52 protein-coding genes (2 of these 52 only partly in view) are annotated in these 57,671 nt (G+C 56.0%); 39 read left to right on the top strand and 13 right to left on the bottom strand.

The annotated features are described in order from the left end of the window. The 13 genes from epsG to BM205_RS14765 form a co-directional block, all read left to right on the top strand. Positions 1–624: the 3' portion of a chain length determinant protein tyrosine kinase EpsG gene (epsG, locus tag BM205_RS14825; protein WP_092415646.1), read on the top strand. Its footprint begins 252 nt before the window's first position; the window shows 624 of its 876 coding nt (coding positions 253–876); its start codon lies off the left edge, out of view; its stop codon occupies positions 622–624. Between the two features lie 175 nt (positions 625–799). Beyond that, positions 800–1,999 carry a polysaccharide polymerase gene (locus BM205_RS14820; protein WP_254783901.1) on the top strand — a complete coding sequence of 400 codons (1,200 nt, stop codon included), beginning with the start codon at positions 800–802 and terminating at the stop codon, positions 1,997–1,999. A gap of 23 nt (positions 2,000–2,022) precedes the next feature. Beyond that, positions 2,023–3,150, top strand: coding sequence for a glycosyltransferase family 4 protein (locus BM205_RS14815; RefSeq protein ID WP_092415644.1), 1,128 nt, complete (start codon positions 2,023–2,025; stop codon positions 3,148–3,150). Positions 3,151–3,204: 54 nt separating this feature from the next. Further along, entirely contained in the window at positions 3,205–4,296 is a 1,092-nt protein-coding gene (locus BM205_RS14810; protein WP_254783900.1) for an acyltransferase family protein, read from the top strand. Next, on the top strand, positions 4,293–5,363 hold the full coding sequence (locus tag BM205_RS14805) for a glycoside hydrolase family 5 protein (protein ID WP_254783899.1): 1,071 nt from the start codon (positions 4,293–4,295) through the stop codon (positions 5,361–5,363). The genes BM205_RS14810 and BM205_RS14805 overlap by 4 nt, the downstream gene beginning before the upstream one ends. Positions 5,364–5,459: 96 nt before the next feature. Beyond that, positions 5,460–6,296, top strand: coding sequence for a glycosyltransferase family 2 protein (locus BM205_RS14800; protein WP_254783898.1), 837 nt, complete (start codon positions 5,460–5,462; stop codon positions 6,294–6,296). Positions 6,297–6,348: 52 nt separating this feature from the next. Then, on the top strand, positions 6,349–7,830 hold the full coding sequence (locus BM205_RS14795) for a lipopolysaccharide biosynthesis protein (protein ID WP_092415643.1): 1,482 nt from the start codon (positions 6,349–6,351) through the stop codon (positions 7,828–7,830). Positions 7,831–7,928: 98 nt separating this feature from the next. Further along, a complete protein-coding gene (locus BM205_RS14790; RefSeq protein ID WP_092415642.1) occupies positions 7,929–8,675 on the top strand; it encodes a WecB/TagA/CpsF family glycosyltransferase in 747 nt (248 codons plus the stop codon). A gap of 109 nt (positions 8,676–8,784) precedes the next feature. Continuing rightward, on the top strand, positions 8,785–9,942 hold the full coding sequence (locus tag BM205_RS14785; protein ID WP_092415641.1) for a sugar phosphate nucleotidyltransferase: 1,158 nt from the start codon (positions 8,785–8,787) through the stop codon (positions 9,940–9,942). Beyond that, positions 9,939–11,369 carry a mannose-1-phosphate guanylyltransferase/mannose-6-phosphate isomerase gene (locus BM205_RS14780; RefSeq protein WP_092415640.1) on the top strand — a complete coding sequence of 477 codons (1,431 nt, stop codon included), beginning with the start codon at positions 9,939–9,941 and terminating at the stop codon, positions 11,367–11,369. The genes BM205_RS14785 and BM205_RS14780 overlap by 4 nt, the downstream gene beginning before the upstream one ends. Positions 11,370–11,408: 39 nt before the next feature. Further along, positions 11,409–12,797 (top strand): phosphomannomutase/phosphoglucomutase, encoded by a 1,389-nt coding sequence (locus tag BM205_RS14775; RefSeq protein WP_092415639.1) that lies wholly within the window; start codon positions 11,409–11,411, stop codon positions 12,795–12,797. A gap of 41 nt (positions 12,798–12,838) precedes the next feature. Then, positions 12,839–13,783: a DUF535 family protein gene (locus BM205_RS14770; RefSeq protein WP_092415638.1), complete on the top strand. Its 945-nt coding sequence runs from the start codon at positions 12,839–12,841 to the stop codon at positions 13,781–13,783. A gap of 59 nt (positions 13,784–13,842) precedes the next feature. Continuing rightward, positions 13,843–14,895: an acyltransferase family protein gene (locus BM205_RS14765; protein WP_092415637.1), complete on the top strand. Its 1,053-nt coding sequence runs from the start codon at positions 13,843–13,845 to the stop codon at positions 14,893–14,895. 47 nt (positions 14,896–14,942) lie between these two features. Here BM205_RS14765 and BM205_RS14760 read toward each other — a convergent pair whose 3' ends face one another. Beyond that, positions 14,943–16,697 (bottom strand): chloride channel protein, encoded by a 1,755-nt coding sequence (locus tag BM205_RS14760; RefSeq protein WP_092415636.1) that lies wholly within the window; start codon positions 16,695–16,697, stop codon positions 14,943–14,945. Between the two features lie 10 nt (positions 16,698–16,707). Continuing rightward, entirely contained in the window at positions 16,708–17,124 is a 417-nt protein-coding gene (locus tag BM205_RS14755) for a MarR family winged helix-turn-helix transcriptional regulator (protein WP_092415635.1), read from the bottom strand. A 183-nt stretch (positions 17,125–17,307) separates the two neighbouring features. On the opposite strand from BM205_RS14755, the gene BM205_RS14750 reads away from it, so the two are divergent. The 5 genes from BM205_RS14750 to BM205_RS14730 all read left to right on the top strand — a co-directional run bounded on the left by BM205_RS14750 (position 17,308) and on the right by BM205_RS14730 (position 20,714). Next, on the top strand, positions 17,308–17,901 hold the full coding sequence (locus BM205_RS14750) for a YdeI/OmpD-associated family protein (protein ID WP_092415634.1): 594 nt from the start codon (positions 17,308–17,310) through the stop codon (positions 17,899–17,901). A gap of 174 nt (positions 17,902–18,075) precedes the next feature. Then, on the top strand, positions 18,076–18,624 hold the full coding sequence (locus BM205_RS14745) for a sigma-70 family RNA polymerase sigma factor (RefSeq protein WP_092415633.1): 549 nt from the start codon (positions 18,076–18,078) through the stop codon (positions 18,622–18,624). Further along, on the top strand, positions 18,621–19,376 hold the full coding sequence (locus BM205_RS14740; RefSeq protein ID WP_092415632.1) for an anti-sigma factor family protein: 756 nt from the start codon (positions 18,621–18,623) through the stop codon (positions 19,374–19,376). Before BM205_RS14745 ends, BM205_RS14740 begins: the two co-directional genes overlap by 4 nt. A 425-nt stretch (positions 19,377–19,801) precedes the next feature. Beyond that, complete coding sequence (locus BM205_RS14735; RefSeq protein WP_092415631.1) at positions 19,802–19,987, top strand: hypothetical protein; 186 nt, start codon at positions 19,802–19,804, stop codon at positions 19,985–19,987. 112 nt (positions 19,988–20,099) lie between these two features. Then, a complete protein-coding gene (locus BM205_RS14730; RefSeq protein WP_092415630.1) occupies positions 20,100–20,714 on the top strand; it encodes a glutathione S-transferase in 615 nt (204 codons plus the stop codon). Positions 20,715–20,793: 79 nt separating this feature from the next. Here BM205_RS14730 and BM205_RS24320 read toward each other — a convergent pair whose 3' ends face one another. The 5 genes from BM205_RS24320 to BM205_RS14715 form a co-directional block, all read right to left on the bottom strand. Beyond that, positions 20,794–20,946: a hypothetical protein gene (locus tag BM205_RS24320; RefSeq protein WP_175511272.1), complete on the bottom strand. Its 153-nt coding sequence runs from the start codon at positions 20,944–20,946 to the stop codon at positions 20,794–20,796. 47 nt (positions 20,947–20,993) lie between these two features. After that, a complete protein-coding gene (locus BM205_RS24050) occupies positions 20,994–21,362 on the bottom strand; it encodes a hypothetical protein (protein WP_139227276.1) in 369 nt (122 codons plus the stop codon). Between the two features lie 151 nt (positions 21,363–21,513). Then, the gene (locus BM205_RS14725; RefSeq protein WP_092415629.1) at positions 21,514–22,596 is read right to left on the bottom strand and encodes a lipocalin-like domain-containing protein; all 1,083 of its coding nucleotides are present in this window, start codon (positions 22,594–22,596) and stop codon (positions 21,514–21,516) included. Further along, positions 22,596–25,178, bottom strand: coding sequence for an FtsX-like permease family protein (locus BM205_RS14720; protein ID WP_092415628.1), 2,583 nt, complete (start codon positions 25,176–25,178; stop codon positions 22,596–22,598). Before BM205_RS14720 ends, BM205_RS14725 begins: the two co-directional genes overlap by 1 nt. Before the next feature lie 14 nt (positions 25,179–25,192). Continuing rightward, entirely contained in the window at positions 25,193–25,924 is a 732-nt protein-coding gene (locus tag BM205_RS14715) for an ABC transporter ATP-binding protein (RefSeq protein WP_092415627.1), read from the bottom strand. Positions 25,925–26,197: 273 nt separating this feature from the next. Here BM205_RS14715 and BM205_RS14710 point away from each other — a divergent pair, with 273 nt between their 5' ends. From BM205_RS14710 to BM205_RS14650, 13 genes are all read left to right on the top strand, one after another. Next, positions 26,198–26,560: a COG4315 family predicted lipoprotein gene (locus tag BM205_RS14710; RefSeq protein WP_092415626.1), complete on the top strand. Its 363-nt coding sequence runs from the start codon at positions 26,198–26,200 to the stop codon at positions 26,558–26,560. Positions 26,561–26,636: 76 nt separating this feature from the next. Next, complete coding sequence (locus BM205_RS14705) at positions 26,637–27,155, top strand: sigma-70 family RNA polymerase sigma factor (RefSeq protein ID WP_092415625.1); 519 nt, start codon at positions 26,637–26,639, stop codon at positions 27,153–27,155. A 77-nt stretch (positions 27,156–27,232) separates the two neighbouring features. Next, the gene (locus BM205_RS14700) at positions 27,233–28,015 is read left to right on the top strand and encodes an anti-sigma factor family protein (RefSeq protein ID WP_092415624.1); all 783 of its coding nucleotides are present in this window, start codon (positions 27,233–27,235) and stop codon (positions 28,013–28,015) included. Positions 28,016–28,242: 227 nt separating this feature from the next. Then, a complete protein-coding gene (locus BM205_RS14695; RefSeq protein WP_092415623.1) occupies positions 28,243–28,629 on the top strand; it encodes a hypothetical protein in 387 nt (128 codons plus the stop codon). A gap of 108 nt (positions 28,630–28,737) precedes the next feature. Continuing rightward, the gene (locus BM205_RS14690; protein ID WP_092415622.1) at positions 28,738–29,208 is read left to right on the top strand and encodes an aminoacyl-tRNA deacylase; all 471 of its coding nucleotides are present in this window, start codon (positions 28,738–28,740) and stop codon (positions 29,206–29,208) included. Positions 29,209–29,228: 20 nt separating this feature from the next. Further along, entirely contained in the window at positions 29,229–29,714 is a 486-nt protein-coding gene (locus BM205_RS14685) for an adenosine-specific kinase (RefSeq protein ID WP_092415621.1), read from the top strand. A gap of 139 nt (positions 29,715–29,853) precedes the next feature. After that, positions 29,854–31,086 (top strand): 3-methyl-2-oxobutanoate dehydrogenase (2-methylpropanoyl-transferring) subunit alpha, encoded by a 1,233-nt coding sequence (locus BM205_RS14680; protein WP_092415620.1) that lies wholly within the window; start codon positions 29,854–29,856, stop codon positions 31,084–31,086. 2 nt (positions 31,087–31,088) lie between these two features. Then, positions 31,089–32,135: an alpha-ketoacid dehydrogenase subunit beta gene (locus tag BM205_RS14675; RefSeq protein ID WP_175511271.1), complete on the top strand. Its 1,047-nt coding sequence runs from the start codon at positions 31,089–31,091 to the stop codon at positions 32,133–32,135. Continuing rightward, positions 32,132–33,433 carry a dihydrolipoamide acetyltransferase family protein gene (locus tag BM205_RS14670; protein ID WP_092415619.1) on the top strand — a complete coding sequence of 434 codons (1,302 nt, stop codon included), beginning with the start codon at positions 32,132–32,134 and terminating at the stop codon, positions 33,431–33,433. The genes BM205_RS14675 and BM205_RS14670 overlap by 4 nt, the downstream gene beginning before the upstream one ends. Before the next feature lie 150 nt (positions 33,434–33,583). Beyond that, on the top strand, positions 33,584–36,625 hold the full coding sequence (locus BM205_RS14665; RefSeq protein WP_092415618.1) for a transglycosylase domain-containing protein: 3,042 nt from the start codon (positions 33,584–33,586) through the stop codon (positions 36,623–36,625). 177 nt (positions 36,626–36,802) lie between these two features. After that, positions 36,803–38,161, top strand: coding sequence for a TAXI family TRAP transporter solute-binding subunit (locus BM205_RS14660; protein ID WP_092415617.1), 1,359 nt, complete (start codon positions 36,803–36,805; stop codon positions 38,159–38,161). A 192-nt stretch (positions 38,162–38,353) separates the two neighbouring features. Continuing rightward, positions 38,354–38,824, top strand: a complete 471-nt coding sequence (locus BM205_RS14655; protein WP_092415616.1) for a DUF2844 domain-containing protein — start codon at positions 38,354–38,356, stop codon at positions 38,822–38,824. 12 nt (positions 38,825–38,836) lie between these two features. Then, positions 38,837–40,072, top strand: a complete 1,236-nt coding sequence (locus tag BM205_RS14650) for a DUF3443 domain-containing protein (protein ID WP_175511270.1) — start codon at positions 38,837–38,839, stop codon at positions 40,070–40,072. Between the two features lie 82 nt (positions 40,073–40,154). Here the strand turns inward: BM205_RS14650 and BM205_RS14645 are convergent, their stop codons facing one another. Further along, complete coding sequence (locus tag BM205_RS14645) at positions 40,155–40,844, bottom strand: peptidoglycan DD-metalloendopeptidase family protein (RefSeq protein ID WP_175511269.1); 690 nt, start codon at positions 40,842–40,844, stop codon at positions 40,155–40,157. Positions 40,845–41,464: 620 nt separating this feature from the next. Between BM205_RS14645 and BM205_RS14640 the strand changes: the two genes are divergently transcribed. Next, a complete protein-coding gene (locus BM205_RS14640; protein WP_092415613.1) occupies positions 41,465–43,099 on the top strand; it encodes a collagen-like triple helix repeat-containing protein in 1,635 nt (544 codons plus the stop codon). Between the two features lie 517 nt (positions 43,100–43,616). Here the strand turns inward: BM205_RS14640 and BM205_RS14630 are convergent. From BM205_RS14630 to BM205_RS24315, 5 genes are all read right to left on the bottom strand, one after another. Next, positions 43,617–45,182, bottom strand: coding sequence for a sensor domain-containing diguanylate cyclase (locus tag BM205_RS14630; RefSeq protein WP_092415611.1), 1,566 nt, complete (start codon positions 45,180–45,182; stop codon positions 43,617–43,619). 34 nt (positions 45,183–45,216) lie between these two features. After that, complete coding sequence (locus BM205_RS14625; protein WP_092415610.1) at positions 45,217–46,251, bottom strand: GlxA family transcriptional regulator; 1,035 nt, start codon at positions 46,249–46,251, stop codon at positions 45,217–45,219. A 309-nt stretch (positions 46,252–46,560) separates the two neighbouring features. Then, entirely contained in the window at positions 46,561–46,854 is a 294-nt protein-coding gene (locus tag BM205_RS14620; protein WP_092415609.1) for a transposase, read from the bottom strand. A 23-nt stretch (positions 46,855–46,877) separates the two neighbouring features. Then, on the bottom strand, positions 46,878–47,771 hold the full coding sequence (locus tag BM205_RS14615; RefSeq protein ID WP_092415608.1) for a hypothetical protein: 894 nt from the start codon (positions 47,769–47,771) through the stop codon (positions 46,878–46,880). Positions 47,772–47,868: 97 nt separating this feature from the next. Next, positions 47,869–48,507 carry a hypothetical protein gene (locus tag BM205_RS24315; protein ID WP_092415607.1) on the bottom strand — a complete coding sequence of 213 codons (639 nt, stop codon included), beginning with the start codon at positions 48,505–48,507 and terminating at the stop codon, positions 47,869–47,871. Positions 48,508–49,249: 742 nt separating this feature from the next. On the opposite strand from BM205_RS24315, the gene BM205_RS14605 reads away from it, so the two are divergent. From BM205_RS14605 to BM205_RS14575, 7 genes are all read left to right on the top strand, one after another. Continuing rightward, positions 49,250–50,134 carry a DMT family transporter gene (locus BM205_RS14605; protein WP_092415606.1) on the top strand — a complete coding sequence of 295 codons (885 nt, stop codon included), beginning with the start codon at positions 49,250–49,252 and terminating at the stop codon, positions 50,132–50,134. Between the two features lie 166 nt (positions 50,135–50,300). After that, entirely contained in the window at positions 50,301–51,701 is a 1,401-nt protein-coding gene (leuC, locus tag BM205_RS14600) for a 3-isopropylmalate dehydratase large subunit (protein ID WP_092415662.1), read from the top strand. Positions 51,702–51,740: 39 nt separating this feature from the next. Continuing rightward, positions 51,741–51,863, top strand: coding sequence for an entericidin A/B family lipoprotein (locus BM205_RS14595; protein WP_092415605.1), 123 nt, complete (start codon positions 51,741–51,743; stop codon positions 51,861–51,863). Positions 51,864–51,912: 49 nt separating this feature from the next. Further along, entirely contained in the window at positions 51,913–52,560 is a 648-nt protein-coding gene (leuD, locus tag BM205_RS14590) for a 3-isopropylmalate dehydratase small subunit (RefSeq protein ID WP_092415661.1), read from the top strand. A 63-nt stretch (positions 52,561–52,623) separates the two neighbouring features. Beyond that, positions 52,624–53,694 (top strand): 3-isopropylmalate dehydrogenase, encoded by a 1,071-nt coding sequence (gene leuB, locus BM205_RS14585; protein ID WP_092415604.1) that lies wholly within the window; start codon positions 52,624–52,626, stop codon positions 53,692–53,694. A 71-nt stretch (positions 53,695–53,765) separates the two neighbouring features. Further along, complete coding sequence (gene asd / locus BM205_RS14580) at positions 53,766–54,899, top strand: aspartate-semialdehyde dehydrogenase (protein ID WP_092415603.1); 1,134 nt, start codon at positions 53,766–53,768, stop codon at positions 54,897–54,899. A gap of 287 nt (positions 54,900–55,186) precedes the next feature. Then, positions 55,187–57,671 carry the 5' portion of a motility hub landmark protein FimV gene (locus BM205_RS14575; protein WP_092415602.1) on the top strand. Its footprint extends 461 nt past the window's final position, so the window shows 2,485 of its 2,946 coding nt (coding positions 1–2,485); the start codon lies at positions 55,187–55,189; its stop codon lies off the right edge, out of view.

The following is a 57,671-nucleotide window of genomic DNA, read 5'->3' as shown; positions in this document are numbered from 1 at the left end:
TATCCGGCGACGTTAATGGCCGCCTACCAGCCGTTCAGTGCGGAAGTCGAAATGCTGCGCTCGGTGCGCAGCGAGTTGATGCTGCGCTGGTTCCGTCCGGGGCGCAAGACCTTGGCGATTGCCAGTGTCAATCCGGGCGACGGAACCAGCTTGCTGGCGGCAAATCTGGCCGTCGTGTTTTCGCAACTGGGCGAGCAGACGTTGCTGGTCGATGCGAATCTGCGCAACCCGAGCCAGCACAAGATATTCAATCTGGCTGCAGGACGCGGGCTGGCCGATGTCCTGGCCGGACGCGCCGGCCTGGATATGCTGGCGATGGCCGAATCGTTCATCGACTTGTCGTTACTGCCCGCGGGATCGTTAGTGCCTAACCCTCAGGAATTGATCAATCGTTCCAGCTTCGTTGTCATGAATGAAACGCTGTGCGACCGCTTCGACATCATTTTGTATGACACGCCGGCGTTTTCAACCGCGGCGGACACCCTGACCATAGCCGCACGCGCCGGCGGCGTGCTGCTGGTGGTGCGGAAGGATCACACCCGCGTCGCCGATCTCACCGCATTCAGCGAGCAACTCCGACGCAGCGGCACTGAAGTAGTCGGCTCGGTAATGGTGAGTTTCTGATGGGCGGGATAGCCAAGTCTTGCAGTCTGGCCCAGTGTGGTTTCCCACATTCGACTGCAAGCCGTGCCGCCCTGAGACATAAGTCGAGGATATAAGTCGTATGCCTTTTTTTACAAACATCAGGAATTCTATTTTTCCAAGACAAGCCGGTTCTCCTGTACCCGCCGAAGGAGCGGTGTTTTGGATTCTGATGGTTGCGCTGGTGTATCAGGCGGTCTTATGTGCGATTCATACGAACGTCCATCCAATTTCGGTTGCCGGGGTGGGTCTCACTGAAGGCGCCATCTACATCGCATGCCTTGCCGTGTTGATCAAGCGTATCCGGCTTGAGTTTGTCGCTGTCGCGTTCCTGGTGGCAGCCTACCTGTTCCTGATGGCGATTTTGCGCAATCAACTAGATCCGAAAGGCTTCAGGGACGTGATGATTCCTATCTTGTTCTACGGGCTCGGACGGGAAATCGGTAACGGTAAATATGCCGATCGCTTGCTTAAGATGATGGTTCTTCTGGTGCTGGCTTTCGGATTTTTTGAATTGTTTTTCCTCGACTGGTTTTCACGGGTTTTCAATATTTTTTCCTATTACGTCAGCCAGGGCAACCTGGCCGCCGGATCCAACTGGGCAAAAGATAGCGTCTTGGGACTGAATGGAATACGGCCGGAAGGGATCGGTCGCACGATTTTGCCATCGTTGATCGGCAACCACCGGGTATCGTCGATTTTTCTGGAACCCGTTTCACTGGGTAATTTCGCGGTCATCATCGCGGCCTGGGGATTGTCGAAACGGCGCGACGAGTTCAAGGAGATGATTTTTTTCCTGCTGGCCGCCGCCACCATGATTACATTAAGCGATTCGCGCTACGGCATGATCACGGTTGCGGCACTGGTCGTGATGCGTTGCTTGCCGCTGACGAAAGCCAATACCTGGTTGATCGTTATGCCATTCCTGAGCGTGACACTGCTACTTCTGCTCGCGACGGTTTTTGGCGGTCACTACAGCGACAGCGTTCTCGGCCGGCTTTTTGTGAGCGGGAAAACATTGTCGAACCTGGATCTGGGAATGATATTCGGCCTGGACGGATTCAATACCAGCTTTGGCGACATGGGCTACCCCTCGTTGCTCACGCGGCTGGGCCTGCTGTTATGCATCTTTTTGTGGGGTGCATTCTGGATGCTGAAAATGGAGGACGAGAGGGGCAATCGATTCCGGGCGTACATCACGCTGTATATGTCCCTGATCTTGTGTGTAAGCGGAACCTCTCTGTTCGCGTTGAAAACCGCCGGCGTTCTGTGGTTCCTGGTCGGCTGCGCCGCAGGCCGCGCGAAAGATACATTGCCGGCGCGCCCGCTAACGGCGTCACAGCCATCTAACGCCTGAAAAGCAATCAAAGGAAATCAAACATGCCTATTAAAGTCGTGCACATCGTGCGTCAGTATTCGCCATCCATAGGTGGCATGGAAGACGTGGTCCAGAATATCGCCCGGCAGCAGCGTGAGCATCACGATCAGATTCCCAAGATCGTCACACTAAACCGGCTGTTCAGGAATTCCGCGGAATTCCTCGCCCCTGAAGCACAGATCAACGGCATTGGCGTGGTGCGCCTGCCGTTTCACGGCACCAGCAGATACCCGCTTTGTCCGCAGGTGCTGCAGCATGTCGCCGATGCCGATGTGATCCATGTGCATGGCGTCGATTTCTTCTTCGACTATCTGGCTGTTACCAAACCATTGCATCGACGACCCCTGGTGGCTTCGACTCACGGTGGATTTTTTCATACGAAGTTTGCATCGAAACTGAAAAAAATCTACTTCAACACAGTCACTCGCGCGTCTTCGATGGCTTATGACAAGATAATTGCCACCAGCGATAACGACGGCGACATTTTTTCCAAAATCGTCAGTCCGCCAAAATTAGCCATCATTGAAAACGGTGTCAACGTCGAAAAATACAGCGGCCAGGCAGCGTCGGCGCCGACGAGGACAATGATCTATTTCGGTCGTTGGTCTGTCAATAAAGGTTTGCTGGAAACGCTGGCCTTGTTCAAGCAATTGGCCGCGCGCGAGCCTGGCTGGAAACTGATTATCGCCGGCCGTGAATACGACCACACCGCGGACGAACTCCGCTCCGCGGTGAATCAACAGCAACTGACAGGCTTGGTGCAGATAGTGCCGAACCCGTCAGATCACGAGCTGGCGAGCCTGATCGGGCAATCCAGTTATTTTATCTGCTTGTCGCGGCACGAAGGTTTTGGCATTGCGCCAATTGAAGCGATGAGCGCCGGGTTGACACCGGTGTTAAGCGATATCCCACCGTTTCGCCATCTGATCGAGCAATCAAAGATAGGGTATCTGCTCTCGGCAGGAAACGGGGAAGACAACATTGCCAACTTGTTGGAATTGCATGAAGAGACGCGTGCGGACTACGCACTCAGGAGGGTGCAGATGCAACAGTTCGCCGATCGTTACAACTGGCGACATATTGCCGACAAATATATCGACGTATACAAAGACCTGGCGCTAGCGGGTTAGACCTGACCGAAAAGAATGGATTCTCATATTGAAAACCACTGTTAAAGATAGCTGATGCCGACCATGGATAAAACAAGAATCGATGCAATCACAGGCCTGCGCGGACTAGCAGCGTTGCTGGTCGTGTACGGCCATGCGGTGAGTTGGTTCTCCCTTCCGTGGAAAATCAATTTTTCCGGTGAAATCGGCGTGATGGTTTTTTTTTCATTGAGCGGCTTTCTCATGGCTTATCTTTACCTTGGAAAGAAATTCTCAATCCTGAGCGTCGTCGAATACGCGACATCCAGGTTTTCCAGAATTGCGCCGGCTTATCTGGTTATTTTGTTGTTTTCATTTTTTATCTACACATACGTTGACCCGAATTTCGTATATGACATTTCGAGTAAAAACATCCTCCGGCACATTTTTTTCTCAGGCAACGTGTCGGTGTTCTGGAGTATTACGCCCGAGGTTGAATTCTATTTCCTGTTCGTTCTTGCATGGGCTGCGACTAATCGTTATGTGACACGTTTCGATATGACAGGCCTGGTATTCCTGACCTTCGGCGCCCTGATTCTTCTGTCGTATCGGGATGTGTTTCCAGGTACTTTTGTCGGCGCAAAACTTCACTATTTCCTGTTTGGCGTCATCGCCGGAATCGTTCGTTCGAGAATAGGGGCTGTGAGTCAGGACGGTAAGTCGATTCTCGGCCTGCATGCATTGTTGCTTGCATCGATGGTATTGATGGAGAGCGGCTGGATTGCCTTTCCTTTTTCTAGCAACAAAGAATTCTATAGCAGCATTTTGACAGCCATTTTCGGCTCCTTCCTGGTGTTCGGCTTTTCATTTCCATCCGCGCTAGGCAAGTTTTTCTTCGAAAACAAGGCAATCGTTTTATGCGGTGAATGCAGCTTTTCGATTTATCTGCTGCATATGCCGATTATTTATCTTTTCCATAAATTTCTCCCATCGCCGTTACAGATGGCTTTGCTCATCCCCTTTGTGGCGCTTGTTCTTGGACTTTCGTGGCTCAACTATCAGCTGATTGAAAAACCGGGAGCACGATTAATCAGATCCATTGGGAATGCATTCAAGCGAAAGTTCATTCCGCTATTCCCACTGGCGCCCCGTCCACAACCCCTCTCCGTTGAAAGTGAGACCAGATGATGAAATTTTTTCCAAACAGGGCGCGTGGCAGCGTTCACCAGATTCCTGGAATCTGGCGCCGGACGGTGGCCATTGCGGCGGCTATCGGATGTGCCTTGCTTTGCAATCTGGCAGCTGCAAATTGCCTGGATGGCAAACGCATGGCTGGCGTGAATCTGAGCGGCGCCGAATTTGCTGCGGATAAATTGCCAGGGACGGTCTTTAAGGATTACGTCTATCCCGATCTGGCTGACATGCGCCATTTCCAATCGCTTGGAATGAATACATTTCGCCTGCCGTTCCTGTGGGAACGGATACAGCCGCAATTATTCGGCGCACTTGATGCCGGAGAACTGCAAAGGATAAAGGACAGCGTCGCATCCGCGCAATCGCTGGGAGTTTGCATTGTTCTCGATGTTCACAATTTTGGCCAGTATCGTGGCAATCCTATCGGTTCGTCCGAAGTACCGCGTGCTGCCTTTATCGACTTGTGGACGCGCTTGCTGGCAGCGTTCAAGGATCCGGCCAACACTGCTTTCGACTTGATGAATGAGCCCGCAAAAATGTCAGTGGCAGCTTGGGCGTCAACGGCGCAGGAGACGCTTGGCACTTTGCGCAGGCGTGGCTCGAAGCATTTGATCATGATTCCTGGCGGTGGCTGGAGCGGTGCGCATTCCTGGGATGCAAAAGATAACGGTGTGTCGAATGCCGATGCATTCCGGTCGTTTCGCGACCCTGCAAACAATTACATGATCGAAGTGCATCAGTATGCGGACGCCGATTCCTCCGGGACCTCCAACAGCTGCGTCGATCCTGGCCGCCTGAGCGCGATTATGGCGAACATGACGGTATGGGCCAACTCGACGCGGCAACGCTTGTTTCTCGGTGAGTTTGGTGTGGCTGTCAATGACCCGTGTTTGAAGGCGTTGACGGCAATCATGGAGGGAATGAAGGGAAGCCCTGCCTGGGGCGGCTGGACTTACTGGTCCACCGGTAAGTGGCTGGGGACTTACCCGTTCAGTATCCAACCCGATGATAACGGCGACAAGCCGCAAACGGCAATTTTGAAAAATTACATTTTGCAGTGATTACATTCTGCAGTGAGATTCAAAGCAAGGCGCAGCGGAGTGCAGGTTGATATTTTGTCGATGCATCCGAGGTGTAAGAAGAGCAAAGGAATTTAAATGAAATTTTCACTGATATTGGCTACGGTAGGGCGCTCTGACGAAGTGTCCCGGCTTTTGGCATCGCTGGATGCGCAGGATTATCGAAACTTCGAATTGATCGTGGTCGATCAAAACAAAGACGACAGATTAGTGGCGATGTTGATGTCGTATCGCGAGAAATTTGCGATTCAGCATGTGCGCTCGGCTGCGCATGGCGTATCCCGTGCACGTAATGTCGGCCTTGGATTGGCAGATGGAGATGTGATCTCTTTTCCTGATGACGATTGCTGGTATCCGGCGGGACTGCTGCAAAAAGTCGCCACAGAATTGAACAGCCATCCTGAACTGGACGGGCTCACCGGACGTTTTACCGATGGCGACGGTCGCACCGAGGGGCGCTGGCTGCAAAGCAACGCGCTGTTGAATCGCTACAACGTTTGGCGCGGTGCAATTGAATTCAGTATTTTTTTGCGTCGCCGCGTGGTCGATGCGGTGGGGAATTTCAATGAATTGCTTGGGGTTGGCGCCGGCACGGTCTGGGGAGCAGCGGAAGGGACAGATTATCTGTTACGCAGTCTGCAGCATGGTTTTAAATTGAAATTTCTGGTCGACTTGACCTTGCATCACCCGGTCAAGACCATCGATTACGATGACGGCGCCTGCAACCGGCAGAAGAAATATGAAACCGGGATCGGCCATGTGATGCGGATCAACGACTATCCACTCTGGTACTTCCCGGCCACTTGCCTGCGCACTTGCGTAGGTATTGTATTGGCTGTGGCGAAAGGTGATTTTCCGAAGGCGCGATTCAAATACGTCAGCGTACTGGCGCGCATGCAGGGTTGGCGCGGTTAGAGCAGCGGGAGCGAGTCTCGGTGCCTGAATTTTTTACAAGAATAGGAGCAAGATGAATCAGAAAAGCGCTAGCGGCGGCTTGGCGTCGGGATCGATCTGGTCGATCGTGGATAACCTTGCGCAGCAAATACTTTCGTTCGCCGTCTTTGCGGTGCTGGCGCGATTTCTGACGCCGGATGCATTTGGCTTGCTGACTATCGCGCACCTGTTCATTTTGTTTACCCGCCTGGTGGTATTCGACGCGATTGCCATGCCGATCGTGCGCACCGCCATACCAAACGACAGACTTTATTCATGGGTGTTTACGTGTTGCACGGCGGTCGGTTTGCTACTTGCCGGGTTGATGTTTCTTTCGGCTGGTTTTGTGTCTTCACTGTTTCGAGCGCCGGAGCTGAAAACAGTGTTGCAAGGGATGAGCGTTTCGATTCTGTTTTTTGGCCTGGTGCGCGCTTACGAGGCACGACTTGTGCGCAACATGATGTTTCGCCAACTTGCAATCCGTTCTATTTTTTCAGTAACGATCGGCGGCGCTACCGGTATCGCACTTGCCGCGAGCGGCTGGGGGGCGATGTCTTTGGTGGTGCAGCAGGTGACAGCATCCGGCCTGGCATTGGTGCTGGTCGTGATGCAGAGTCGTTGGCTGCCGAGTTTGGTGTTTGATGGCGCGCTGACGCGTAAATATTGGAATGATATTCGACAAGTCGGGCTGACCGGCGTACTCGGATTTGCCAACGCCAATGGTGATTCCCTGCTGGTGGGGATTTTCCTGGGGCCATATGCCACCGGCCTGTACAACCTGGCAAAACGGGTGACATCGTCTGTATACCTGGTCATCTCCAGTTCGATGCATAAGGTCGCACTCCCGGTATTCTCCGATGCCGGGATGGATCTGGCGGCACTGCGTCGCGGTTACTTGAAAATTCTCGGTATCACGCTGTTTTGCGTTGCCCCCTTGCTGTGTTTCCAGGCTGTGCTGGCGACACCGCTGGTGGTCACGGTTTTCGGCGAAAAATGGTTGCCGGCAGCGCCTACGGTAGGTGCCTTGGCGCTGTTATATCTGATCTCGTCGATTGTGCAATTGAATGACTATTTGTTTTTTGCCCTGGGGAAAAATCGTGTTCCGGTGCTGCTAGGCATCACGCAATTGACGCTCGCCACCGGCCTGGCCGCAGTTTTCTATCGCTTCGGCCTGCTCGGCATGAGCTTGTCATTCTGCGCCGCTTACCTGTTGGTGTTTCCGGTGTCGCAATTGCTGCTGAGCCGAGAGCTAGGTTTGAGTTTGCGCATGACCTGGTACGCGCTGGCGCCACCTCTGGTGGGAACCGTAATTTTGATGCTTGGTTTAGGTGCTTACCTGTTGTTGATGCAGCAGCACTTCACCAACGTGGTCTTGGTTGGCGGAGCGGCTTTTATTGCGTGCTTGCTGTATCCGCTGATGGTGGGTATCACGGGCTGGCATATCAGGGCGGTCAACGGTACCTGGCACGAGGTGTCGCTTTCGGTGATCCGGCTACGTCGATTTTTCGTGCGCTAAATGGCTGTATCGGCTGCTCGTTTGCCAGATGCCGAAGATATGCCGGCCAAATCTTTACATATTTTATTTTAGGTATTGCTGTCAAGAAGGGATTGTCCATGAAAGCAGGAAAGATCATTCCGATCGCTGGTTTTCCAGTTGTTACAACGACTTCACCGGCGTTGAGCAGATATTTGTTGCGCACTGTGCGGGCGGGCAAAAAAGCGACGCTGCTTTTTGCCAATACCAATTTCATTGTCCAATGCCGCTATCTGCTTGACAAACTCGACAAGGAATTCGTGACGATTGTCAATGACGGCGTTGGCATGGATATCGCTGCGTATCTCTTCCGCCGCGAAGCATTCAAGGAAAATTTGAATGGCACAGATTTCGTACCGCAATTATTTTCCGCTGCGAGGACGCCGATGCGCGTGTTCATGCTGGGTGGCAAGCCGGAGATACTCAAAAAATCAGCGGATCATGTCAGTCAGAAATTGAACCAGATAGTGGTTGGCAGCTGCGACGGCTATGCCGGTATGGCAAACAGTCGGGCAACGCTGGTGGAGTCGATCAATAACTCGCAGGCAGAAGTTGTTCTGGTGGCGCTTGGTAATCCGATTCAAGAGGAATGGATTCTCGCCAACCGCCAGGCCCTGAATGCGAATGTGGTTATCGGCGTTGGCGCCCTGTTCGATTTTTGGGGTGGCTACAAGCCGCGCGCGCCGCGCCTGGTGCAACGCACCCGGCTCGAATGGCTGTATCGGCTGTGCCTTGAGCCACGCCGGCTATTGCGCCGCTATACCGTCGACATCATGACATTCCTGATTTTGTGTCGCAAATATCGCGAAGGAAATGGACAGGTTTGAAGTAAGTGGTTCAGGCGCTTGTTGGCAGAGCGATAGCAGTTGATGGCAGCCAGAAGCAGTCAGAAGCGCCGGATTTTATTTTTTAATGCAATTTAGTGAGGTAAGAAACATGAAAGCAATGATTTTAGCTGCCGGTAAGGGCACTCGTGTTCAACCATTAACTTACGATCTTCCCAAACCGATGATTCCGATTCTGGGCAAACCGGTAATGGCTTACCTGGTTGAATATCTCGCCAGCTACGGTGTCCGCGACATCATGGTGAATGTCAGTTACCTGCATCAGAAAATAGAAGAATATTTCGGTGATGGAAACCAGTTCGGCGTGCAGATCGGCTATTCCTTCGAAGGTTATGTCGACGACAGCGGCGAAGTAGTGCCGGAGCCCCTTGGCTCGGCCGGCGGCATCAAGAAAATCCAGGAGTTTGCCAACTTCTTCGACGAAACCACCATCGTGATATGCGGCGACGCCTTGATCGACCTCGATCTTACCTCCGCGCTGTTCGAGCACAAGCAGAAGGGCGCGTTGGCCAGCGTCATTACCAAGGAAGTGCCGTGGGATAAGGTGCACAACTACGGTGTAGTGGTGGCGGATCAGGATGGACGTGTGCAGTCGTTCCAGGAAAAGCCGAACCAGAAAGATGCATTATCCAATTTTGCGAGCACCGGAATTTATATATTCGAACCTGAAGTCATCGATCTGATTCCTGCTAACACCATGTTCGATATCGGTTCTGAGCTGTTCCCGCTGATGGCGCAAAAGGGCATGCCGTTTTATGCGCAGCAGCGTTTTTTCAACTGGATCGATATCGGCACTGTGACCGATTTCTGGAGTGTGCTGCAAAGCGTATTGCAAGGCGAAGTCGCGCAGCTGGAAGTGCCTGGCACGCAAATCGCCGACGGTCTGTGGGTTGGCCTCAACACCAGCATAGATTGGGAAGGAACGACGATTGAAGGCCCGGTCTATATCGGTTCCGGATGCAAGATCGAGGCCGGTTGCAAGATCGTCGGTCCGACCTGGATCGGACATGGCAGCCATATATGTTCCGGCGCCGAAGTGGTGCGCAGTGTGTTGTTTGAATACACCCGCATACTCGATAACGCGCATCTGGATGAAGTCATCGTAGTCAAGGAATATAGCGTCGACCGTGCGGGAAACATGCGCAAATTGCCGGAAGCAGGTGGTGATAACGACTGGGGCGACGCGCGTGACCGGTTGCCGGAAAGAGACGCCGAAAACGCAACAGCATTGTCAGTGAGTAATCTATGAATATATATCCCGTCATCCTCGCCGGAGGTTCCGGCACGCGGTTATGGCCGCTTTCACGCGAGGCGTTGCCGAAGCAACTGCTGCCGCTATGTTCGGATCGCTCGATGCTGCAAGAAGCGCTGCTGCGCCTGTCGGAGTGGCCGGAGTTGATGCCGCCGCTGCTAACTTGCGGCAATGAGCACCGTTTTCTGGTAGCTGAGCAAATGCGTGCAATCGACGTTCTTCCACTCGATATTCTGCTAGAGCCGGAAAGTAAGAACACCGCGCCAACGGTAGCGGTGGCGGCGCATTATCTGCTGCAACAGGATCAAGACGCAGTGATGCTGGTGCTGCCGGCCGACCACGTGATTGGCGATGTGGAGGCGTTCCACGCGGCGGTTCAGCGGGCGATCTCAGCGGCCGAAAACGGCGCGCTCGTGACATTCGGTATCGTGCCGTCCGGCCCTGAAACCGGCTACGGTTATATTCGCAGAGGTAAATCCGCCGTGCAAGGCAGCGAGGGCTGTTATCCCGTCGAAAAATTTGTCGAAAAGCCTGATCGCGCTACCGCCGAAGTTTTCGTTGCCGATAAGGCCTATAGCTGGAATAGCGGCATGTTTCTTTTCAAGGCAGCACGCTACCTTGACGAATTACAGGAATATCGGCCTGCGATCGCAGATAGCTGTCAAAAGGCGTTCGACGGCGCTTACCACGATCTCGATTTTTGCCGTTTGAACGAAGCGTCCTATGCCGTTTGTCCAGCGGAGTCGATCGACTACGCAGTGATGGAACACACACGCCACGCGGTAGTGGTGCCGGCGGAAATGGGCTGGAGCGATGTAGGCTCCTGGTCCGCGCTTTGGGATGTACTGAAGGAGACGGAGGGAGACTCCCAGCAGAATGTGTTACGTGGAGACGTGTACACGGACGACGTTCAGAATTCGATGATTCGCGCTGAAAATCGCTTCGTCGCGGTGATCGGCGTCCAAGACCTGGTGGTGGTGGAAACCAAGGACGCGGTTTTGGTGGTGCACAAAGACCAGGTGCAGGGCGTCAAAAAAATTGTCGAAGACCTTAAGAAAAATAGCCGTACCGAGCACATGAATCATATGCAGGTGTATCGCCCCTGGGGTAATTATGAAGGCATCGATGCCGGTGATCGTTTCCAGGTCAAGCGCATTACCGTTAAGCCCGGAGGGAAACTGTCCCTTCAGATGCATCATCACCGTGCCGAGCATTGGGTCGTAGTTACCGGGACCGCGCTGATTACTCGCGGCGATGAAGAAAAGCTGCTTACCGAGAATGAGTCCACCTACATACCGATCGGTGTCAAACATCGCCTGGAAAACCCCGGAAAAATGCCATTGCATCTGATCGAAGTGCAATCCGGCGGTTATCTGGGAGAGGACGACATCGTTCGCTTCGACGATATATACAAACGCAGCTGAAGCGTCCCGATACCTTTATTTCTGACTTACATAAAAACTATGCTACCACTCCAAAAAACGATATTCAAAGCCTATGACATCCGCGGCATTGTCGGTAAAACCCTGGATGCCGGTATCGCGAAAAAAATCGGTCTGGCCTTCGGCATTGCGGCCCGCGCAAAGGGTGAAAATACGGTCGTCATCGGCCGCGACGGGCGCCTGTCCGGCCCCGAATTGAGCGCGGCGCTGGCAGCCGGGTTACAAAAAGCCGGCGTGGACGTGATTGATTTGGGAATGGTCATCACGCCGATGGTCTATTTTGCTACGCATGTCCTTGGCGCCCAATCCGGTGTGATGGTAACTGGCAGCCATAATCCGCCTGATTACAACGGTTTCAAAATGGTGCTGGCCGGTGAAGCGATTCATGGCGAGACGATACAGGAGTTGTATCAGCAGATCGTCAATGCCGCGACTGCCAGGCAAGCGCTGGCGGAACCGGGCAACTACCGCACTTACGACATCAAGAGCGCTTATCTCCAACGCATCCTGAGCGATGTCAAATTGGCGCGTCCCATGAAAATCGTTGTGGATTGCGGCAATGGTGTCGCGGGCGCCTTCGCCGGCGATTTGTATCGCGCACTCGGGTGCAAAGTGCAAGAGTTGTTTTGTGAGGTGGACGGGACGTTCCCCAATCATCATCCGGACCCGGCCCATCCGGAGAATCTGCAGGATGTGATTCATGCCCTGCAAACCGGCGACGCGGAGCTTGGCCTGGCTTTCGACGGTGATGGCGACCGTCTCGGCGTAGTCACCAAAGACGGCCAGATCATTTATCCGGACCGCCAGTTGATGTTGTTTGCCGCAGACGTGCTGACCCGTCATCCGGGCCAGGATATTTTATACGACGTCAAATGCACGCGCCATCTCGCGCAGTGGATCGCCACGCACGGCGGCCGGCCATTGATGTGGAAGACCGGGCACTCGCTGGTAAAGGCCAAGATGCGCGAGACGGGAGCGCCGCTTGGCGGCGAGATGAGCGGCCACGTTTTCTTCAAGGATCGCTGGTATGGCTTTGACGATGGCCTGTATGCAGGTGCCCGATTGTTAGAGCTGCTGAGCTGCGAAATTGATCCTTCCGCGGTGCTGAACGCATTGCCGCAGTCGATCAGTACGCCAGAATTGCAACTGCAGTTGCTCGAAGGTGAGAATTTCGCATTGATAGAGAAGCTGCAGGAGGAGGCAAAATTTCCAGGCGCTGAGGACATCATCAAGATCGATGGCCTGCGCGTTGAATATGCAGATGGATTCGGACTGGCGCGCTCATCAAATACAACCCCGGTTGTGGTGATGCGCTTCGAGGCTGAGACGGACGCTGCTTTGGCGCGCATACAGGCAGAATTCAAACGTGTGATTCTGGCTGCAAAGTCGGACGCGGTTCTGCCTTTTTAAATGTCTGGCTAGATAAATAAAAATTCAAAACGGAGACCTTCATGACCTCTATATCAAAAGTGCCATTAAAATTTTTTTGGGCCAATACATCAAGAATCACCCGGAATATAGTGATGAGAGGATCGATGCTGAAACTGAAGACATGGCATCGAGGATTGCTGCTCATGTTAAACCTCCGGCAACATCTCAAATTCATCCGTATCCTTAGTCATCCGCAAACGAAGCAATTGATCGTTAGCAAACCGGAGTTGACTTACAAGTACTTGAGAAACTATATCTCTTTCAATATTTCTGCAAGAACCGGTCTATTAATCCTGATTTCACATTATTCCTACCTGCAAAATAATTTCAGAACTGATTTTTTAGAGAATATTTCACGTTCACCTGTTCTGCTTTGGAGCCAATATATAGAAGGGATTTCATTTGAAATAGTGATGGATTTTCCGCACACGGTCGACCATGAAGGAGATTTATGCCTGATCTTCAAAAGCGATCTGGTGAGTATTTATCGCCTGATATTTGTAATAGCCGATGGCTGCTTATTTCAGCTTCCGGACGATCACGTGTTGTGTATATCCAGTGTCCAGGGAATCAACGGTTTCGAGGGAATTAAACAGGCCACAAAAAATTGCCATGACATCCAGCCGGCCCAGCTGTTGATGGCTGCGATGAATGGATTGGGGCTGGCTCTCGGTATCAAGACGATAGTGGGCATCGCCACCAAAAACCAGATTTCGCAGAGTGAAAAATTTTATTTTTCCTATGATGAATTTTTTGGGAAATATGGTGATCTTGTTCCGCAAAAGAGCTTTTATGAAATTCTGCTGCCATACATGGAAAGCCCGCTCGATTTAATTCCTACCCGTCATCGTAAAAGGACGCAAAAAAAGCGTGCTTTTAAAAATGAAATCAGAGATGAGGCGGCAGGCTCGATTGGACAATATCTTGTCAAGGAACCTCTCCCTTGTGCAGCCTCAAGTGCATGAGAAGAAGCGCTGTTTCTTCGCACTACGTTGTTTCTTCTCACTAAATAAAGGTCCCATTTTTGTCGATCTATCCTTACCCTTCACCGCGCAACCAGGTTTCATTTGATCGCTACGACTTTGTCGACAACGCCAAGGCCATCGGCATGGTCCTGGTTGTTCTCGGTCACAGCAGGGGATTGCCTGATTATCTTGTGAGGCTGATATTCAGTTTTCACGTGCCATTGTTTTTCTTCATTTCCGGATTCCTGATCAAGTCAGGCAAACTGGATGCGCCGATTTCCCGCAATGCCAAAAAGGTATTGCAAACCTTGGTCATCCCTTATTTTCTGTTTTTCCTGCTGGCTTTTCTGTACTGGCTCGCTACGCGTAACATCGGCGCGAAGGCTTTGCTGACTGCCGGCCAGACATGGTATTCACCCGTTGTCGGCTTGTTCACGGGATTGGAGTCGGATCTTTTTGTTGATCCCCCCCTCTGGTTTTTCCCGTGCCTGATCATGACGGCGATAACCTATCATGCCTCACGCAAGTTCCTGACATTGACCGCGTCGACTTGTATCTTCGGAGCCCTTGCTTTTGTCATTACACTATTCTGGAAAGATTCGCCCTTCAGGCTTCCCTTGAGCCTGGACAGCATGTGGGTAGCGCTATCGTTCTATGCCATTGGACAGTATGTCCGCGAGAAGAATTTCTTTAGCAATATAAAGCAAGGCTATCTGTTTCTTATTTTCATTATTGCGGCGGCGCTGCTTGTTTGCGCGGTGGGACTCAACGGCAAGGTCGATTTCGCCAATATGCATTTCGGCAGATGGCCGGCGCTGTATATGCTGACCGCCATGTTGGGGATTGTCGCCACATTTGCGTTTTCCGCGTTATTTCCCGTGTCGGGAATAAGCGCCTGGATATCGAAAAACACCCTGACAATTTTCCCGGTGCATTTTATCTTCCTGAGCCTGATACGTGGCGTCATGGTTTCTTTGCATGCGATTCCGGGCGACTACGCCTATGGCATCGAATGGAGCGTCGTCAGCAGCGTTTTAGCGATATTGTTCTGTGTCCCGTTCGTATTTTTTTTACGCCGCTTGCCAGTTTCAAACACCAGGCATTCGCCATAAGGATGTCGCAGCTCCACGTGCCGCGACATTCCGTTGTTTTTGGCTTTTTAGCTCAACAACCGCTCGCGTTTTTGTTCTTCATCAAAAAACAGCCGTGACGGTTTAATCAGGTCGCTGCGGCTGATGATGCCGACCAGGCGCCGGCTTTGCAAGTCGCTTACCACCGGCAGCCGCTCCAGATGATGCGTCGCCATACGGGCTGCGGCAATACGGCAGGTTTCGGACGGCAGGGCAACCAGGGCGGCGGACTGCTCCATATAGGTTGGACTGAACAAGGTCGTCAAGGTATTGCTGCCGTCGGCTTGCGGACCGAAACTGCTGCGTTCGACCATGCCTATCAAACCTTGTTCGATGTCGACTACCGGATAGCTGCGATGTACTTGCCCTGCGCCGAAATAGCGCTCCAGGGTTTCTGCAATAGTGAGGCTGGCCGGGAGCGCGGCCACCGCATGCGTCATCACTTCGTCCACATGCTGCCGTTCCAGCGGATCGACACCGTATTCGCGATAGATGTGATAACCGCGGCGGGCGATTTTTTCGGTCATGATCGAGCGCCGCATGGTCAATACGGTAAAGCCGTAAGCAACGCCGGTGGTGAGTAGCAGCGGCAGCAAGGCGTTGGTGTCGTGGGTCAGTCCGAAGGCGAAGACGGCAGCGGTAAGTGGTGCGCCTAGTACGCCGGCCAGCACTGCCGCCATGCATACCAAGGGCCACAAATGTGCATCGCCGCCCGGCAGCCACGGCGCCAGCACGGTACCGAGACCCGCGCCGATAATCAGCAACGGCGCGAGGACACCGCCGGAAGTGCCGGAGCCGAGTGCAATGACCCAGATCACGGCTTTGACCAGCAGCAGGCTCAACGCCAGTTGCAGGGCCAGGTTGCCGTTGAGCAGATCGCCGATGACGTCGTAACCGACACCGAGCGCCCGCGGTTCAAAATACCCGCCTATGCCGACTGCGATGCCTCCCAGCGCCGGCCACCACATCCAATGGACCGGCAGTTTGCCGAACAGGTCCTCAACCTTGTATAAGGCAGTCGACATCAATGCCGATAAGGCACCGCCCAGGATGCCGGCGATGACGCAGGAGAACAAGGCGCTAATGCCGATTTCCGATGTCTGTAACGGGAACAGCGGGCCGGTATCCAGTAGCAATGGGCGGGTGAACCCGGCTACTGCGCAGGCAACGATGACTGGCAGCAGGCTGCGCGGCCGCAATTCGAACAGCAGCAGTTCTACCGCCAGCAACACAGCTGCGACCGGTGTGCCGAACACGGCGGTCATGCCGGCTGCGGCGCCGGCCACCAGCAAGGTCTTGCGTTCGGCTCCGGTCAGGTGGAAATGCTGGGCGATCAGCGAGCCGATGGCGCCGCCGGTCATGATGATCGGGCCTTCCGCGCCAAACGGGCCACCGCTGCCGATCACGATACCGGATGACAGCGGTTTGAGGATGGCGACCTTGGCCGACATTTTACTTTTGCCGAACAGGATCGCTTCGATCGCTTCGGGAATTCCATGGCCGCGGATTTTCTCTGAGCCGAAACGTGCAATCAGGCCGACAATCAAGCCGCCCGCGACCGGCAGCAGGATGACCCAGGCGCCCAGATGATTATCGGCGGGTGAACGCGTAACGAAAGACAGCGTTTGATAGAAAAACAGGTTGGTGAACAGCCGGATCAGGTTCAGCAGCACAAATGCCGCCAGCGTGCCGAAGCCGCCGATGACCACTGCAATCAGTGAAATCTTGAGCAGGCGCGTATCGGCCGCGAAGTCGCGTTTGTACGAATGATGGTTGGAAGACATGACGGCACTCTCAAGTATTGAAGGTATTTATATTCGGCACGCGGAAGATATCGGTAAGAGTATTCAGTTCGGCATGGTGCAATTCCGCCAGCTTAGCCAAACAGCGTTCGCCCGCGGGCAGCAGATGGATGTTGACCTGGCGGCGGTCGATCTCGCTGTTGCGGCGTTCGACCAATTCGAGTTTTTCGCAACGCGAGATCAACGCAACCACACTGTGATGCTGTGATTGCAGGCGCTCGGCCAGTTCGCCGACACTGGCCCAGTCACGGCCGGGAGTACCTTTTACGTGCAGCAATAGCAGATATTGTTGAGGTGTAACACCTTCGCTTTGGGCCGCGTCTTCGCTGAAGCGCAGGAATTTTCGGAGTTGGTAGCGAAATGTCGATAGCGCTTCAAAGTCTTGCTTGGACAGGGATGAGGATGGCATCTGATGCTCGGGTTTTCGGGGAAATGGAATTCTTGAGAGCGATTAATATATCACAATACGATATAAATTCATTAAAGCATGATTTGATCCAAACGGCCTGAGCCGGTTTCTAGCGGCGGTGCGATCTGGAAGATCTGCAAAATAGTAATAAAATGCAACTTCCATAAGCATGGGGAAAAGCAGATGAAAACAGATCGAAGCGAGGTTGCAGAGCTGCCGATACAGCTTTTCAATCAGCAAAAGGACTGGGCCGCATGGCTGAAAAAGAACCATGACAAGTCCCCCGGGGTCTGGCTGCGGCTGGCAAAGAAGAGTTCGGATCTGACTTCGGTTTCGTATCCCGAAGCGGTAGAGTCGGCGTTGTGCTACGGGTGGATAGATGGCCAGAAAAAGAGCGACGATGACGATTTCTGGCTGCAGAAATTTACCCCGCGTTCAGCCAGGAGCATCTGGTCCAGGATCAATCGCGACAAAGCCTTGGCGCTGATCGAAAGCGGTCGGATGATGCCAGCTGGGCTCAGGGAGGTGGATCGCGCCCGGAACGACGGCCGTTGGGAGGCCGCCTATGACTCGGCCAGCACGTCGGCCGTGCCCGCAGATTTTCAGGCGGCGCTGGACGCCAGCCCGCGTGCGCAGGCGTTTTTTACCACTCTCGACAGCAGCAATCGTTACGCTGTTTTGTTCCGGATTCAAACTGCCAAAAAAGCGGAAACGCGTGCCAGGCGCATCCAGGACTACACCGCCATGCTGGAACGGCACGAGAAATTTCATCCGTGATTTGTTTTTCCGCCATACCTGACGTCAGGCAACGATAACTGTGCCTATACCGGTGTACCCTATAATTTATTTCCGGACGAAATTTCAGCTTAAGATTTCAACTTAATTGGTTTTCCCGGGAATTAATTTTGCATATCGGTAGTCTTGTGTTTCATGAACCCTGGAAATGCCTGGATGATCGACTCGACAAAAAAACAGCGGTTCCAAGCCAGCGTGCTGCCGCACTTGAACTCCGCGTTCAACCTGGCGTGCTGGCTCACGCGCAGCCGTCAGGATGCGGAGGACGTGGTGCAGGAAGCTTATTTGCGCGCTTTTAAATTCTTCGACGGTTTTCATGGCGACGACAGCCGCGCCTGGCTGCTGACCATCGTGCGCAATACTTTCTACACCTGGTACCAGGTGCAGCAGAAACAGCCGCAGCAAACCGTATTCGACGACGACGTGGAGATTTTTCAAGCCGGCGATGGACTCGACATGGCGGCCGCGGACAACAATCCCGAGACGCTGCTGATGCAGAAAGACAGCGAGCGCCAGTTGCGGCAGGCGCTGCAAGCGTTGCCGCTGGAATTTCGCGAGGTGATGGTGATGCGTGAGCTGGAAGAACTATCTTATAAGCAGATCGCCGCCATCGTCGGCATTCCGATCGGTACGGTAATGTCGCGCCTGGGGCGCGGCCGTAAATTGCTGGCGACAATTCTTGCGCCGGCCAGGCAGGAGGCATGATGGATCATCAGGAAGTACTGGAGCTGTTGCCGGCTTTTGGCGATCAGGAGCTCGGCATCAGCGAGGCGCTGGAGGTGCAGCGTCACCTTGATAGCTGTGCCGATTGTCAGCGCGAATATGCCGCCCAGCGCATCGTCAGTGCACGCTTCAAGAAGGAGGCGGGCTATTTCGATGCTCCGGCACATCTGGCGCAGCGCATCAGCGCCGCCTTGCCGCAAGACCCGCCGCGCGCCAGGCCATGGCGTATCAACTGGCTCAGTCTCGGCACTGCCATGGCGGCCGGACTGGCACTGGCTTGGAGTATCGGCTTGTATCTCAACCTGCCGTCGGACCAGGATAAGTTGACTGAGGAAGTGGTTGCCAGCCATGTTCGTTCGCTACAGGTCGATCATCTCTCGGATGTGGCCTCAACCGACCAGCACACGGTGAAACCCTGGTTCAACGGCAAGCTGAATTTTTCTCCGCCTGTGGTCGATCTTGCGTCCCGAGGCTTTCCGCTGATTGGCGGACGCCTTGATTATCTCGGCGGCCGGCCGGTGGCCGCTTTGATTTACCGGCGCGCCCAGCATCCTATCAATTTGTATATTTGGCCGAGTAACGACAGGGATGCGGCGCCGCAGTTGCAAAATAGGCAAGGTTACCATGTCGTGCGCTGGACCTGGGATGGCATGAATTACTGGACGGTATCTGATCTGGCCGCGAACGACCTGGAAAATTTCGCGGGAATGGTGCGCGCCACGGTACGTCAATAAGTTACCTTAATCGCAGCATTTAAAGGGTACGTTACATTTTTTTGATGGGCGCCAACAAACTAATAACATTTTCTTGTTTGACAGATGCCTGTTCGTAGACGAAAGTGAATAGGTTCGGAATGGCAGTAATTCATGGGACCTTGCTTACCTGTCCAGATGGATAGGTCTTGTTTTAGCGTGCATATGCAGGAATAGGCAAGTAACTGCCATTTTTGACAGTTCAATAAGAATCACCAAAAGCGTACTATCAAGGAAAAGAGGCGAGCCGCCAGGACGGTGTGCCGCTCTAGCGGCGGAGCCGAGGATATTCTGTTTTCCAACGCATCGCTTTGCTACTGTTTTCCCTTGTAAGAAACGGCATGCCGTCACTGTCAGCAGTGTCTGGGCGGCCTTTTCTTTCAACATCAAGCTATAAGGAGATAGTAATGGTCAGGCTGAATGAGGCTACCGTCATTTTTAAAGGACTGGCTTACGAATTCGACAGCACTGCCGAGGCAGCAGAATTCAAGAAACGACTGGAAGCAGGCGGCGATCCGAAACACTACGCAGATGCATTCAAATGCATTGATATCTACTCAACGCCTGCTAAGCGTGAGGTGCAGGAAGCCTGATTTGGCGAACTTTCTCTGCGATGGCTGTTGATGCACGGATGGGTGGCGTCAACACCGGCAGAATGTCGTTCTGTGCTAGGATTTTGCTTCGATTAATTCAACCGGAGAACCTATGCAGCTCATCGGCATGCTTGACTCACCTTATGTCCGCCGCGTTTCGATTTCCTTGCAATTGCTTGGGATTCCGTTCGAACACCGTTCCATCTCCGTGTTCAGCACATTTGAACAATTTCGGGAAATCAATCCGGTAGTCAAAGCACCGTCGCTGGTGTGCGATGACGGCGAGGTGTTGATGGATTCAACGCTTATCCTGGATTATGCGGAAGCGCTGGCGGCGCCAGGCAAGAGTCTGATGCCGGCCGCAATCGGCGAGCGCCAGCATGCATTGCGGGTTATCGGGCTGGCGCTGGCAGCTTGCGAAAAAACTGTGCAGATTGTCTATGAGCGCAACTTGCGGCCTGCAGAAAAGCAGCACGAGCCGTGGGTCACGCGCGTCCAGGGCCAGCTCTATGCAGCCTACCAGGCGCTGGAACGCGAGTTGCGTAACAAGCCATTGGAAGTCGCCGGCAAGAGCATTAACCAGGCCGGTGTAACCACCGCGGTCGCCTGGCAATTCACGCGGATGATGTTGCCGGAAATCGTCCTCGCGGCCGATTATCCAACGCTGCAGTCGTTCTCTGAACGGGCTGAGCAGCTGGCGGAGTTCATCGCCGCACCGCCGTTATAAGAAATAGGAATCTGCGGGGCCGCACGTAGGGCCCGGCGGCATCTATTGTGTTTGTTGTTTGTTGTTTGTTGCTTGTTGTTTATTTCGATTGTGTTGCGCCACCCTTGCTGTGTGCGGCGCCGGTGTCATCGCACCAGGACGGGCGGACATCGGGATCGTCGCATTTGAACCCCGGGTATGCACAGCCGCTCAGCAACGAAATCAAGGCAAGTATACCTAGTGCTGTTTTCATGAAAGCCGCCCTTGGATTGGGTTTTGATTCGGGTTTTTATGCGAATTTCAATTCATCAGCCGGCATTGCCTCAGCTCGCATTTGTACAGCTGTTGCTGACCGTCCTGGCAACTGACCTGATAGGTTTCGGCGGCGGTGGTTTTGGCGATTAGTGTTGCGCTTCCGGCGGGAGTGCAAGCGTTCCTTTTCGCCATCCGTTCCACGGTGTCGGATAATTCTCCACTCTTCCTGCTGGAGGGCTGTTGCGGCATCTCGACAACCTGCTCGGAAGGGCTCAATGATTCTGAAAGCGATACCGGCGCCGGCGCTGAGCTGCGTGGCGGGGGCGTATAGCTGCGCACAGTCGGTTGTGCAACGCAGCCGGAGAGGAGAATGGCTGCGACGGTGGCGGTGAGAAGTAGCGATGGACCTTTCATGCGTCTCCCAATAAAAAATGCGTCAATCTGGACTATGATGTCAATGTGTCAAGTATATCATCTTTTAGAGAGCATTTGCCCGGCTTCAAGTTTAGCTCGGGTTGGCAAAAATAGAAACCAAAAGCGAAACGAAAGCTTGTGATCTCGGGCGTCAGAACTTCAACGCCTTCAGATAACCGGTCAGCTCCAGATAACCGCGTCCGGCGCGCCGGCCATCGCGATTGACTGTCACCGCACCTTCCCAATATACCGATCCGGTCGATAACCGCGAATCGAGTTCCTGATCGTCTTGCAAGGGTGCCAGCGACCAGACGATGGCGCCGGTATGCAGCGCTTGCTGCACTGGATAGCTAGCGTCGGTACGTGGCGAACGCCATTGGCGCTCAGGCTGGAAGCTGACTTGTTCGGACGGGAATTGGGTGACCTTGCCGCCGGCATCGCGCAAGGCAGCGTGCGCCCATATCTTGCCGCCGCTACGATTGCGAATCTGAAACGCCATCAAGGCGGAGCCGTCATCCAGGTTGGCGCCGAGCCAATCCCAACCCGTCGCATCGGCATCGAGTACGCTGGTCGACCATTCGTGATCGAGCCAGGCACTGCCGCTGACGTCTTGCTCGCTGCCGGCGCGGGTCAGTTTGCCGCTGACCTGCAATTGCGGTTCGCTATAGTAGTAGCTGGCTTGCGCCGCTTGCGGCCCCTTGCGTGAATAGCCTTGATCGCCTTGCAGCAACGGTGGCTGGCCAGGCGTCAAACTGAGCTGCAAGGTAAATTCACCGGTAGCGATGCTGGCCTGATAACGACCGTCGGCGCCGCGTAGCAGGCGCCAGTCATCCAGCGCGACATCGGTATTGCCTTCCTTGGCGTAAGCCAGGCCGAAGCCGGCGCGCGCACTCTTTTGCGCATGCAGAAGCTTACCCACGCCGGGATCGGACAGCGCCGCATGGGCGATGATCAGTTGCGTCGGCGCGAAGGCGCTTGGATTGGCGCGATCATGTTCCGTGGCGGAGCGGAAAAAAGTGATCTGGAAACCGATCGGCTTGCCGTCTGGCGTGCTCAGCCAGCCGGTGACGTACCACCATTCAGTACGAAAGTCGGGATGCGCGCCGCTATCTTGCGGCAGCGTCAGTGGATGCCCGGGAGTGACTTGTACAAAGCGCGGCGGCGCGGCAAATTGCGGTGGCGCCCACAACAGCAGCAGGGCGCACAGCAGCCAGCGGCGAAATCCTGACAACATTACCAGTCCTCCCGTACAGAATGCAGCACATCGACGGAGACCGCCCGTGAACCTGCCAGCAAGGCCGTCGCACCGGCCGAGAACAGCAGCAGCAACGCCACCAGCGCCAGTCCCAGCCAAGGCATGTGCAGTTCCATGGTCCAGTGAAACGATTGCGGGTTGACGATGAATACCAGGATCAGGCTGATGGTCCAACCTAGCAGAAAGCCAACCAGCATGCCTAGCGCGGTAAGCAAACCGCCTTCCAGCGCCAGCATGGACAGGATCTGGCGGCGCGTTACGCCGACATGGCGCAGCATGCCGAACTCCCGTGCGCGCGCCAGCGTCTGGGCCGAGAAGGTGGCGGCCACGCCAAACAGGCCAATCACGATGGCGACGATTTCCAGCAGATAAGTGACGGCGAAGCTTCTGTCGAAAATGGTCAAGGTGAGTGCGCGGATTTCTCCCGGCTGGGAAAATTCCAGCGTCGCACCGAATGGCAATGCGCGCAACGCAGCAATGACCGTACCCGGATCGGCATCGCGTTGCAGACTCAGTGCGGCATCGGTGACCTCGGTGTCGCCGCTCAAACGCTGATAATCCGCCAGCCGCAACTGGATCGCTCCCGATTGGCGCGCATAATCGCGCCAGATGCCGGCCACCGTGAATTGATAAGAATGTGCGGCCAGGGGCAGCGTGACTTGCTGGCCGAGACGGTAGCCGTACAGGTCGACCATCGCTTCCGAGACCCAGATCGGCAAGCTATCCGTGGCAATCGCGCTGGCCGGTAAATGCGGGCCGATTATCGGCAAGGTACGCGCCGGATCGACAGCGTCGATAGCGCGTGCGATCAATACCACCGGCGGCCGCGCCGGGTCTAGCGTGAGTGTCGAAGTGCGCAGGAAATCGGCGCGCGCCACGCCTGGTGCTTTCGCCAGCAAGTGCTGCTCGGCAGGGCGCATGGCGCCGGTCTCGCCATTGCTGGCAGAGCGCACATACAGATCTGCCGATAATATTTGCTGCATCCAGTCGTCAACCGATATACGGAAACTGGTCACCATGATCGCCATCGCCACGATCAGGCTAAAGCTGGACAGCACGCCGCCGAGCGCAATCGAGGCTTGTCCCGGAGCGTTGGCGAGGCGCGCCAGCACCAATGTTGTAATGACGCCGTTACGGCGTCCCATGCTGAATCTTTGGAGTGCCGAAAACACCAGCGAAGCCACCCGTGGCATCAGTGTGATACCGCCGATTAGCAATAGTGCGACTGCCATGTAGCCGAAGACAGGCAAATCGAATAGCGGTGGCATTTGCGTCAACAGCGCACCAAGCAGCAGGCAGGTCAACGCCGGCCAGGGTGTCGCCAGCCGCGCCAAAGCAGTTTCTTCGCTGCCGGATTTGAGCGCCGCGGCCGGTTGCGCCCGGGCCGCTTCCAATGCCGGCGCCAGACTGCCGAGCAGGGCGATACCGCTGCCGAGCCCAAAGAAAATCATTGCCGCCGGCAGATCGAATTGCACGCTGGCCTGCACACCGCGGAAATAACCGCCACCCAGATCGCCGCCAAGAAAATGCAAGGCCAGACCCGCCAACAGATATCCCAATGCCAACCCGAGCAATGCTCCCACGCAACCGAGCAGGCCGCCTTCCAGCAACACCTGGCGTAACAACTGGCTGCGGCGTAATCCCAGCACGCGCAGCAGCGCAAACTGCGAGCGGCGCCGGATCACTGACAGCGCCTGGGTCGAGAACACCAGGAAGGCGCCAGTAAATAGCGCTACCAGCGCCAGCACATTCAGATTGATGCGATAGGCGCGCGACATATTGTCGTTGCGGCTTTCCTGGTCCTGGCTTTCCGAGACTTGCAAGCGCATTGGAAACTCAGCCTGGAGGGTACGCCTGAATTGCTCTCGATTGACGCCAGGCTGCAGTTTCAGATCGATGCGCGACAGCTGGCCGATGCGTCCAAAGCGCCATTGCGCCGCGCCGATATCCATGACGGCAAGCCGTTGCCCGGCCCGCGCCCGCACCAGGCCGCCGGCGACTCGTAGTTTGACGATGGCGGTGCCATTGCGCAGGGCCAGCATTTGGCCAGGTTGTACTTGTAGCCATTGCTGGGCAGCCGGCGACAGGAAGATGGCGTCGTCGGCCAGCGTGTCGAACGGCTTCTCCTGATCGGGTACGCCGATCAGGTCAGGTGTGATGTGGGCTGCGCGGAAGGTGTCTATGCCAAGCACTTTCAGCGCGCTGGCCTGGCCCGGCACGGTAACGTTGAGTTCAAGTACCGGGCTGGCAACTGCCACGCCCTTTCTTTTCGCGAGTTGCGGATACGAGGCATCGTCGAACAGTCCTTGTACCCCGCGCAGCTGGAGGTCTGACTGGCCGGACAAGCTTCTGGTGGCGGCGGAAAATTCGTTGAAAGCGGCGCCATTGATCAGGTCGACCGCATAGCCGAGCGCAACGCCGAGGGCAATCGCGACAATCGCCACCAGCGCGCGTACCGGATGCGCACGCCATTCGCCCAGCAATAACCAGCGTGACAGAGTCCGGACCGGATTGCCGATTTTGGCAGCGCGAGTGCCGGTATCGGAGCTGGCAGATGTCATCGCATGATCGGAAGTCAGGATTTTTGGACCAGCGGCTGCAAGCCGTCGGCGCTCATGATCAGGATCCTGTCGGCACTTGCGGCCGCCGCGGCAGAGTGCGTGACCATGATTGCCGAGGCGCCGTTGGCCTTGATTTCCTGGCGCAGCAGCGCCAGCACTTCATGTGCGGTATCCGGATCCAGGTTACCGGTCGGCTCATCGGCAAGGATCAGTTTGGGCCGATGCACCAGGGCGCGTGCAATCGCCACCCGTTGCATTTCACCGCCCGACAGCTGACGCGGAAAGTCGTTGCCGCGGCCGGCCAGCCCGACTGCGGCCAGTAATTCTGATGCACGCTCCGACGGCGCGCCGTTGAGCAGCAAGGGTAGGGCGACATTCTGCTGCAAGGTAAGGTGCGGCAATACGTGGAACGCCTGGAAAATGAAGCCGAGTTTTTGACGGCGCAAGAGAGTGGCGGCATCGTCGTCAAGGCTGGACATGTTGACGCCGTCAATCAGTATCGAACCGCTGTTAGCACTGTCGAGCCCGGCAATCAGGTTGAGCAGGGTTGATTTGCCGACGCCGGAGTCGCCCATGATGGCGACGTATTCGCCGGCAGCCAGCGTGAAGTCGAGATGCGCCAGCACCACCCTGCCATGACCGTAAGACTTGCGCAGCCCATGGCATTGAAGCGCCGGGATAGGATTGTCGATGCCGTTGTCGATAGCGGCATCGACAGTGTGACTGGTTTCAAGGTTGGCGTGCATGCAGGCTTGCTTTTTCGAATAGGTTAAGTGCCAACAGTGTAGTGGATTTTGGAGGATGATCAGGATTGCCCGGGTAAACCGTTCACGGAGATCCTGTGGCTGGACTGGCTGTTGCCTCAGCTTAATAGTCAGCAGAATGAAAATAATGTATCAAATAGTTGCAGGACGTTGGAATAAACGCGTTGCGCCGGACGTTTAACTGCTATCCCAGCCGTCATTCCCCGGGGCTGGTGCCAGGCACCACTTTTATACCGATCATTCTAAGGAGGAATCATGAAAAAAAACCTATTTCTGCTACTTGGCTGCGCCACTCTCGCCTTGCCCGCCTTGGCCGAAGCACCAAAGACCGTCAACGGGATGCTGGTGGATGAAGCTGGCCGGACACTGTACACCTTTGACAAGGATACCGTTCCCGGCAAGAGTGCTTGCGAAGGCGGCTGTGCCGCAAACTGGCCGGCGGCACAGGCGGATTCCTATGACAAGGCTGCCGGCGACTGGAGTTTTGTGACGGGCGCTGACGGCAAACGGCAATGGGCCTACAAGGGGCATCCGCTTTACCGCTTCGCCATGGACAAGAAACCCGGCGATACCACCGGCGACGGCAAGGGTGGCATGTGGCATACGGCGAAACCTTGATACCGACCAAATTGCACGCGGCGTGATGAATGGCAACAGTTATTGACGATTAGCCTGGGCCCTAGAGAACGCCCCTATGAGTTTCGAAGCCGACATGGTGGTCTGGCTGCCGGTGCTGCGGCGTTATGCCCGCGCACTGACAGGCGATGCCGCGTGGGCCGACGACCTGGTGCAGGACACGGCGGAGCGTGCCCTGAATCGATGGCATACCTTGCAGCCGGAAAGCAACGTGCGAGCGTGGCTGCTGACGATTCTCAGGCATTTATATATCGACCAGTTGCGCAAGCGCCGCGAAATTGCCGTTGATGATGAAAGCGCACCTTGGCGCACGATGGCGGCACCGGCCGATGAAGTCGACGGACTGTTCCTGGCCGACGTGCAACGCGCGCTGTATAGCCTGCCGGTCGATCAGCGCGAGGTGCTGTTGCTGGTCGGCCTGGAAGAGCTCGGCTATCAGCAGGTGTCAGACATATTGGGCATTCCGATCGGCACGGTGATGTCGCGTTTGTCAAGGGCCCGGGAACGCATGCGTTCTTTGTTAAAGGAAGATCCCGGCAGCAAACGGCCGCCGCTCAAGGTAGTGAAAAACAATTAGTAACGGCGAGCAGTAATAACAAGTAATGATGAACCGGTAACGACTCACGTAGCGAGACGATTAACGAGATACACGCCATGAACGACGATACCAGCGCCAAGTTGCCGGATCCGGACCAGGCGCATTTGCAGGCCTTGTCGGCGTTGGTCGACAACGAGCTTGCCGCCGCCGAGCGGGTGGCAATCATCGAACGGCTGGCGAGCGACCCGCAGGATAGCGCGCGGGTTGCCGACTACCGGGCGCAAAATACCGCATTAAAAGCCTTGTTTGCAACGCCGCAAGATGACGTCCGATGCATTTTCCTGCCACGGCGGACGCCGTGGTGGCGCACTACCGGAATCGCCGCCGGCTGGCTGGCTGCGGGTTTGTTGTGCGGGTTGTCGGCCGGCTGGCTGCGGCCGTATTTCTCCAACGAGCAGCCGGCGTTCGCCAAGCGGGCGGACATTGCCTACGCGGTCTATGCACCTGAGCAACGCCATCCGGTCGAAGTTGCCGCCGCCGAAGAAGAGCATCTGATCAGCTGGTTATCCAAACGCCTCGATCGTCCTCTGAAAACGCCATCGCTCCAGGAATACGGCTATACGCTGGTTGGCGGACGTTTGCTGCCCGGCGAAACGGGGCCGGCGGCGCAGTTCATGTATCAGAACGACAAGGGCGAACGGCTGACCCTGTACGTTACTGCAACAGCCAAAAACACCACAGCGTTCCGGTTGCTCCATGACGGCAAGCGAAGTACCTTCTACTGGGTAAATCAGGGCATGGGGTATGCACTGTCCGGCCAGACATCGGTGGCGCAATTGCGCACCATGGCGATTGATGTCTGTAGCGCGTTGGGTGGACATCCGGAGGCGTGGCGCTAACCGTTTCCATGCGCTTCCATGCATACCCTGCGCACGACGAAATTTCCCTCTGTCCGAAAATAAACATGATGCTGGAATAGTGGCGCCTGCTTATTCGTTTACATATTACAAGTGAACCTGTCGTCAAATAGTACACAGCGGCGGCAGCCACCTGTGAGGCCAACCGATGTTGCCTTGCGCCCAATTTGCGCGCGTCCTTACGTCGGACCTACATTGAGGACGACATCATGTACGAAAAAATTCCTTTGATAGCACTGGTACTGGCACTTTCTGCCTGTACTACCGGGAGCCAGGATACATCCGGCTACGCCGCCAGAACGGCTTGCCAGAAGGTGACAACCCAGGCTGAAATTAACGGGCAGGTACAGCCTGTGAGTGGCATTGCCTGTAAGCAAAGCGACGACACGTGGCAATTGATGCAGAATGCCGAGCGTGAGTACTATGGTTATTCATACGCCTATTACGATCCCTGGTACTGGGGGCCGTTCGGCTTCGGTTCGCAGATAATTTTTGTCGACCGCGACCATCATCATCACTTTGACCATGCTTCGATGCAGCATCAAGGCTTTGCCAGAAGCAGCATGTCGCGTAGCGGCGGGATGACACATCGCTAAATGCATCGCCAAGCTTGGCGAATTGACCTTCCCAGGGAGGCGGATTGCCACTATATTGAAAACAACACCCAATAGTTTCGATCCACCTCATTCCGGCGGAGGATTGTCATGTCAGTTTCCACCACCCTGGAGAACTGCCTGCGCAGCAAAGGCAGCCACTACAATATCTTGCAACATCCGCACAGTCACGCCAGCAGCGAAACCGCAGAGGTAGCCCATATTCCGGGTGATCGCCTGGCCAAGACGATCGTCCTGGAAGACGCCCAAGGCTATGTGGCGGCGGTGCTTCCTTCAACCTATCACTTGCAATTGTCAGAACTGTGGGACCAGACCGGGCGCCGCCTGGTGTTGGCCGACGAAGATGAATTGCGAGAACTGTTCAAGGATTGCGATATCGGGGCGCTGCATCCGGTATGCACTGCCTATGGCCTGCGAACCTATCTCGATGAGAGCCTGTTGCACCAGCCGGAAATCTACTTCGAGGCAGGCGATCACGAAGCGCTGATCCAGATGCGTCGGGAACAATTCCTCGATCTCATGGACCAGGCTGAAAGAGGCAGATTCTCGTATCGAATATAGGGCAACGTGCAAGGTGCAAGATGCAACTGATCACGGTAACCATCGATAAGCCGGAAACAACGAACTTCATCTTTGGCCAGGCCCACTTCATCAAAACCGTGGAGGATCTCCACGAAGCCTTGGCGGCCGCGGTGCCAGGCATCCGTTTCGGCGTGGCTTTTTGCGAAGCCTCCGGTAAATGCCTGGTGCGCTGGTCGGGCACCGATCCCGCCATGGTTGAACTAGCCACGAAGAACGCGCAAGCGATTGCTGCAGGCCATTGTTTCTTCATTTTCCTTGGCGACGGCTTCTATCCCATTAACGTGTTGAACACAGTCAAAATGGTGCCGGAGGTATGCCGCATTTTTTGCGCAACAGCCAATCCAAGTGAAGTGATTCTTGCTGAAACCGGGCAGGGACGCGCTGTGCTGGGTGTGGTGGATGGCCTCATCACTAAAGGCATCGAAGGCGACGACGACATCAAATGGCGTAAGGATCTGTTGCGGCAAATCGGTTATAAGCTGTGAGCGCGCAAGCAGTCGCGTGCGCAATTCAAGACACTGTATCGGCTATGTGTCGGCTATGAGCGGATTGCAAAAGTAAAAAGCCGCCAGCGCAAAAATTTGCTAAACTCAGCTGGACATTACCAAGCGCGAGGGAGCGGGTATGAGCCAGTGCAAGCCTCTGACGTTGCATGTTCCGGAACCGAGCGGCCGGCCCGGCCACGAAACCGACTTCTCCTACTTGCATCTGGCGGCGGCCGGCGCGGTACGCCGGCCGCCGCTGGAGGTGCTGCCATCCGACACCAGTGACCTGGCCTATGCGTTGGTACGTGTGCTGGATGAGGACGGTAACGCCGTCGGCCCCTGGGCAGCGGATATAGATCGCGAATTGCTGCGCCGCGGAATGCGCGCCATGATGAAAACGCGGATTTTCGATGCCCGCATGGTGATCGCGCAGCGCCAGAAAAAAATGTCCTTCTACATGCAGAGCCTGGGCGAGGAAGCCATAGGCACGGCCCATGCGCTGGCGCTGCAGGAAGGCGATATGTGCTTTCCCACCTACCGCCAGCAAAGCCTGCTGATGGCGCGCGACGTACCGCTGGTGGATTTGATTTGCCAGCTGTTGTCGAACCAGCGCGATCCGATGAAAGGGCGGCAGTTGCCGGTGCTGTACTCGGTGCGCGCGGCCGGTTTCTTTTCCATTTCCGGCAATCTTGCAACTCAATTCATCCAGGCGGTCGGCTGGGGCATGGCTTCGGCGATCAAGGGCGATACCAAAATCGCCTCAGCCTGGATTGGCGACGGCTCAACCGCCGAATCCGATTTCCACACCGCGCTCACTTTCGCGCATGTCTATCAAGCGCCGGTGATTCTCAATGTCGTCAATAACCAGTGGGCCATCTCGACCTTTCAGACACTCGCCGGCGGCGAGAGCACCACGTTCGCCGCGCGCGGTATCGGTTGCGGCATCGCCTCGCTGCGGGTCGATGGCAACGACTTCCTGGCCGTGTATGCCGCCTCGCGTTGGGCCGCCGAACGGGCGCGCAGCAATCTAGGACCAACCCTGATCGAATGGATCACCTATCGCGCCGGCCCGCATTCAACCTCGGACGATCCGTCCAAATATCGGCCTGCAGATGACTGGTCGCACTTTCCGCTGGGTGATCCGATTGCGCGTCTCAAACAGCATCTGATCCGGATTGGCGCGTGGTCCGAACAGGAACATCAGGACACTGAAAAGGAACTGGAGGCGCAAGTGATCGCGGCGCAGAAAGAGGCGGAACGTTACGGCACTTTGGCCAGTGGCCAGATTCCCCGCCCGGCGACGATGTTCGAGGATGTCTATAAAGACATGCCGGAGCATCTGCGGCAGCAGCGCCGGCAACTGGGAATGTGATCATGGCGGCCCAGAAAGATGTGAAGTCTGAAACGATCCCCATGACCATGATCCAGGCACTGCGTTCGGCGATGGACATCATGCTGGAGCGGGACAGCAATGTGGTCATATTCGGCGAAGATGTGGGCTTTTTTGGCGGCGTGTTTCGTTGTACTGAAGGTTTGCAAGCGAAGTACGGCCCTTCGCGCGTATTCGATGCCCCGATCTCTGAAGGCGGCATTGTCGGTGCAGCAGTCGGCATGGCTGCCTACGGTTTGCGGCCGGTGGTCGAGATCCAGTTCGCTGACTATTTCTATCCGGCCTCGGACCAGATCGTTTCCGAGGCGGCGCGTCTGCGCTACCGTTCGGCCGGCGAATTCACCGCATCGATGACGATCCGCATGCCCTGCGGCGGCGGCATTTACGGCGGCCAGACCCACAGTCAGAGCCCGGAAGCCCTGTTCACCCACGTCTGCGGCCTGCGCACGGTAATGCCATCCAACCCGTACGATGCCAAGGGTTTGCTGATCGCATCGATCGAGAACGACGATCCGGTGATTTTCCTGGAACCGAAACGCCTGTATAACGGCCCGTTCGACGGTCACCACGACCGGCCGGTGGTACCGTGGTCCAAACATCCGCTGGGCGAGGTGCCGGAGGGTTATTACACGGTGCCGCTCGAATCTGCGGCGATATATCGTCCAGGCGCCGAGTTGACGGTGCTGACCTACGGCACCATGGTATTCGTGTCCGCAGCGGCGGCACGCGAGACCGGCATCGACGCCGAAATTATCGATTTGCGCAGCCTGTGGCCGCTCGACCTTGAAACCATCGTCGCCTCGGTCAAGAAGACCGGTCGCTGTGTCGTGGTGCACGAAGCTACCCGCACCAGCGGCTTCGGCGCGGAACTGGCGGCATTGGTGCAGGAACACTGTTTCTACCATCTGGAAGCTCCGATCGAACGCGTAACCGGTTGGGATACGCCTTATCCGCACGCGCAGGAATGGGCGTATTTCCCCGGTCCGGACCGGGTCGGGGCGGCCTTCAAACGCGCGCTGGAGGCACGATGAGTATCCATGTAATCAAAATGCCGGATATCGGCGAGGGGATTGCCGAGGTTGAATTGGTGGCCTGGCGCGTGCAGGTCGGCGAGCGCGTGGTCGAGGACCAGATACTGGCCGACGTGATGACTGACAAGGCTACCGTCGAAATTCCGTCACCGGTGGTCGGCAAGGTGGTGGCGCTAGGTTGTGAACCTGGCCAGGTGGTGGCAGTAGGAGGCGAGCTGATACGTCTTGAGGTCGAGCAAGCGGAGCATGCCGGTGCAGCATTGACTACACCGGCGGCAGTATCGCAGGCAACGGTGACGCAAATGCCAACGCCGGTCGCCACATCGCCGAAGGAAGCGCCGGCTGCCAAGGTGCCGGTTCAAGGCATCGGTTCCGTACAGGCCATGCGACAAGCAACCGATGCGCCGACGGCGTCGCCAGCCGTGCGTCGCCGCGCCCACCAGCTTGGGATTACGTTGCAAGATGTGCCCGCCAGCGGTATCGACGGCCGTATCACGCACGAAGATCTCGATGTGTATGTCACGCATGCCACCGGTGGCAGCAGCGCGCCGGCGGCAAGCATTGGCGGCGGTAGCCATGCAGAACGCTATGCCGAGCGCCATGGCGAAGAGGCGATACCGGTAATCGGCTTGCGTCGCAAGATCGCACAGAAAATGCAGGAATCCAAGCGCCGCATCCCGCATTTCACCTATGTTGAAGAATGCGACGTCACCGAAATCGAGGCGTTACGCGCGCATCTGAACGCGCGATGGGGCGGCGAGCGCGGCCGCCTGACCTTGCTGCCGCTGCTGATGCGCGCCATGGTGCTGGCGTTGCGCGCGTACCCGCAATGCAACGCCCGTTTCGATGATGAAGCCGGTGTGGTCACGCGCTATGGCGCGGTGCATATCGGCATAGCCACCCAGACTGCGGCCGGTTTGATGGTGCCGGTTGTGCATCATGCGGAGGCGCGCGACCTGTGGTCGAATGCGGCGGAAATCACCCGTCTGGCCGAGGCTGCGCGGGCGGGCAGGGCGGTGCGGGCGGAACTCTCCGGCTCTACCATCACGATTACCAGCCTGGGCGCCTTGGGCGGCCTGGTATCGACACCGGTGATCAATCACCCGGAAGTGGCGATTGTCGGTGTTAACCGGATTATCGAGCGGCCGGTGATACGTGACAATGTCGTGGTGGCACGCAAGATGATGAATCTGTCGTCGTCGTTTGACCATCGGGTGGTCGACGGACTGGATGCAGCCGAATTCGTGCAGTCGCTACGCGGCTATCTTGAATCGCCCGCCACTTTGTTTGTTGAGTAGCACCGATGCGACTCTGGCATCTTCCGATTTGCGCGCCAGCCTGAAATAAGGGGTTCAATCGCAGCTAGACAACGGCTGAAAAGGCGTTTATCTTGATATGCAGGCACTCCCGCCAAGTTGCATTCTGCATTCCTACTCATAAAAAAAGTGATGCTACGTAATTGGGGCAAGTTGCTGTTGCTGATCAGTTTGCTCGGACTGCTGTGGTTCGCGGCCCGACTGGTCAACAGTGAATTGCGCTCATCTCAATGGCAAGCGCGTCATCTGTCAGAACTTGATCGCGAGCTGACATTCAAACTTGAGTCTGGGGCAAGCACGGCGATCCGTTTTCCTAAAACCGGCCCTTACGACGAACGCCTCGGTTACAGCAAGATCCCGACCTTTACCCAATATTTGGCCACGCACGATTACCGGATTACGCAACAAGCCCGTATCTCGCCAAAGCTTGTGCAACTCGCGGATAGAGGATTGTCTCTCGCCTACAGCGAGAAGACTCAGGCGGGCCTCGATTTATTCGATTGCAATGATCAATCTCTGTACTCGGAACGTTTCCCTCAGCGCAGTTATAGGGATTTCGAATCGGTGCCGCGCTTGTTGGCAGATACACTGCTCTTTATCGAAGACCGTGACTTGCTCACGACCAGTTATCCGCAGCACAATCCGGCGGTCAACTGGGACCGCTTCGGCAGGGCGGTCTTTGATCAGGTGTTGCATGTATTCGATAAATCGCACTTGACGCCGGGAGCCAGCACGCTGGCGACGCAGATCGAAAAATATCGTCATTCACCTGAGGGGCGTACCGCATCGCCGCAGGAAAAACTGCGACAGATGGCGTCGGCTTCGGTCAAGGCGTACCTGGGCGGCGAAAACACTATTGCGGCGCGCAAGCAGATCATGGTGGATTACCTGAATACCGTGCCGCTTGCGGCCAAGCCCGGCTACGGTGAGATCGATGGCCTGGGCGACGGCCTGTGGGCCTGGTACGGTCGCGATTTCGCGGAGGTAAACCAACTCCTGGGCAACGACGCCGATCCGGCCCAAGGCGATCCCGATCAACATCAATCAGGGCGCAAGGCAGAGGCGTTCAAGCAAGCGCTTTCACTGATGATCGCCCAACGCCGGCCGTCCTATTACCTGCGGGAAGGCGCTGCCGACCTTGAACAGTTGACCGACAGCCATTTGCGGGTGCTGGCTGCAGCGGGAATTATCCCGGCGGCGCTGCGTGACGCGGCGTTGCCGGTCAAGTTGAATCTGCAGCAAAAAACGGTCAGCGCGCCGCCGATTTCATTTGTTACGCGGAAAGCGGTGACTGCGTTGCGCGCCAATCTTTCCGGATTGTTGCATGTCAACCACCTTTACGATCTGGACCGCCTCGATCTTACCGCAGCGACCACCATGAATGGCGAGATGCAACGCGCGGTGACAACCGTGCTACGCCAGCTCAAGAAACCCGCCGACGCAAAAGCAGCGGAGCTGTATGGGCATAACATGCTCAGTCCAGGCGATGATCCGGGCAAGCTGATTTTCAGTTTTACGCTGTTCGAGCAGCGCGGCGGCGCCAATCTATTGCGGGTGCAGACCGATAATTTCGATCAGCCGTTCGATATCAACGAGGGCGCCAGACTCAATCTGGGATCAACCGCCAAGTTACGCACGTTGATTACCTACCTCGAAATAATCGCCGATTTGCATCAACGTTACGCGGGCATGACGCAGGAGCAACGAGCCGGGTTGCAAGTGGAAAAGGAGGATGTGCTGAGTCTGTGGGCGCTGGCCTACTTGAAGCAAGCAAAGGACCTGGCTTTGCCGGCGATGCTGGAAGCGGCCATGGAACGCCGCTACTCGGGCAGTCCGGGAGAGGCATTTGTCACTGGTGGCGGCGTGCAGACGTTCACGAATTTCGAGTCCGAAGAAAACTATAAAGTGATAACGATACGTGAAGGTTTCCAGCAATCGGTGAATCTGGTTTTTGTACGGCTCATGCGCGACATCGTGCGGCATTACAAATTCAAGATGGCTGGCGCCGATCCCGGTACAGCGTCTCTGGATGGCCTGAGTGCAGCGAAGCGACAAGAAATACTGTCCCGCTTTGCCGACAAGGAAGGGCGCCAGTTCATGGTTCGTTTCTACAAGAAATATCATGGCAAGACGCCGCAGGAGGCACAGGAACTGTTGTTGGAGAACATGCATCCGGTACCGGCACGGCTTGCCACGGTGTTCCGCAGCATAGAGCCGGACGCGGATCTGCAGCATTTCTCTGCTTTCATGCGCAAGCAGCTTCCCAAAGACGGTTTGTCGGACGTTAAGCTGCAAACGTTATACGTGCAATACGGGCCGGACAAATTTTCATTGGCCGATCGCGGTTACATCACGCGCATCCATCCACTGGAATTGTGGTTGCTCGGATTCATGCATCAGCACCCGGATGCGACACTGACGCAGACGCTGGATGCCAGCCGCGACGTGCGTCAGGAGGTCTATGCCTGGCTGTTCAAAACCCGTAATAAAAACAAACAAGATAAACGCATCCGGCAAATGCTGGAGCTCCAGGCATTTCTGGAGATTGCCCGCGACTGGCGTCGGCTCGGATATCCTTTTGAATCCCTTACTCCCTCATATGCAACAGCGGTTGGTGCCTCAGGCGACCGTCCTGCCGCACTGGCGGAGTTGATGGGGATTATCGTCAATAAGGGCATGCGCCTGCCACTCAGGAAACTGCAAACCCTGGAGCTGGCGCAAGGAACGCCATATGAAACGCACTTTGAGAATGGCGGACCGGCGGCGGAACGGCTTTTGCCCCAAGAGATCACAGACGTGGTGCAACGCTCGCTGATTGATGTGGTCGAGGGGGGCACTGCCAAACGCCTCAAGGGCGGCTTGCCGTCGCGCCGTGCGAACGGCAAGCCGATTGGCGTCGGCGGAAAGACCGGCACCGGCGATCAACGTTTCGAGGTCTACGCGGCGGGCGGCAGACTGATTTCCTCGCGCGCCGTGAACCGTTCCGCCACTTTCGTGTTTTTTATCGGGGATCGCTTCTTCGGCACCATGACCACTTACGTCCACGAGCCCTATGCTGCCAGCTACAAGTTCACGAGTGCGCTTTCGGTACAATTGCTCAAGTCGCTGACACCGGCCTTGCTTCCCATGATGGAAGCGGATGCAAGCGACACATTGTTAGCCTGCCGTCATTGACTGTTCTTGAACTTGCTTGGCAAGTGATACTCTACATCCCGTATCATGTTGCGAAATCCGGGAAAATGCGAGAGCTGCCAGGACTGACTACGGGTAAGCCGGTTAACTTGCCGGACGCAGCCGAACGTAATTGAGCGCAACTGTAATCCCATGCCTTTCAACGATAGAAACAATCTCATGGCTACCCCATTCCATCCGTCCGACCTGAAAAAATCTGCAAAAAATATCACGATGCGATTCGTCTCGATTTCGTGGCGCGACCTGGCGATCAGTTTCGGTCCGATTGTCTTGCTGGCGATTGTCGCCATCTGGCTGGCGATCTGGTTCATCCATCCGGCGCCGCCGAAGACCATCACGATGGCCACCGGTCCCGAGCAGAGCAACTTCTGGAATACGGCAGAGAAATACAAGAAGATTTTGGCGCGCAACGGCATCAAGCTCAACATCGTGACTTCGGAAGGATCGCTGGACAATCTGAAAAAAATAAGCGATCCCAAGTCCGGTATTGATGTCGCTTTTGTCCAGGGAGGCGTGGCAGGCGACCTGCCCATCGATCAGCTGGTGTCGCTGGGTAGTGTGTCCTACGTGCCCGTCTCGGTGTTTTATCGCGGCAAGGAAAAAATGGATCGGCTGTCTGAGCTGAGCGGAAAGAAGGTGGCGATCGGCGCGCCAGGCAGCGGTTCGCGTGTGTTGGCGTTAAGCTTGTTGAAAGCCAACGGCATCGAAGCCGGCGGCAAGGCCGAGTTACTGGATATCGGTGGCGACGAAGCTGCGAAGGCGCTGACCGACGGCAAGATCGACGCTGCCTTTCTGATGGGCGATTCGGCCTCGCCGCCGACCATGGGCAAGCTGCTGCGTACACCCGGCATTCGTCTTCTCGATTTTGCGCAGGCGAGTGCCTATGCGCGCCGCTTCAGCTATTTGACCGAATTGAAAATTCCAAAAGGTGTGTTCGATCTGGGTAAAAACATCCCCAGCCGCGACATCCGCCTGATTGCCCCCACCGCCGAACTGATCGCCCGCGATGATCTGCATCCGGCACTCTCCGATTTGTTGATCGAGGCCGCCAAGGAAGTGCACAGCGGCGCTAATGTGCTGCAGCGTGCCGATGAATTCCCGGCGCCGCTGGCGCACGAGTTCCACATCAGCGACGATGCCGCCCGTTACTATAAGTCGGGCAAGAGCTTCTTCTACCGTACCTTGCCGTTCTGGCTTGCCAGCCTGGTCGATCGTACTTTAGTGGTGCTGTTGCCGATTATCTTGTTGCTGATCCCGGGTTTCAAGCTGGTGCCGCTGCTCTACGGCTGGCGGATCAAATCGCGCATCTATCGCTGGTACGGTATCTTGATCGCGCTGGAACGTGCAGCCGTCACTGACACCGACACCCCCGAACAACAGGCCGAGCTGTTGAAACGCCTGGACAGTATCGAAGAAGCGGTTAACCGGATGAAAATGCCGCTGGCTTTTGCCGATCAATTTTATGTATTGCGCGAACACATCGGCTTTGTGCGCATGCGCTTGCTGAATCGGAGCTAAGTTCAGCCCAGCTCTGCTGACCGGCACGGACCGAATCGGGCCTGCAGCTGAATCAATGCCTTGCAAGCGGCGAAAATATATAGCACATTACGAGTGGCAATGGCAGGCCTGTGCGCTAAAACATCTTTGCAAATTGCCTTGCAGCATCAGTTATCATTTGGCGGATATTTGTTACTCGAGCAGAGGTGAGCCATGAGATTCCCTGTTTCTGTCATATGTGCGTTGCTGTTTGCACAATCCGCGCCGGCGTTTGCGGCGCTTGGCGCTGCCGTCGGTCCGGCCACCGGCACAGTGCAAGCCCAGGCCCAGTCAGACGCGGCGCGTGTCAAGGCCAGCGCGCGGGTCACCAGCTACAACGGTTATTCAGTTAGTGAAGTGGTAGAGCCGTCTGGTACCACGGTGCGGGAGTATATAGGTGCAGACAACATCGTGTTTGCCGTCAGCTGGCAAGGTCCCAGCATGCCGAACCTGCAGCAATTGCTTGGCAGCTATGCCGACCAATATGCGAGCGCAGCCAGCGCGCCGCATCCGGGACGACGCGCGGTAGCGATTCAGTCGGATCAGCTGGTATTGCATTCGGGCGGGCACATGCGCTCCTTCGCCGGCAGTGCTTATGTACCTGCCTTGCTGCCGCAAGGCGTAACTCCTGACAATATTCGCTGACCGGGGATGACTATGCGCTTCTTGACGTATCTGCTTTGCCTGTTCTGCAGTCTCCTCTTGCTTGCCTGTGGCGGCGGTGGCGGTTCTGGCGGTGGCTCAGGTTCAACGCCGGCGCCGACGCCGCAACCGCAACCCGCTCAAAATGTCCAGACGCTGGTGCTCGATAGCGGACCCCTGACGGCTTCCGGCCAGTCGGTCGGCGCCGTCAATTCACCCTATGTCACCTTGACCATCTGCCAGCCTGGCAGTACGACGCAATGCCAGACCATCGATCACATTCTGGTGGATACCGGGTCGAGCGGATTGCGTATCATGTCTTCCGTCCTGGCCGGCAATATGGCGCTGCCGCAGGTGACCAGCGCCAACGGTAACCCCGTAGCCGAATGTGCACGGTTTGCTGACGGCTATAGCTGGGGCTCGGTGAAGCAGGCGGATTTGCGTATCGCCGGCGAGGTTGCCAGCGGCATCTCGGTGCACATCATAGGCGACAGCGCTTTTCCGACTGTGCCCAGCGGCTGTTCGGGTAGCCTGGTGGCGGAAAATACAGTGGCGGCATTCCATGCCAACGGCTTGCTCGGCATCAGTACCTTTGTCCAGGATTGCGGCAGTGCCTGTGCGAGTCAGGCGCTGGCGGGCTGGTATTACTCCTGCTCAAGCTTGAATTGCAGCGCTATCGCGCTGGCGCTGGGCCAGCAAGTGGGCAATCCGGTAGCGGTTTTCCCGCAGGACAATAATGGCACGTTGATACAACTGCCGGCAGTGGGCGCAAATGGCGCGTCCGGCGTCACCGGTTCGCTGATTTTCGGCATCGGCACGCAAGCCAACAATGCATTGGGCAGCGCTACCGTCTATACCTTGAACAGTTCCGGCAACTTGAACACCTTGTATCAGGGACAGACCACGCCAGCCTTTTTTGACAGTGGGTCGAATGGATTGTTCTTTGCCGATTCGTCTATTCCCAACTGCACCCTGAGCACAGGTTTTTATTGCCCTACGTCGACGTTGAGCAGGAGTGCTGTGAATACCGGCGTGAACGGTCGCAGTAATAGCGTCAGCTTCAATGTGGCCAATGCAGATTCTCTGTTCCACTCCAACCCGAATAACACGGCATTCAGTAATCTGGCCGGCGCCGAGGCTTTTGCCTCGTTTTTCGACTGGGGGCTGCCATTCTACTTTGGGCGCTCGGTCTATACTGCGCTTGAAGGTGTATCGGCGGGCGGTACGGTGGGGCCGTACGTTGCTTATTGAAGCGCAGCTGGGCCAGTTTGCCGTGAATTATCGAAAGGGCGCAACCATGCGCCCTTTTTTTGTTGGCCAGCAAATCTGCTTCTTAGCGACTCGGTAAATAACGGGATGGGTCGACCGGTTTTCCCTGGCGGCGGATTTCGAAATACAGTTTGACTGAGTTGCTGTCGGATTTGCCCATCTCGGCAATTTGCTGGCCCTTGCCGACCATCTGCCCCTCTTTGACGACGATGGTCTTGTTGTGGGCGTAGATCGATAGCAGATTGCTGTTATGTTTGACGATGACAAGGTTGCCGTAGCCACGTATGCCACTGCCGGAATACATGACCTTGCCAGCCGCAGCGGCCAGCACCGGCTGCCCGAGCTCGCCGAAAATATCTATTCCTTTCTTTCCCTGGCCGAGGCCGCCGGTGGATTTGCCGCTTGCAGGCCAGGTCCAGTCGATTTTATCTTTTTCGTCGCTGGCCGCGTTGGCGGCCGCGCTATTGTCGACGCTACGCGGCGTGGTCGTGCCACTGTCACGAGCGCCTTGGGATGCGACCCGCAATACTTGACCCACCTTGATGTCATTGGGATCCGACAGCTTGTTCCAGTTGATGATGGTGCTATTGCTAAGTTGGAATTTGCGCGCGATGCTGGATAGGGTGTCGCCCTTTTGCGCCGTGTAATAGCCGGGGCCGCTGGGCTGCGCTGTGCCACTGGTATCGGAGCCGGACGGCGTGCTGCAGGCGGTGAGGGCGGCCAGCAGAATCAGTGCAAGGCCGAATTTTCTCATTCTGTTTGGATTTTGCGAGCTGGATGCTGCTGTTTTCTGGACCAACAATGACATTCCTCTAATCAATAAATCTCAGCGTAGAGCGGAAAAAAGATCTTGCCCACCCTCCACCTCGTTTCGCTCTGGTCAAATAATGACCGGCAACATTGCGCTAGTGCGCATCCTCTGACCTTGTTTGGCTCAACTAGTTGCGTATTCCGCATCCACTGCGTCAAGGCAACGTATGTGTTGCCATTTTTTCTAGAAATTTAAGGATATCTCAATTGTGTCGATGAAGTAAATCTCGTTGTCGATCCGTCGAAGCCGGATTGACTGCCAATCCCGGGTGGGCGGCACTCCTCCTTTTTGATGTTGATAAGACAATTAATTGTACCCGTCCGTAGCTTGCTGTTACGTTACATGTAACGTATCAAGTGTTGTCGGGTAACACGGCTTTCAGGTCGTCCGGATTTGATTGGAAATTTTCTTAGTCATTGATTCATAAGGATTTATTTTTTTCCTTCATGAAAAAATAACGACCTTCTATCTCTCTCTATTTGAGGTTTTTGAGTTGGCATGCTCCTTGCGGAATAGACAAGCAGGAACAGCTGGTTCGAACTTTCAACAAGGGGAAATACATCATGAATACATCGCACAAAGGCGGCCTGATTGTCGCATCGTTATTGTTGACCAGTTTGTTGGTCGGTTGCGCCAGCGGCGGCGACCTGGGTAAATCACTTGGTTCTGCAGCAGGAACCGGACAGGGAGCTGGCGCTGGTACAGGCGGCGGCGCAGGCGCAGGCGGGGGTGGCGACGGCGGTAGCGGTAGCGGCAACGGTGGCGGGGGTGACGGCGGCGGCAACAACGGCGGTGGCGGCAACAACGGTGGTGGTGGCAACAACGGTGGTGGTGGCAACAACGGTGGTGGTAACAACGGTGGTGGTGGTAACAACGGCGGTGGTGGCACAGGTGCAGCAAGTAACTTGCTCACCAACCTTGGTGGCACCGTATCTGGTACAGGCGCCGCGCTTGACGGGGTAGGCAACACGGTGATCAATAACGTGCCGATCCTGTCGCCGCAGGCAAAAAGCGGCTTGGCCGGAGTGGTTGATAACGGCACTGGCATTGTTTCTACATTAGGTGCCGGTATCACCAACGGACTAGGTCAGCTCGGCACCAATCCGAACGCGGTCGGCACTACGCTCGGCAGCACCGGCGGGGTAGTCACGGGTCTGGGAAAGACTGTAGAGAGCGCAGGACAACTGGTCTCCGGACTAGGCAGCGGCCCATTGGCGCCATTGGCCGTAGTGACCACGCCTCTGGGCGATGTGGTGACAAAGGTCGGCGCTACTGTCGCCGGACTGGGAGCCCCGTTGACCGGCGCCTTGACTTCCGGTCCGGTGCAACAAATCACCCAGACAGCCGGCCAGGCAATTGTGCCGCTGACCAGCATGGTGACTACCTTGACGCAAACAATCGGCAATACAACCGGCCTGAACCTGCCGGCGAATACCTTGCTGGTGACGGCCGGCGGTGCCGTAAATACTCTGGGAAGCGCACTGACCGGCACCAAGGCGCCTGTGGTCAGCAACCTGGGGCCGGTGGTGAGCGATGTAGGCATTATCGTAGCGGGTCTCGGCACGAATGCCCTGGTCGGTACCGGTCAACCTCTGCTCGGCAACAAGACCGGCGGCTTATTGCAGCCTTTGAATAGCGCTCTTACGGGCGTACTTGGTGGGGTGGGCGGAGCTGCCGGTGGCGGTCCGTTGGGCCCGGTCACCGGTTTGCTGGGTGGTTTGACTGGCGGTCTCGGCGGCGCCTCAGGTTCGGGTAGCGGCCCACTGGCTCCGGTAACCGGCTTGCTGAGCGGTTTGACCGGCGGTCTCGGCGGTGCTACAGGTTCAACTGGTGGGCCATTGGCTCCGGTAACCGGTTTGTTGAGTGGCTTGACCGGTGCGGTCGGCGGTACAACAGGCTCAACCGGCGGACCATTGGCTCCGGTAACCGGCTTGTTGAGCGGCTTGACTGGCGCGGTTGGCGGTACAACAGGTGCTGGCGCCGGCCCGTTGGCCCCGGTCACCAAGCTGGTCGGTAGCTTGACTGGTGCGGTCGGCGGTGCGGCGGGTGCAGGCGCAGGGGCCAGTCCACTGGCTCCGGTCACCAATCTGGTTGCCGGCTTGACTGGTGCAGTCAGTGGTGGAACTGGATCAACCGCCAGCCCGTTGGCGCCGGTAACAGGTTTGCTTGGCGGACTGTTGGGCGGTGTTAAGAAATAACGGTTGAGTGCTTTTCAAGGAAGCGCTGGCAGGGTGCCAGGCTTCCTTGTTTCAATACCGAATGCATGGCAAGCATGAGATGCCGGCCACTGTCGCTCCAGTAATGTTGAAGCCAGATCCCGGAGCCCGTATTGCGCAGACGCTACAAGTTGAAACCTGGCGTCAGCTACCCACAGTCCAATTAGCAACGGCCATGTCCCGGCAGGGAGTCAGTCGATAAAAAACGCAGTAGGAAGACAAGCAAAAAAAAGGCTGAAATCGTGTATTTAATTTTTCGGGGGTGGGGTCATGAGAGCCGAACAGATAGTAGATTTGATAGCTTGCGCCAGCCCACAAGCGCAGATACCGGGAAATGATTTACTGATCGGTATGCTGGCGCGGGAGATTGCGGCACTGTCATACAAGCTGACCGAACAGGAGTTATATCGTTTGATAGCCGTTGGTTCCCTTGTGTATGAACGGGGACGTCGTGGCAGGACATGAGCAAACCACGAGATAACCGCGAGATAACCATAGGTTAACGCAGGTCGGCGCTGGAGCAAACGCGATTGCGACCGGCAAATTTTGCCGCATACAGCGCCCTGTCGGCAGCCTGAATCAGTTCAAAAGGAACATTTCCATCCCTGACCGGGACGAAGGCATCGACGCCGGCACTGATAGTGACTACACCCTCAGGATCGCCAGGATGCTCGATCTGCAGATTGTAGATGGCAAGCCGGATCTTTTCCGCAACCGCAACAGCACCTGCCAGATTGGTATCGGGTAGCAACACTGCTATCTCTTCGCCGCCGTAACGGGTCGCCAGGTCGCCAGGACGATTTTTGCTGGCTTTGACGGTGTCGCTGATCTGCCGCAGGCATTCATCGCCGGCCAGATGTCCGTAAATATCATTATATTGTTTGAAGTAATCGACATCGATCATCACTAGCGCCAGTGAATTCCCGGTGCGCACGGCGCGACTGAATTCGTCACGTAGCGCGCTGTCGAACTGGCGCCGGTTGGCGAGGCCGGTCAGGCTGTCTTGCAAGGCGAGTCGTTCCAGATGCTGATTGAGGCTTTTCAGCGATTCCTGGACCCGCAGCAGATCGGCTTCTGCCAGCAAGCGCAATTTGATCTGATGGATCAGCCGCCAGCCCAGCAGGGCCAGGGCCAGCGTCAGCAGCATGGCGCCTAACAGATGCAGATAGGTGTCTGCGCGCCAGTCGGATAGCACTTCCTCTTTTGAGCGGGCGACAGTGACGAATAGCGGATATTGCTCCAGATGCCGATAGGCGATCAACCGCTCCACGCCATCTTGGCCGGAGCGCATGATGGCCGTGCCGACCGCGCTCCTGGATGCGTAGTCGCGATAGATCGGATAGTTAGACAGGTTTTTGCCGATGGCGTCTTCCACCATCGGTCGCCTTACCAGCATGGTGCCGTCATTCAAGCTAAGAAAAATCGAACCGGCGCGGCCGATATCGAAGCTTTCGTAATAGTTCTTGAAGTAGTCGATGTTGATGGTGCCCAACACCAGGCCGGCGAAACTGCCGTCGGGATGGTTGAAACGCCTCGATACGGTGACGATCCATACGCCGGTGGAGCGGCTGCGTATCGGCGGCCCGATGTATGCTCCGCGGCTGGAGTGGGAACGGTGATAGCCGAAGTATTCCCGGTCAGAGTTGTTGACGAGCGGGATCGGTCCGCTGCGTGCGTTGACTAGCCATAGTCCGTTTTCATCATAGATGGACAGGTCATTCAACTGCGGCAATTCAGCAATATGCTGGATCAGTAATTTATGCAGGCGCTCGAGCGAGGCGTTGGCGGTGCCATCTGTTTCCAGGCGTTCAATCACGCCTACCAGCACGGTGTCGGCTTCCTTGATGGTGTCGTCGGCATGCTGCGACAGGGCGCGCGCCAGGTTGGAGGTTGCAATTTCGGTTTCGCGCAATGCGATATCGTGCGCATTCCAGCTGCGCCACACTTCGATCGTCATCAGCGAAGCGCAAACCAGCACTACGAAGATGGTTGCAAGAAAGGTGATGGGTAGCGGCTTGAGGCTAACATGCGTTGGCCGAGGCGCTATCGCGATGGGAGCGTTCATCGTATCTCCTGACAACAGCGCGTTGATCCATGTTTCAGGTCGGCCGTATTCCCTTGCGATATTCGGTCGGAGAAGTCCACATGTGCTTGCGGAACAGTTTGGCGACATGCTCGCCGCTGAACAGACCGCAGCGCCGTGCAATCTTGTCTACCGGCAGGTCGGTCTCTGTCAGTTGCTGGCGCACAGCTTCCAGGCGCAGATTCAACAGGAAGTCATGCGGCGTTTGCCCGGTTTCACGCTTGAACTGCCGCACGAAATTTCGCTCGCTCATGGAAACATAATTGGCGGCGTCGACCACGCTGATCGAGTCGGCCAGATGCTCGACAAACCAGAGCGAAGCTTTGTGGATCTTGCTGGTCTTGACGGGAGCATTGGTTGGCGACGCCTGGTTGACGGTCGGCATATCGCGCCGACGCTGGCACACCACCAGGCTTTGCGCCACGCGCCGTGCAACAGTCGGGCCGAGATCGTTTTCCAGCAGGCGCAGCGCCAGGTCGGTCGCCATGCCAACGTCGCAGGACGTGAAAATTCCATCGTCTTCGCTGATTTGCGCTTCGCGGTCGATTTTTATCAAAGGGAATTCGCGCGCCAGTTTATCCAGCAATGCCCAATGCGTAGTGGCGCGACGATTATTCAGGAAGCCTGCAGCGCCGATCACGAATACGCCGGTGCAGATGGCGGCGATGCGGCGTACCCTGCTGCGCATTTGCTGAAGCCAGGCAATCAAATCGGGATCGCGGTAAGCGTCGAAATTTCCGGTGCCGCTGGCGATGAGTAGTGTATCGAACTGATGTGTGCCGACAGATGCCAGCGATGAAGTCATGATTTGCACTGAGGCAGACGACATGATCATGCCGCCCGAGATAGAAAGAACTGAAACTGCGTAACGCGTGGTGCCAGGAAATACCGTCGAAATCAGCTTGTCGCCGATGCCGAAGACATCTGCAGCGCCTACCACGTCTGCCAGTACGACCCCCTCGAAAACGATAATCCCTATATGTCTGGTCGAGCTGGTGTCTGAGCTGCTGTCGCCTATCACCTCAAGTGTCTTTGCGCACTCGATATCCATGTGACTCTCCCCACACGCAATCTACCTTTCCGCATTGCCGGGACGCAATTTTTTATTGGTAAATTACTATGTTCCATTCTGCTACAAAATTAGATTTTGTCCAGCGAATGATTGTTAAATATAGTTGGTTCCGTGGTGTATTCACACAAAATTTCTTACGGCAACAAAAAATCCATTCTTAAATTTCCTCTGTGCATCAATGTTGATTTTCATCAAGCATTTAACTGCGTGCCAGACTGTTTTATTGCATCCGAACTTAAGCAATATCGCTCATCGGACTGTCATCTCTCAACCTGTTTTTGCGTTCATTCAATTGGACGAACTGTAGTGTTCGTGTATTCCCCTTTTGTCGTCGAGCGCGTCTTGCAGGCGAGAATTTTCCAGCGTCAGTTCAGCCACAATTTGCTTCAGCTTGGCATTCTCTTCTTGCAGGCACTTCATGTCGTGCGGATAACCTTGCAGGCCACCGTATTGCTTCTTCCAGTTAAGGAAGGTGCGTTCGGTAATTCCAGCTTGCCTGATCACGTCGGCCAACGGCATGCCTAGCTCCTCCTGTTTGAGAGCGGCAGCAATTTGGTCGCTTGAGAATGGCGAACGCTTCATGGCATTCCCTCGCCTTCTGGTGGTTAGCGATCTTTTAATTGCGATAGATCTGGCAATTTATCCAGGCCAAGTCGAGCACGAATTACGGGATCTTTGTACTGATCGCCGATATTATTTATATTATTTTGACCGATCACGCCGGTTGAAGCTGCCGAAGGGGGAACCGGTGCGGCTGGTGCTCCAGGTGCTGCTGCCCGTTCCATGCCAGGGCAGGAACGTCCGGTCGATTCAACTGCTTTGCGATTTGCTTCGCTTTGGCACAACAAGGCAAGCGCGACATCGTTCAAACCCATTGCACGGAACTCACGCGAATCGAGTCGGCGTACGCAAGCCTGGTCGACCATGGTGGTGCCGCCGGTTGCGCCGAAACCTGTGAAGGACAAGCCGAACGATGCGGAACCCATGCAAGTGTCGGACAAGGTTGTGGTCAATGATGGAGCGACAATGTTCGGTACGGTCTTGACGGTATACGTGCCGCCGTAATCAACTGTGGCTTTGGTGTTGTTGGCGCTGCTGCCTGGTTCGCCTGCGGCGCTGCTGGAGCCGGTTCCGGCGCCGGAGGTTGTTCCGCTTCCGCTACCGCTGCCGCTGCCGGAGGTACCTGAACCTGGCAGTGAAACCGATACGCTCACATTCGAATTGCCGCCGGTCCCCGAGCCGCCGGTTGCGCTACCGCCATTGGTGGCCGATGCGCCATATGTTCCCGATATCGTATTGGAAGCAGTGCCGCCGGCTGCAGTACCGCCGGATGCCGTGCCGCCAGTGCCGCCGGCGCCGCCATTTGCGTTTGATGTGGCCGTCGCTGTTGTTGTGTTTGTCGGGGTTCCCCCGGATCCTGATCCGTATTCCCCGGCGTTTGCTACCACTGGTGCAACGAAGGCTGAGGCTACCAGGATACCTATAAGTATGCGTTTCATGGCTTCTCCATCGTAATGATTGGTTTTGCAAACGAGAGGGAAAAAATTTCTTTTCCCTCTCGCAACTCATCGGTAACCGAGCCGTTGCTTGTTGTTGTTAGTAAGAGTAAGGAAGGCCAACTACTGCTGTCGAGGATGAATTGCCACCAAAGCCGCCGTTGCCGGCAGTTGCGTTGCCAGATTTTGCGCCACCGCCAAACACAAAATTGCCAGCCGAGCCGCCGGTACTGCTGACGCCACTAATCGATGAATCTGCGTTACCGGTCCCGCTAGTGCTTGTTCCGCCGCCGGAAAATGCATTGCCGTTATAGGCTTGTGTGCCACCGGTGGCGCTGCTTGAACCGCCGGCCCCGCCAGAGGTGTCGCCGTGCTTGCCGCTATTACCGCTATTACCGCCATTGGCGGCTCCGCTGGTGTTTGCGCCGGCCGTAGTTGCACCGCCGGTTGCTGTGCTGCCGCCAGCGCCGGTCCAGTTGCCACCGGTATTGGCCCAGCCGCCGTTAATGGTTTGAGTTGAGTTGCCGCCGGTTGCCGTACCGCCGGTTGCCGATCCGCCAGTTGCACCGCCCGAAGTTGCCGATCCGCCTGCGCCGCCATTGCCACCGATAGATGCCGCAACTGCGGTGCTAGTGACGGTAGTTGTAGTGGTGGTGGTGGTGCTGCCTGACGATTGATGAGCGAATGCAGAGACGGCGAACAGTGAAACTACGGATGCAGCAATAATTTGCTTTTTCATTTCTGTTTCTCCTTGGAGTGGGGCATCATTCACCAGAGTGTCTTGCCTGCGCGCCCCTAGCCACAAGCAAGCTTTACCACCGATGAGTGCATGCCAGCTACGCGCTGAGCCGCCAGCTCCTGTTTGTTTGATCGGAGTTGCGCTCCCATGCGGCAACAGGCGTTGCGGATGCCTCATCAAGTCAACACGAAAATGTCTTGTTTCGACAAGGTCAAGGGTGATCGGATAGCGATGCGGAGAAAGCGATCGACACTAGACTCACCGAGTGAGAACATTTGCGTTGATCTGATAATAGGATTGCAAAACGGAGTGTTAATGACAAAACCTTGTCTGGTTCGGACACCTGAAATGGCCGATATGGATATTTTTTTCTCAGAATGCCGGATGTGAGCGCTAACAAAAAATGATAAAAATGACAGTGCATTCGCAGGCTGCCCTCGAAGCTCGTTGTGAATAGTGGTGTACGGAAATCTTATTGGTATTAGAGGTTGTCCGTTTTAGACAAGAGATAAAAAGAACTCGTGTCTTTTTCGACTGTCGGTGTAGGTAACCGTAGCGCGAGCCGTAACAGGAGCGGGAATTTACTTCATCCTTGTCGGTGTGGGCGCTGTGTGAAAAGTGGAGATGCAGAGATCTTTACAAAAACTTCTTCCGTCTTTTACGCATCTCGCGGTTATCGGATATATTGCCGCATGAAAACGAATTTCTGCTTCGTGCTTATCCCACCTCAAAAAGACCAACAATGAATATCGTCGAATTGTTTTTGCTCGCCGCCATCTGGGGCGCGTCGTTTCTTTTCATGCGCGTCGGCACGCCGGAATTCGGCCCGGTGCCGCTGATTGCCTTGCGGGTGGGGATAGCGGCACTGGTGTTGCTGCCGGTGCTGCGGTCAGCCGCCGCCCGCGCTCATGTGCGCAGGAGGGCATGGCCGCTGTTGGTTGTGGGGGTGACTAATTCGGCGCTGCCGTTTTCACTGTTTGCCTACTCGACCTTGTATGTCAACGCAGGTTTCGATGCGGTTCTCAATGCAACCGTCCCGCTTTGGACTGGACTGATTGCATTCGTATGGTTGAAAGCGCCAATGAGCCGGCCGCAAGTCATCGGCATGCTGGTGGGCATGGCCGGCGTGATTGTCTTGGTGTGGGACAAGATTGGTGAGGGCCAGCCCGGTGTCTGGCTGGCGACAGGCGCGGTATTGTTGGCCACGCTGTCTTACGGTTTCGCGATCAATTATTCGAAAACCCGGCTGGCCGGCGTGCCACCGTTGGTGGTCGCATCCGGCAGTCAATTGGCGGCGACGCTGGTGTTATTGCCTTTGGCATTCCTGTATTGGCCGGCCGCGCCGGTTTCGGCCACGGCTTGGTACGCAGTGTTGGCCCTCGGCGTGGTTTGCACTGGCTTCGCATACGCGATTTTCTATCGTTTACTGGATCGTGTGGGTTCGGCCTATGCGGCCTCGGTGACTTTCCTGATCCCCATATTTGGCGTGATCTGGGGGGCTGTTTTCTTGAAGGAAGCAGTGACGGTATCCATGATTCTGGGTTGCCTGATCATATTGTTTGGTACGGCCCTGGCAACCGGCAAACTCGATCCAGCCGGTTTTTTAAGCGGTAAAACAGCCAAATAAGGTCCGGGTTTCCTGTATCGAGGAAATCCGGCAATCGTGAATATATGTAACATTCTGATAGCCAGTATGTCGTTTTCGCGGGTTCCAGCAGCGTAAATTGCCTGCTTCTATGGCATAATCAAGAGCTAAATTCACTGTTTTGCGCGCCTCGCAGCCGCCCTGGATCATGCTTAAAACGCTCTACGATAAACTTTGGGAATCTCACGTCGTCCATTCTGAACAGGACGGCACGGCGATTTTGTACATTGACCGGCACCTTTTACATGAAGTCACCAGCCCTCAGGCTTTCGAAGGGCTGAAGCTGGCTGGCCGCAAACCGTGGCGGCTGCCGGCCAACCTGATGGTGGCCGACCATAACGTACCTACTACCAGCCGCGCTAACGGTATTGCCGATCCAATCTCGCGCCTGCAAGTGGAAACCCTGGATGCGAATGCCAAGAGCTACGGCTTGACCTATTTCGGCATGAACGACCATCGCCAAGGCATCGTCCACGTGATCGGGCCGGAGCAGGGCGCCACTTTGCCTGGCATGACCGTAGTCTGCGGCGATTCCCACACTTCGACCCACGGCGCGTTCGGTTGCCTGGCGCACGGCATCGGCACTTCCGAAGTCGAACATGTGCTGGCGACCCAGACCTTGCTGACTAAAAAATCCAAATCGATGCTGGTGCAGGTCGACGGCGTGATTCCTAACGGCGTCACCGCCAAGGACATCGTGCTGGCCGTGATCGGGCGCATCGGCACCGCCGGCGGCACTGGCTATGCAATCGAATTCGCCGGTTCGGCGATTCGCGCATTGTCGATGGAAGGGCGCATGACGGTCTGCAACATGGCGATTGAAGCCGGTGCACGTGCCGGCATGATCGCGGTTGACGACACTACCGTCAACTACGTCAAAGGCCGGCCGTTTTCGCCGGTCGGACCGCATTGGGAGCGCGCCGTGGCTTACTGGCGCACCTTGCATTCCGATCCGGGCGCCAAGTTCGACATGGTGGTTACCCTTAATGCCGCCGAGATCAAGCCGCAAGTGACCTGGGGCACCTCGCCTGAAATGGTGGTGGCGATTGACGGCCGCGTGCCTGATCCGGACAAGGAAAAAGACGCCACCAAGCGCGACGGCATGGAGAAGGCTTTGGCCTACATGGCGCTGAAACCGAATACCGCGATTGAAGACATCCGTATCGACAAGGTATTCATCGGCTCCTGCACCAACTCGCGGATTGAAGATTTACGTGCCGCAGCGGCAGTAGTGCGCGGCAAGTTCCGTGCTTCCAACGTCAAGCTGGCGATGGTGGTGCCGGGTTCCGGCCTGGTCAAGGAACAAGCCGAGCGCGAAGGCCTGGACCGGATTTTCAAGGACGCCGGTTTCGAATGGCGCGAACCGGGTTGTTCGATGTGCCTGGCAATGAATGCCGATCGTCTTGAACCGGGCGAGCGCTGCGCATCCACGTCGAACCGCAACTTCGAAGGCCGGCAAGGCGCCGGCGGCCGCACCCACCTGGTCAGCCCTGCCATGGCGGCGGCGGCGGGTATTGCCGGTCATTTCGTTGACATCCGTTCCCTATGATTCGTTTGCTCTAAATAAAATATTTACCGAAGGACAAAGATGAAGAAAATAATCACCTTATGTGTTTTGCTGGCCAGCGCCTATGCATTGAGCGCTTGTAATACCTTCCACGGCTTTGGTAAAGATGTGGAACACGTCGGCGAGAAAATTCAAGGCAAATGATCACCTCGCGCGGGCGGGGATGGCAGATTGGGCAGATTGGAATCAAGAAATGAATAAATTTACTGTACTGGATGGCTTGGTAGCGCCGTTGGATCGCGCTAATGTGGATACCGATGCGATTATCCCGAAGCAGTTCCTGAAGTCTATCCAGCGGACCGGTTTCGGCCCGAATTTGTTTGACGAATGGCGTTACCTGGACCATGGCGAGCCGGGCGTGGATAATTCGCGGCGTCCGTTGAATCCTGATTTCGTCCTGAATCAACAACGTTACCAGGGCGCTTCGATTCTGCTGACCCGCAAGAACTTCGGCTGCGGCTCGTCGCGTGAGCATGCTCCATGGGCGCTGGACCAGTACGGTTTTCGTGCGGTCATCGCGCCAAGTTTCGCCGATATCTTCTTCAACAACTGTTTCAAGAACGGCTTGTTGCCGCTGGTGCTGCCAGAGGCGCAAATCGACCGCCTGTTCGATGAGGTCAAGGCATTCCCGGGCTATCGCCTGATAATCGACCTGGAAAAACAACTGGTTTGCACAGCCAATGGCAGCCTGGCGTTCCCGTTTGAAGTCGGCGAGTTCCGCAAGTATTGCCTGCTGAACGGTCTTGACGATATCGGCCTGACCTTGCGCCAGTCCGACAAGATTCGCGACTTTGAAGAGCGCCATTTGTCTGCTCAGCCTTGGTTGAGCAACACAATTTAAGCGGCTTGACCAGTAACTGGTCACTGATACTGATATTTTTTGAATTATTCAATCCAGGAAAAAATGAAAATAGCAATTTTGCCAGGTGATGGCATCGGTCCGGAAATCGTTGAACAAGCGGTTAATGTGTTGAGCGTGCTTGGCGAAAAATTTGAACTGGAATCGGCTCCGGTCGGCGGCGCCGGCTATGCGGCGCATGGTCATCCGTTGCCGGAAGGTACCCTGAAACTGGCAAAAGAAGCAGATGCTATCTTGTTCGGCGCCGTTGGCGACTGGCAATACGATAGCCTGGAACGCTCACTGCGCCCGGAACAAGCAATTCTCGGCCTGCGCAAGCACCTCGGCCTGTTCGCCAACCTGCGTCCGGCGATCATGTATCCGGAACTGGCCGGTGCTTCGACATTGAAGCCGGAAGTCGTGTCCGGACTGGATATCCTGATCATCCGTGAACTGACTGGCGACATTTATTTCGGTCAGCCGCGCGGTGTCCGCACGGCGCCGGACGGCGCTTTCAAAGGCGAGCGCGAAGGTTTCGATACCATGCGCTATGCCGAACCGGAAATCCGTCGCATTGCGCACGTCGCATTCCAGGCAGCGCAAAAGCGCGGCAAGCGCCTGACCAGTGTCGACAAGGCCAATGTGCTGGAGACTTTCCAGTTCTGGAGAGACATTGTCACTGAAGTCCATCAGGAATATCCGGATGTTGCGCTGGATCACATGTATGTCGATAACGCAGCAATGCAGCTGGTGCGTGCGCCGAAGAATTTCGATGTCGTAGTCACTGGCAACATGTTCGGCGATATCCTGTCGGATCAGGCTTCGATGCTGACCGGTTCGATTGGCATGCTGCCATCCGCCTCGCTGGACGCTAACAACAAGGGTTTGTACGAGCCGTCGCATGGTTCGGCACCGGACATCGCCGGCAAGGGTATTGCCAATCCGCTGGCGACCATTCTTTCGGCGGCCATGATGTTGCGCTACTCGCTGAACAAGGCGGAGCAGGCCGACCGTATCGAAAACGCGGTCAAGAAAGTATTGGCGCAAGGTTTGCGTACTGCCGATATTTACGAAGCAGGCACGACCAAGGTCAGCACCGGTGAAATGGGTGCCGCGGTGGTCAAGGCGCTCGGGTAAAAGAATTAGGCAGATGGGTCTGCCGTAATGTGAAGTGCGGGGCTTTTCCCGTTTATTGTTAGGGAATCATGATGAAACTGGTTGGTTTGGTCGGTTGGCGTGGCATGGTGGGTTCGGTCTTGTTGCAGCGTATGCAAGAAGAGGGCGATTTCGCCCATATCGAGCCGGTATTCTTTTCAACTTCAAATGCTGGCGGTAAAGCCCCGGCATTGGCGAAAAACGAAACAACGTTAAAAGACGCCACCGATATTGAAGCCTTGAAAAAATGCGACATCATTATTACCTGCCAGGGCGGCGACTACACCAGCGAGATTTTCCCGCAATTGCGCGCCGCCGGCTGGAATGGCTACTGGATTGACGCAGCTTCGACGCTGCGCATGAAGGACGACGCCATCATCGTGCTGGATCCGGTTAACCTGGACGTGATCAAGGATGGTTTGAAGCGCGGCGTCAAGAACTACATCGGCGGCAATTGCACCGTGTCGTGCATGATGATGGGCCTGGGCGGTTTGTTCGAGCATGACATGATCGAGTGGATGACTTCCATGACTTATCAGGCGGCATCGGGCGGCGGCGCGCAGCACATGCGTGAACTGCTGACCCAGTTCGGCTCCATCAATGCCGAAGTCAAGGCGCTGCTGGACGATCCGAAATCGGCCATCCTGGAAATCGATCGCAAGGTGCTGGGCAAGCAGCACTCCATGTCGGCTGACGAAATCAAGCAATTCGGCGTACCTCTGGGCGGCAACCTGATTCCCTGGATCGATAAGGATCTGGGCGAAGGCTTGTCAAAAGAAGAGTGGAAAGCCGGCGCGGAAACCAACAAGATCCTTGGCCGCGGTGCCGGTTTCAGCAATGGCGGCAAGGTTATCCCGGTAGACGGCCTGTGCATCCGCATCGGCGCCATGCGCTGCCATTCCCAGGCCTTGACCATCAAACTGAAAAAAGATGTGCCGCTGGATGAAATCAATGACATCATCGCTAGCAATAACCAGTGGGTGAAGGTGGTGCCTAACGACAAAGAATCGTCGATGCGCGACCTGACGCCTGCGGCGGTGACCGGCAGCCTGACAATTCCTGTCGGTCGTTTGCGTAAATTGCAGATGGGTGGCGATTATTTGTCAGCATTTACCGTAGGTGACCAATTGTTGTGGGGTGCGGCAGAACCATTGCGCCGCATGCTGCGGATTGTTCTGGATACCTGACTTGTTACGGTAGTTGTGATATTGTTGCCGACTTGCAATATGGCCCGCTAAATATTTTCTTAAGGAAAGTCTTAGCGGGCTTGGCGCATCTGTCGGTATAGTATTTGTCAGTGCTTGTTGACTGGTTATCGACCGTTACGCCAATTGGTGCAGTGCTACGTAAAACAAGCTCATTGTTTGTGAAGCGCCACACTAGTGTCAATCTAGATATTGATTTTTAAAAAAACTGGGTACAGTATTTGCTTTCAGCAAGATTTGTTTCCTAATACGTCAACGGACAGCCCTTCATGCCACACAACATGCACCCGAATTCTTCGAATAAATTTATTTCCACCGGTTTAAAGACCCTCACTGCAGCCGTGGTTTCCGCCATGCTGATGATTTCCAGTGCAGAGGCTGCCGGTCTGGGTAAATTAACCGTGCTGTCCTCGTTGGGACAACCGTTACGTGCAGAAATTGAGCTTACCTCGGTAAGCCAGGACGAAGCGGGTTCGCTGGTGGCGAAACTGGCTAGTCCGGAAACTTATCAGCAAGCCAATATCGATTTCAATCCAGCCTTGCTGTCTTTGCAATTTGCTATCGATCAGCGCAATGGTCGCCGTTTTGTGCGGGTAACCTCGACCCAGCCTATCAATGAGCCGTTTGTCGACATGCTGATGGAACTCGGCGGCACCAAGGCACGTCTGGTGCGCGAATACACCTTATTGCTTGATCCTGCCGGCCAGCGCCAGGCACAACCGGCACAAATTGCCGCGCCAGCAGCGCCGCGCGCCACTGCCGCAACCGCTACCGCCGCTGTCGCCCCGCGTTCGGCGCCAGTCCAGCAGGCTGCCCAGGCATCGTCATCAACCGGTTCGACCATCACCGATGCTACTCGCGCTGCCGCTGTCAGGGCAGTCGCCAGCGGTGCTAACGGCGCCACCGGTACAGCCAGCAAACCGGTCGCTGCCGCCACTAGTGCTGCCAGCCCCGCCAAAGCCGCGGCCGCCGCGCCTGCAGGCGGTGATTATCACGTCAAGAAGGGTGATACGCTGGCACGCATTGCTAGCGAAAACCTGCCGGCCGGCATTTCGCTGGACCAAATGCTGGTCGCGTTATACCGCAGCAACGAAGGTGCGTTTGTCGGCAAGAACATGAATCGTCTGCGCTCAGGCCAGATCCTGTCGATTCCTAATGCCGACAGCGCGGGTGCCGTCAGTAAAACGGAAGCCAGGAACGTCGTTGTGGCGCAGTCGAAGGACTTCAAGAGCTATCGCAATACCTTGGCTGGGCTGGTGGAATCGGCCGCGCCGAATGCTGCAGCTGAATCCAAGCAAAGCAGCGGCGGCAAAATTACTGCCAAGGTGGAAGAGCAAGCCACTCCAGCCAGCGAATCCAAGGACAAGCTGAAGTTGTCGCGCGGTTCTGCTGCGGCTGCGGCCGGTGCCGCCGACGCCAAGGCTGCCGCCAATGCGGCGACTGAAGAGAAAATTGCACGGGAAAAAGCTGCCGCCGAGGCTGCTTCGCGCGTCAAGGAGCTGGAAAAAAATGTCAGCGACCTGCAGAAAACTCTCGAGTTAAAGAACAAGAACCTGGCCGACCTGCAAAATCAGGCTGTCAATGTGAAGGCTGCTGCACCTGCACCTGCGCCTGTTGCAGCGGCGCCGGCACCTGCAGCGGTAACGCCACCGCCGGCCGCCCCGGTTGTAGTAGCTCCTGCAGCTCCTGCTGCAGCCGTTGCGGCAAGTTCAGCCTCGGCCCCGGAAGCAGTTGCTGCTGCTTCGGCACCCGACGCAAGTGCTAAGCCAGCGGCCCCGGTGGTTGCTGCGGCGCCAGCTGCCGTAACGCCTGCTGCGGCTAAACCAAAGGTGACGGCACTGCCTCCGCCAGAGCCAGGTTTCATTGAAAGCCTTACCGAAAATCCATTATTGCTGCCGGTTGGTGGTGTTCTGGTGGCGTTGCTGGCCGGTCTCGGCTTGTTCCGTTACCGTCGCAACCGTGCGCGTGAGCAGGCTTTCCTGGATAGCAGCGGCGCGCCGATGACCAATTCGGGCTTGAAGGGTAACTCCTTGTTCGGCTCGACAGGTGGCCAGAGCGTCGACACCAAGAACAGTATCTTCAATTCGAATTTCGTACCGTCGGTCAGCCATCTGGATACCAATGTCGATCCGGTCGCCGAGGCAGATGTATACATCGCCTACGGACGCGATGCGCAAGCCGAGGAAATCCTGAAAGAAGCGCTGCGCAACCAGCCAAACCGCAACGCGATTCGCGTCAAGCTGCTGGAAATCTACGCGAATCGTAAAGATCCACGCTCGTTTGAAATCCTGGCCAGCGAGTTGTACAGCCTGACCCGTGGTGAAGGTGAAGACTGGCAGCAGGCGGCCGCTCTTGGTCTGAATGTCGATCCGGCCAACCCTTTGTACGGTGGCGGTAAATTGCAGGAACAGGTAATTGCCAAGGCCAATTCGATTACTGCGCCGACGCAGCCGATGGAAGGTCTCGATTTCAATTCGTTGACTGCCCCGACCGAGCCGCAAGCTGCGCCGATTCCTGAACTGGTGCACACCGCGGCCCCGGTAGAATTGCTGGCGCCGTTGACAGCAACGGAGCTGGGCAAGCATGGCAGTTCACCTGCAGCTTCCGTGAACGATATGGATTTCGATTTGGAGGAGCTCGGCAGCGAAGCATCCACCAACCAGAACACTGTATTGCTGTCGCCTTCCCACGAAGCCGGCAAATCCATGCTCGATGCACTCGATTTCGAGCTGGACCATAAGCCTGCCGTAGCGC

Origin of the sequence: Collimonas sp. OK307 (assembly GCF_900113705.1) — a bacterium.
GTDB lineage: Bacteria > Pseudomonadota > Gammaproteobacteria > Burkholderiales > Burkholderiaceae_D > Collimonas.
Note: the sequence above shows the minus strand (reverse complement) of the source record. Positions and strands in the feature narration are given on the sequence as shown.

Coding starts and splice junctions, on each gene's coding strand:
- BM205_RS14815 (WP_092415644.1), top strand. CDS start 2,023: ATGCCTATTAAAGTCGTGCACATCGTGCGTCAGTATTCGCCATCCATA.
- BM205_RS14810 (WP_254783900.1), top strand. CDS start 3,205: ATGCCGACCATGGATAAAACAAGAATCGATGCAATCACAGGCCTGCGC.
- BM205_RS14805 (WP_254783899.1), top strand. CDS start 4,293: ATGATGAAATTTTTTCCAAACAGGGCGCGTGGCAGCGTTCACCAGATT.
- BM205_RS14800 (WP_254783898.1), top strand. CDS start 5,460: ATGAAATTTTCACTGATATTGGCTACGGTAGGGCGCTCTGACGAAGTG.
- BM205_RS14795 (WP_092415643.1), top strand. CDS start 6,349: ATGAATCAGAAAAGCGCTAGCGGCGGCTTGGCGTCGGGATCGATCTGG.
- BM205_RS14790 (WP_092415642.1), top strand. CDS start 7,929: ATGAAAGCAGGAAAGATCATTCCGATCGCTGGTTTTCCAGTTGTTACA.
- BM205_RS14785 (WP_092415641.1), top strand. CDS start 8,785: ATGAAAGCAATGATTTTAGCTGCCGGTAAGGGCACTCGTGTTCAACCA.
- BM205_RS14780 (WP_092415640.1), top strand. CDS start 9,939: ATGAATATATATCCCGTCATCCTCGCCGGAGGTTCCGGCACGCGGTTA.
- BM205_RS14775 (WP_092415639.1), top strand. CDS start 11,409: ATGCTACCACTCCAAAAAACGATATTCAAAGCCTATGACATCCGCGGC.
- BM205_RS14770 (WP_092415638.1), top strand. CDS start 12,839: ATGACCTCTATATCAAAAGTGCCATTAAAATTTTTTTGGGCCAATACA.
- BM205_RS14760 (WP_092415636.1), bottom strand. CDS start 16,697: ATGTCTTCCAACCATCATTCGTACAAACGCGACTTCGCGGCCGATACG.
- BM205_RS14755 (WP_092415635.1), bottom strand. CDS start 17,124: ATGCCATCCTCATCCCTGTCCAAGCAAGACTTTGAAGCGCTATCGACA.
- BM205_RS14750 (WP_092415634.1), top strand. CDS start 17,308: ATGAAAACAGATCGAAGCGAGGTTGCAGAGCTGCCGATACAGCTTTTC.
- BM205_RS14745 (WP_092415633.1), top strand. CDS start 18,076: ATGATCGACTCGACAAAAAAACAGCGGTTCCAAGCCAGCGTGCTGCCG.
- BM205_RS14740 (WP_092415632.1), top strand. CDS start 18,621: ATGATGGATCATCAGGAAGTACTGGAGCTGTTGCCGGCTTTTGGCGAT.
- BM205_RS14735 (WP_092415631.1), top strand. CDS start 19,802: ATGGTCAGGCTGAATGAGGCTACCGTCATTTTTAAAGGACTGGCTTAC.
- BM205_RS14730 (WP_092415630.1), top strand. CDS start 20,100: ATGCAGCTCATCGGCATGCTTGACTCACCTTATGTCCGCCGCGTTTCG.
- BM205_RS24320 (WP_175511272.1), bottom strand. CDS start 20,946: ATGAAAACAGCACTAGGTATACTTGCCTTGATTTCGTTGCTGAGCGGC.
- BM205_RS24050 (WP_139227276.1), bottom strand. CDS start 21,362: ATGAAAGGTCCATCGCTACTTCTCACCGCCACCGTCGCAGCCATTCTC.
- BM205_RS14725 (WP_092415629.1), bottom strand. CDS start 22,596: ATGTTGTCAGGATTTCGCCGCTGGCTGCTGTGCGCCCTGCTGCTGTTG.
- BM205_RS14720 (WP_092415628.1), bottom strand. CDS start 25,178: ATGACATCTGCCAGCTCCGATACCGGCACTCGCGCTGCCAAAATCGGC.
- BM205_RS14715 (WP_092415627.1), bottom strand. CDS start 25,924: ATGCACGCCAACCTTGAAACCAGTCACACTGTCGATGCCGCTATCGAC.
- BM205_RS14710 (WP_092415626.1), top strand. CDS start 26,198: ATGAAAAAAAACCTATTTCTGCTACTTGGCTGCGCCACTCTCGCCTTG.
- BM205_RS14705 (WP_092415625.1), top strand. CDS start 26,637: ATGAGTTTCGAAGCCGACATGGTGGTCTGGCTGCCGGTGCTGCGGCGT.
- BM205_RS14700 (WP_092415624.1), top strand. CDS start 27,233: ATGAACGACGATACCAGCGCCAAGTTGCCGGATCCGGACCAGGCGCAT.
- BM205_RS14695 (WP_092415623.1), top strand. CDS start 28,243: ATGTACGAAAAAATTCCTTTGATAGCACTGGTACTGGCACTTTCTGCC.
- BM205_RS14690 (WP_092415622.1), top strand. CDS start 28,738: ATGTCAGTTTCCACCACCCTGGAGAACTGCCTGCGCAGCAAAGGCAGC.
- BM205_RS14685 (WP_092415621.1), top strand. CDS start 29,229: ATGCAACTGATCACGGTAACCATCGATAAGCCGGAAACAACGAACTTC.
- BM205_RS14680 (WP_092415620.1), top strand. CDS start 29,854: ATGAGCCAGTGCAAGCCTCTGACGTTGCATGTTCCGGAACCGAGCGGC.
- BM205_RS14675 (WP_175511271.1), top strand. CDS start 31,089: ATGGCGGCCCAGAAAGATGTGAAGTCTGAAACGATCCCCATGACCATG.
- BM205_RS14670 (WP_092415619.1), top strand. CDS start 32,132: ATGAGTATCCATGTAATCAAAATGCCGGATATCGGCGAGGGGATTGCC.
- BM205_RS14665 (WP_092415618.1), top strand. CDS start 33,584: ATGCTACGTAATTGGGGCAAGTTGCTGTTGCTGATCAGTTTGCTCGGA.
- BM205_RS14660 (WP_092415617.1), top strand. CDS start 36,803: ATGGCTACCCCATTCCATCCGTCCGACCTGAAAAAATCTGCAAAAAAT.
- BM205_RS14655 (WP_092415616.1), top strand. CDS start 38,354: ATGAGATTCCCTGTTTCTGTCATATGTGCGTTGCTGTTTGCACAATCC.
- BM205_RS14650 (WP_175511270.1), top strand. CDS start 38,837: ATGCGCTTCTTGACGTATCTGCTTTGCCTGTTCTGCAGTCTCCTCTTG.
- BM205_RS14645 (WP_175511269.1), bottom strand. CDS start 40,844: ATGAGAAAATTCGGCCTTGCACTGATTCTGCTGGCCGCCCTCACCGCC.
- BM205_RS14640 (WP_092415613.1), top strand. CDS start 41,465: ATGAATACATCGCACAAAGGCGGCCTGATTGTCGCATCGTTATTGTTG.
- BM205_RS14630 (WP_092415611.1), bottom strand. CDS start 45,182: ATGAACGCTCCCATCGCGATAGCGCCTCGGCCAACGCATGTTAGCCTC.
- BM205_RS14625 (WP_092415610.1), bottom strand. CDS start 46,251: ATGGATATCGAGTGCGCAAAGACACTTGAGGTGATAGGCGACAGCAGC.
- BM205_RS14620 (WP_092415609.1), bottom strand. CDS start 46,854: ATGAAGCGTTCGCCATTCTCAAGCGACCAAATTGCTGCCGCTCTCAAA.
- BM205_RS14615 (WP_092415608.1), bottom strand. CDS start 47,771: ATGAAACGCATACTTATAGGTATCCTGGTAGCCTCAGCCTTCGTTGCA.
- BM205_RS24315 (WP_092415607.1), bottom strand. CDS start 48,507: ATGAAAAAGCAAATTATTGCTGCATCCGTAGTTTCACTGTTCGCCGTC.
- BM205_RS14605 (WP_092415606.1), top strand. CDS start 49,250: ATGAATATCGTCGAATTGTTTTTGCTCGCCGCCATCTGGGGCGCGTCG.
- leuC (WP_092415662.1), top strand. CDS start 50,301: ATGCTTAAAACGCTCTACGATAAACTTTGGGAATCTCACGTCGTCCAT.
- BM205_RS14595 (WP_092415605.1), top strand. CDS start 51,741: ATGAAGAAAATAATCACCTTATGTGTTTTGCTGGCCAGCGCCTATGCA.
- leuD (WP_092415661.1), top strand. CDS start 51,913: ATGAATAAATTTACTGTACTGGATGGCTTGGTAGCGCCGTTGGATCGC.
- leuB (WP_092415604.1), top strand. CDS start 52,624: ATGAAAATAGCAATTTTGCCAGGTGATGGCATCGGTCCGGAAATCGTT.
- asd (WP_092415603.1), top strand. CDS start 53,766: ATGAAACTGGTTGGTTTGGTCGGTTGGCGTGGCATGGTGGGTTCGGTC.